The following is a 56925-nucleotide window of genomic DNA, read 5'->3' as shown; positions in this document are numbered from 1 at the left end:
GCAACCGTCCAAAATTGGGTTGATAGGTTTAAGCCGTGGTACCAAACCATCGCCAGCCATCGTGACGGCTCAAGGCGACATTACATTCATCGCAAAGGAGATCGGCATGGCTGAACCTCCGCTTTCCGTACGAAGCGCAAAAGCGCGTGATCTTGCTCACCGGCTTGGCGGCCATGAAACCGCTCGATAGCCGACATTGTTGAGCGTGCCCTCGAATGGGTACGCACTCGCAACCTGCCGTGCTTTCTCCTGGTGTCGAAGCTCCGCGGGAGAGTGTCAAGCGGTTGGCTTCTGATTGGGTCGATTGTCGCGCGTTAAACGCCGTTCAGGCCAATCGCATGAGAGTTTCATTCAGGTCGCCGATCTTTCGCAGCAGCTCGACCAACTTATCCGAATCATCTTGACTGAGCCGGCCCGTTCCGCCGCTGCTCTGCCAAAGCTGTTCAAATTGTTGGCTCGTCTGGTGCGCGCTGCTCATGATTTCGATGATTTGAGCGCGGTTTTCCCAGGTTGCAACGATGGTCGGTTCGTCCATCTCCACCGACATGTCCGGTTCGCGTTCCAGCAAAAACAATTCCTGATTCCTCTTGGGCGATGACGTTTTGGTTCGGATGGCGCCATCCGGCCTGCGGGATCGGCCATTCCTGCGATGACTCAGAAACATGGGTTTGACAGTCTCAGAACGATTGAAAATCAAACGATTGGCTAGCGGGTGTGGGGCGGACCCGTTAGCCAATCGGCAAACCCTCCCTGGAATCACCCGAAGCAGAATTCGCATGAACAATAAATGGGAAAATTTCCCATTTGTCAACATGCGGCGACAGCGTTTTCAGCGCGGACCCGGACCCGGTGGCGGCGGCCCAGGCGGCGGGCCGTCCTGCGGTGGCGGCCCCGCTCTATCCGGAGCGGAAAAATCTCGGTCCGGCCCGCCTCTGCCGAAGGGCGAACGATCGGGCGGCGGTCGATCCGAAGGGCCTCCTGGACGTCGAGAACCGAAGCCGTCCGGAATGCGCCCGTCGGGAAAGCCGGTCATTCTGCTTGAGTCCCGCACGCCGATATCGACGAAGCCATGACCATCAGGAGAGGGCGGAATCGAGCCGAAAGGCGCGGACCCTCTGGGGCCTGCGCCCGGCCCGTCCTTATCCGTCGGCCGGAAGGTCTCGACGTTGACGATGCCGTTTTTCAAGCCCGGCACCAGGGGTTCAGCCTGAATGCGCGTGATGATCAATCGATCGGCGACGGCCTTGAGACGCACGAGCGTTTGCTTGCCGGCCAGGTATCCATGCGTCCTTCCAAGCGAAAGGCCGCCGATCAGGACGCGATTGCTGCTCTTGACGGGGATGCCTCGAACATGGGCGCCTTCGGAAACGGAGCGGGGCTCGATGCGCCGGGCAATGATCGTACCGTCAGGTTTGCGGATGCCGAACACGGCGACCCGCCTGCCCTTGCGCAGGCCCCTGGTCGCGACACCCGTCGTGTCGATCGTCTGCCCCAATACGGTCATGCCGGTCTTGTCTATCCGGTCGATGCGGCCCTGGACTTCGCTGGCGATCGTGATGCGGGCGGCAAGCTTGCCCGTCAGCAGCACCCGGGCGACATGACCGACCTTCATCGCGCTCGCGCGAACCCGTCGGCCGTCGATTTCGATCGGTGTCGTCGCACTGAACGGTATGTGGAAGTTGTTGACGATGATGCTTCCAAAGCCCTGGATGGTCCCGACGATGCCCGTTCCGCCGATCCCGTGATCTTCGTTCTCCCCGCCGCCCTGAATGGAAAGACCGGACCCGCCGATGCCATGATCGCTGGTGCCCGTCGGCTGCGCGGCGGCAATCTTAGGCCCCAGAACCTGAAGCGCTATTCCGGCCAGCAGAAATTGCCTTCTCGAAATCGCCGACGGAGTCATTCGTCCGTCTCCGTCTTGGATGCGGCGTCTGCCTGAAGATCGGCCTCGCCCTCCTCGGTCATGACATAGAGCCCAGCGATCCAGCGGCTGTTGCCGCCGGGGTCGTCCTTGATAGCCTGATGGGCGATCTTGTTGAGTTTCAGGAGCAGCGCCATTCCTTCCGCGCGCGCGATTTCGTCGAGCCGGGCCGCCAGAACAGGTGATATCCCGTCATAATGGACGGCGCGTTCGAAGTTCGGGGGGGGCTCGTTCATCAGGTTCATGACCGACGCCTGCACATGGTCACGGAGGTTGCGCGTAAAATAATGCCGGCGGGCTTCGTCACCTGCATTGGGGACGATCGATGAGAGGTCGAGCTGGATCCAGCCGTTCTGATCGAGAACGACGATGCCTTTATCCAGCCAGTCGTCCAGGATGGAGCGGGGGTGGACGTCTTTGGTGATGTCGCTCACCAGGCTCTCGAATGACGGACCGCCGTCGCTGGAGGTCCGGGGCAGAGCGCTCGGCCGATCCTCCGCATCGCAATAAAACGGATCGGCAAGCCATCTGGCGAGAATGCGGCTCGTCTGCGAAACGCCGGTGGTCAGGAAGGATGCCGCAAGCACCTGACCGCGCAGCCGGTTGACGTCCTTGCGGTGAATGCCGGTCAGAAGCGAGATGCGGCTATCCGTCTGGTTCTTGTTCGGCAGCGCGAATTCCTTCTCTGCGACCTCGATATAGAGGCGGCGAAGAACGGTCGAAAACGAGATGAAGTTGAAGCCGGAGGCGAGTGCGAGCTTGACCAGCGGGCGAAGCACGCGGATCAGCATGGACTGCAAGGTCTCTTCGGAGAAGGGTAGCTTCGCGCGCGGCTTCGACATCAAGAACACACTCGGTCTCTGAAAGACCATTGCCGGCAGACCTTCGGCAATCGTCCTCAGTCTCCCCTATGGGAAAGTCCAGACTGCCGCAACGGACAAGCCCTATGCAAGACCAGCCTATGCCATGCTTGCTGGCGGCGCGGCCGTGATCGCGCCACCATTGGGAAGGCATTTTGCGTCTTCTGTCAATGCGTTACCGGATGCGGCTCGGGTGACAGCACTGCGCCGTGGCGCCAGTCGATCAGCCGGTCGATGCGCGCAATCTTGTGGAAAACCTCGAAAACGTCGAATGAGGTGCCTTTCTCGATGTGGGCTGCCAGCAACTCGCAAAGCTCGAATATTTCAGGGGGCGTAGCGGTCATCTCGACGCCGTCATCCGTGAAGACACCCGATCGCGGCCATGCCCGCGTCTGTTGCTCGTCGAGTTTGCTGCCGACGAAGGGGATCGTATCGATGATGCCGGAGGCAAGCGCGAAGGCCGCCTCCGCCACGATTTCGGAACACGTCGTGTTGGGCTCCTTCGTTAGGGCCGGTATTTGCAACTGCTTGAATTCCCGCATTTTTCAATCCGTCAGAGATAGTTGACCAGGCTCAGGCTCTGGAGTTTCGAAACGAGCGTGTAGGCCGTTTCTAATTGCGTCTGCAGCTGGTTGACGAGCGTCGAGGCCTCATAGGTATCCACGCCCTGGAGATCGACGAGGTTTCCCTGAAGCAGAGTGGATTGAGCGTCGAGCGCATCATTTGCCTTTTCGAGCCGTTCCTGGGCGAGGCCGAGTTCGCTTTGCCGCGTCACGATCCCGGAGGTCGCCTGCGCCGCATAGGCGATCGCCTTGGATGCGACGGTGCTCTGCGCGTCGGAGCTGAGATCCTGGCCGAAGAGAGCGGAGACGACGACGGACGCCAGCGCCAGATAGCGCATGCCTTCGGAATTGGCGTTGGTCGACGAGGTGATGGTTTCCGATCCGCTGATCCGGCTCGTCATGTCGGTGCTGGAAGCGGCCGACCAGCCTTCGGAAGCGTCCGTCCAGGCGCTCTCGGAGAACATCGGCTCGACCGTGTCGGTGATGAAGCTGCCGATTTCTTCGCCCGTCAATTCGCTGACGTCTTTTCCGAGACCGGTTGCATAATCGTTCAGAGCCGAAACGATTGTAGCCGAGACCGCCGAGGATTGATCGGTCAGAGGCTGGCTGTCGAGGTTCGTTCCGCCGAACAGGAACTCGCCATTGACTGACGTGTTTGCCGTCGAGACCAACTGCGAAATCGTGGCGCTCGCCGTCTGCAGGGCAACGGCGATGCTCGTCGTATCCTGGCTCGCCTGGAGCGCAGTCAGGTTCGAGACCAGGCTGTCGCCAGCATCCTTGAGGCTCGAAAGAGCGGTTTGCGATGCGTTCATGCGCAATTCGACGACGGCATTGCTCATCTTGAACGAGGCAGCCTGGGCGATGGCGCTGGTGAGATTGATCGACTTTGCAGCGCCGGCGCCGAGGGATACGCCGATATCGGCGTAGGTTCCTGTGGTCGCTTCCGTCGAGGCCTGCTGCAGCTTGTTTTGGGACTGGCTGATGGTGAGCCGCAAAACATTCTGCATCGCCGATGATGAGACAAAAGATGCTTTCATGACTAGCTCGCTATGTCGAGGAGCGACTGGAACATCTCGTCGATGACGTTCAGGATCTTTGTCGCCGCTTTGTAGGATTGTTCGATGTCGAGAAGCAGTGTCAGTTCCTCGTCGAGGTTGACGCCGGTTTCGTTGGAATAGGCCTCGTCGGAGCGCGACAAGGCCGCCGCCGTGGTTTCGGAGGCCGACGTGGCGTCGCTTCGATATTGTTCGAGCCAGCCGATGGAGGCGCTGGCGTAGTCCGTCAGGCTTTGCGACGTCGAGAGACCGGCGTCGGAAGAGAATGAGCGCTGTTCCGTCAGCGCCTCATACAGGGCGTCGAGATTGTCCGAGAAGCCGCTGTCTCCCGAGGTGTTGAGATCGGTGATCCCGCTGATGGAGCCATCGCGCAGCTTTGTCGCATCGCCGCCCTCGCTGGTGACGACGGCTGGATTGACCGAGATGGTGGAGGCGATCCCTGTCGTATCGTCGGAAGCAGCAGGTGTTCCCCCGATTGCGCCTGACGCCGTCGTCCAGACGAAAAGTCCCGGCGCGCTCGTGCTGCCGTCTGTTTCCGAGAAGATCTGGACGAGCGATTTGGCGATCTCGTCGAGCTGGGCCTGGAATGTCGGGGCGATCTCGTCGCGAAGCTGCAGCAGCCCTTGCAGGCTGCCCGAGGCACTCGTCGTCGATCCCTCGCCGGCGTCGAGCGCAACGCCGTCGATATAGATGGAATTGCCTTCCGTTCCGGCAACGTAGGTTGCTGTCGACGCGAAGGTGACGGTGCGGGGAATGGTCTCGAACAGCACGGTGCCATCAGAGGTGTAGAGCGCCATATCGTTATTGTCGCGCACGGTGGAGGTGACGCCGACGATCGAGGAGATCTGCTTCAGGAGCTTTTCACGCTCGTCGAGTGCCGAGGATGTATCGGTGCCGGTCGATGTCGCCAGCTTGACCGCATTGTTGGCCGCCTCGAACTCAGACAGCAGCGTATTCAGGGTGGAGACCTGTGTGGCGATCTCCGCATCCGCCTCGGCTCTGATCGACTGGACGCCGTCGCTTGCGGTATTTAGCGAATTGGCGAGATCCTGCGCGGCGGTCACGGCCGATTGCGCGGCGGTCGTGCTGCTTGGCGACGTGCCGAATGTCTGGAGCGCCTGCTGGAATGCCGTGAGATAGGTACTCGGCGAGGTCTCGTAGTCATTGCCGCCCACCAGCGACTTCAGGCTTTCGAGACCGGTCACCAGCGTCTGCTGGGCGCTGTCCTTGGCATTCGTTTGCAGATACTGCGCAAGCAGCGCAGTTTCCTGCGCCCGGCTGATGCTGACGACCTGGGCGCCGGAAAGAGACGTCGTAACCGACGCCTCCCGTCTCACATAGTCGGAATTTCCGACATTGGCGATATTCGTCGAGACGACGCTGCTTTGCTGGCCCGTAGTGTTGAAAATACTTTGCACGCTGTTCAAGGCGGAGGTGAGCGACATGCCGGCGCCCTCCCTATCGTTTCAGATTGACGAGGACATCCATGATATCGGAGCCGGTCTGAAACACCTTGGAATTGGCGGTATAGCTGCGCTGCGCCTCGATCATCTCCGTCAGTTCGCCGGCGAGATCGACGTTCGAGCTTTCGAGAGCGCCGGACTGGATGGAGCCAAGCCCGTTCGTCTGCGGGAAGCCGGTGACCGTGACGCCGGACAATCCGTTGGCGCTATAGACGTTGCCGCTGAGCAGCGTCAGATTGTCGGGGCTGGCGACCGTCGCGAGAGGGATCTGGTAGAGAGCCTTTGTCGCGCCGTTCGCGTAGGAGACCGACACCACGCCATCCGCACCGATAGACACCGAGCTCACCGCACTTGCGGCCTGGCCGTCTGCCGAGCCCGTCGCCGAGAAGTCGGAGGCAAGCTGGGTGAAGTCGGAATAGTCCATGGTGATCGTCTTTGCCGTCACCGGATCGACGATGTCGGTGTCGGTTGCGGAGGTCAGCTGGCCATCGGCGTCGAAGGAGAGCGTTGCAACGCTCACGGCATCGGAAGAGTAGGGAAAGGACGTCGTGCTGCCAGTGGCTGCATCGGCATTGCGGTAAACCGCGACCTCCCAGGTGCTGCCGGTGACCGCGCCGCTTGCATCCGTCGTGACGCCGGTCTTGGTGAAGTAATAGTCGTACTGGACGGTGCCGCCGAGGCTGTCATAGGCAACCAGCGACATCTTTTGCGTGTCATCGGTGACGCTTGCCGTATTGGCGCTCGGCAGCGTCGTCGTATCCGTGACGACGGTCGCTTCGGAGTTCAAGTTGCCGCTGAAATAGGCGCTGCTCGAAGCGACGGCGCTCAAGCCCGATTGGGATACGTTGACCGGCACCAAGCCGTCGAAGCCGTTGACGACCACTGCCGGTACGCCGGAATCATAGGAATATCCCATAAGCGTGAAGCCGGCACCGTTGACGAGATTGCCGTCGCTGTCGACCGAGAAGTCACCGGCCCGGGTAAGCACAGGCGTGCCGTCGGCGCTTTCCACGATGAAGAACCCGTCTCCCGAGATCGCCAGGTCGTAGGCCGAAGTCGTATAGGAAATGTCGCCCTGTTGGGAAATCGCCTGGCGCACGGATGTCTGAACGCCGCCCGAATTGTAATTGCCCGAGGAAGACGGCAGGACCAGCGACGAAAAGGACGTGGAAACGGCCTTGTAGCCGGTGGTATTCGCGTTTGCGATATTGTCGGAAACCGTGCTCAGCCGGTTTGCTTGGGCGCTCATGCCGGAGACGGCGGTTTTCATGCTTCCAAAAATGCTCATGGCTCGATCCTTTAAGGTTTGGGAACATGCCATGTGACGAGGGGCTTCCAGGGCCCGGATTGCGGGCGCACGACATCGCTGGCGCCGGGCAAAGGCCGACACCGGTCGATGATCTGATTGTCTGGACTGACCCCGTGATGGCGATAGGCGCTTCGGCTCATCCGCGCGCTAGTATCGTGCGCCTGTGGCGGCGCACCAACGTTTCAGCATTTCAGGAGCGGCCCGGCTGAAGGCTCTGCCAGCTCCACTGCCGGGCCGCTTTCAGATCGTCTCATTACAGTTTCTCCAGCAACTGCAATGGCGACGCTCCGTATCCTCCGTCAGCCCGCGGACTGAACGGACAATAAACCGGTGTCGGATGTGTCGAGCAGATCGAAGAGCTGGCTCGCCTGGCTTTCGGTGACGTCCTCGGGCTTGCCCGCCATGAACTCGTCCAATGTCACGAGCCCGTCTCCATTCGTATCGAGATCGGAGAGCAGGGATTGAGACTGGTCGTCTTCTGCGGGCGGCGGTGGCGCTCCTTCGGAACGTTGCGACTGCTCGGCCGACATCGCCTCGGTCAGCGCATCGACCGACAGCGAACCCGCTCCTTCGCTGTCGAAGCTGTCGAAAAGCGTGCCAGCCTGGTCTTCCGTCACATCGGACGGCCGGCCTGCGACGAACTCGTCCTTGCTGATGGAGCCGTCGCCATCGGTATCGAGATCGGAGAGCAGGGATGCAAGATCGTCATCACCGGCGGGCGGAGGTGGCGGTCCGCCGGAGCGTTGCGACTGCTCAACCGACATGGCCTCGGCGAGCGCATCGACCGATAGCGAGCCGGTGCTTTCGCTGTCGAAGCTGTCGAAAAGCGTGTTGGCCTGGTCCTCCGTCACGTCGGACGGCCGGGCCGCGACGAACTCGGCCCTACTCACGTAGCCGTCGCCATCGCTGTCCAATTGGGCAACGTCCATGCCTTCGCCGCCATCCTCATCCTCGCCCGATACCGACTGATCGGAGAAGCGGTTCATCGATAGCGTCATCAACTGGGACAGGAGTTTGTCGGCGCTGCTGGACGTGTCTTCATCGAGCTGCCCGCTTTTGGTTGCTTTTGCCGACGAAACCGTATTAGAGGATAGGATCTCCTCGGACGCGGATGTCGGGTACTTGCTATAGGAATAGGAAGAGACTGATGTTGCAGCGGAAATGGTCGTCATAAGCGCTCCATCGCTAGGAGGGTGAGGATGCAACGCATTACAGAACTGACAAGTTCTCTAAATCGAAATCACTAATGCCACAACCGAAAAAATTGCCCCTCAGAAATCGTAGTCTACGTTCTCAGGTCGTCGGCACGCGTTTCGGAAGGGTGGTCTAGACCATCATGGATATTATCGACGAGCCGGCGGACGAGCCGCGCAAACGGGGCCGGCCGAAAGTTTCCAGCGACGACGATAAGCGGGCGCATATCGTCGAAGTCGCCGGCCGCGTTTTCGTCAAATACGGTTATGCCGGAAGCACGACCGCGATCGTCGCCTCCGAGGCGGGCGTTTCGAAGCAGACGCTCTATAAGCTGTTTCAGAGCAAGGAAGAGTTGTTTGCTGCCGTGGTCGGCGCGCATCGACGCCTGATGCTCGATCTGCCTAGGCCTGCAGAAGATATCTCGATTGCCGCGAGCCTCGAGCGCATTTTCATGATCGATATGGATGAGGACAAGGATGCGGATCGCACCGGCTTCCTGCAGCTCGTCTTTCGCGAGGCGGCGCAATTTCCCGAACTTGTCGATATCCTGCAGCGCGAAGGCATGCTTGCCAGCCGGCAGCATCTCGCCGACTGGCTGGGCGAACGCCGGTCGGAAGGCAGGTTGACGCTGGACGATACGGCGAGCGGCGCCCGGATGCTGATGGATATGATCCTCGGCGGCATGGGTCCGCCGGAAGGGCGCGCGCAGGCCTGGCCCGATCGGGCTGGACTGTTTGCCCATCTTCGACGCTGCATTGCCATCTTTGCCGCAGGCGTCGGCGCGGCCTAAAGCGCGTTGCAATCTGTCAGATTCGCTCCTCGCGCTTAGTCCGGCAAAACGCGATCCGTTGACTTTCGCTTCCAATTCCTCATTGGATAAATTATAGAACTATAGAGTTCTATTAAATTGATTCGGCCACATGTAGGTGGCTGCGCTTCGCCATGACCGGCGACGACATTCCCGCAGAGATGAAAATGTTCACCCGTGACTGCCGGCAGGCTTTCGCGCGGCACCGCCGTGCCTATGAAAGGGACAGACGTTGGTTTCCACCTATGTAAGCTATCTCACGGTCGCGCGAAATCTGAACGCCAGCCTCTCGAACGTGGCTTCACAGGCAACGGTTGCCCGCGACAGCGCCTATTACAAGGAAAACATCGAGAAGGTCACGACCGTCGATGAATTCATGAGCGATTACAAGCTCTATTCCTATGCCATGAAGGCCTACGGCCTTGAAGACATGACATATGCCAAGGCCTTCATGAAGAAGGTGCTGGAGAGCGACCTTAGCGATTCATCGAGCTTCGCCAACAGCTTGAGCGACACCCGTTATGCCGAGTTCGCTGCCGCCTTCAAATTCGCCGGCGAGACGAAGACGGCGCAATCGGACGTGCAGCGGGACAATCTGCTCGATGCTTATGAGGGGTCCTTCGACACCGAGGCGGACGACATCGCCGACGCGACGGACTATTTCGAAGAGAATATCTCGTCGATCACCTCGGTCGACGATCTTCTGTCGAGTTCGAAGCTGAAGAACTATGTGCTGACGGCTTTCGGCCTCAGCACCGAATATACCTCGACCGGCTTCCTGAAGAGTGTTTTGACGAGCGATCTCGACGATGCCGATAGTTTCGTCAACCAGCTCGACGACGAGGTCTATGTCAACTTGGCGAAGGCCTTCAACTTCAACGAGGATGGCTCGACCGACGGCGACGTGATGTCGGAAGATCAGATCTCGCTGGTCACAAGCGCTTATGCGGTAGCCTCCGCGACGATCGCTTCCTCGGAAACCGGGGAGGCCTATGACACTTACTTCGCGGCGCAAATCGGCAACATCACCTCCGTCGATGAGTTGATGAGCGACGACAAACTGATTTCCTATCTGAGAACTGCCTATGGGCTTACCGATAGCGAGACCGATAACTTCATTTCCGCGGCGCTGAAAAGCGCTGATATCGCCGACGCGATCGGCTTGTCCGAACTGCACGATGCCTTCAATTTCGATGAAGACGGCGCTCTTGCCGATGGCGACACGGCCCAGACATCGGAACAGACCGCCGCCACCACGGCGACCTTCGATGAAAATTATGAGGTGCTGATCGCCAACACCGACACCGAAGACGCCGTCGACAACTATACGACGCGCATCGCCAGCGTCACCTCGATCGATGATTTCCTGGTGTCGAATGATGACGACGACGATGACGACAACGACGATCTCCCGGAACTGTGGGAAATGGCGTTGCGAGCCCATGACATAGACCCGGACAACGTTTCGAGAAACGAGGTCCGGAAAATTCTCGAAAGCGATCCCTCGGACTCGAAAAGCTATGTCAACAGCCTCGACGATGACCGGTTCGTCGCCTTTCGCAAAGCCTTCAACTTCGACGACAATGGCGACGTGACCGTTCCGCTGCAGGCCATGTCGGAATCCGTCGTCGACGATTATGCGACCTATTACAAGCAGAACAAGATCCGATACCTCGAAGGCGACGAGCTGACGGAAGCGACCGATGCGGCGGATGAGGAGATCACCTATTTTCGCGAGCAGATGGCCACGATCACCACGGCCAGCGAATTTCTGGCCGACGATCGCTTGGTTTCCTTCGCGCTCGAGGCGAAGGGGCTCGATCCTGATGCTGTCACGTCGGACGAGTTGGAGAAGATGTTTTCTTCCGACCTCGATGACGAAGACAGTTATGTCAACAAGCTGGGCGACAATCGTTTCGCCGAACTCGTCGGCGCGTTCAATTTCGATCAGGACGGCAATATTTCAGCGGAGCCCACCGGAACGGTGCAGCAGCGCGGCGACGTGCTGGAGACGATCGACGCCTATGTCAGGCTGACGCTGGAGGATGATCAAGGCGACAGCAACACCGGCGTGCGCCTTGCCCTCTATTTCCAGCGCAAGGCGCCGGAGATCTCGAGCGCCTACGACATTCTGGGCGACAGCGCGCTCTTTGAGTTTTTTACGACGAGCTTCAACCTGTCCAGTTACGTCTCGAACATGGACGTCGACAAGCAAGCCGAGATGATCGACAATTTTATCGACCTCGAGGATCTGTCGGATCCTAACAAAGTCGACGATCTGATCAAACGCTTCACCGCCATGTATGACATGGCCAACGGCACAGGCAGCACGTCGACGGCACTTTCGATCCTGACTGGCTCCGCGACGATAAGCGCCGATACGCTGCTTGCTATGGCGCAATTGAAAAGCGGTTGAGCGGCCTGCAAGCCCCTTCCCGAAGAGCCTGACGCAGGTGCATCGCTGCCTGCCGGCAGGGCAGGGGGCCGGCTGCCTTTGCCAGGATGCGCCTGATGAAGGCAGCGCTGGTTGAAAGCAAAAATATCCTGCACGTTATATTCATAATTAAATCCCCATTAATAAGCATAGGCGAATATTTCCGAAATGGCTGGATTGACAGCAACGGAATCTAGGGGGATTGCGCGTGAATATTCTTGATCGCGGTGCAAATGCTGTCGCGGCTCTTGCCGCTTTATCAAATTCGCAGGCCATGATCGAGTTTGATTTATCGGGCAGGATCCTCACCGCGAACGAAAACTTCTGCAGGGCGCTCGGCTACGAGTTGAGGGAGATTGTCGGAAAACATCACAGCATGTTTGTCGAGCCTTCCTATGTATCCTCAACGGAATACAAGGCTTTCTGGACGAAGCTCGAAGCCGGGAAATTCGACCAGCAGCAATATAAGCGCCTTGGAAAAGGCGGCCGCGAGGTCTGGATCGAAGCATCCTACAATCCCGTGTTCCGACGCGGTAAGCCGGTCAAGGTCATCAAGATTGCAACGGATATCACCGCGCAGAAGCTGAAATCTGCCGAGGATTCGGGCAAGATCGACGCATTGTCCCGGGCTCAGGCGATCATCGAATTCACGCCGGCCGGCGAAATCCTGACCGCGAACGACAACTTCCTGTCCGCCCTTGGCTATTCGCTTGCCGAAATCCAGGGCAAACATCATTCGATGTTCTGTGAAGCCGACTACTCGAGGTCGGAGGCTTACAAGGAATTCTGGCGGAAACTTGCGAGCGGCCAGCTGGTTGCCGACGAATTCATGCGCATGGGCAAGGGCGGACGGAAGGTCTATATCCAGGCTTCCTACAATCCGATTTTCGACCTGAACGGCAAAGTGTTCAAAGTCGTGAAGTTCGCAACCGATGTCACGGCGCGCGTCGAAAATGTCGAACAACTTGCCCGTTGCCTGACGAATCTTGCGGACGGCGACCTGTCGCAGATGATCCAGAAGCCTTTCATTCCTTCGCTGGAAAGGCTGCGTGCCGACTTCAACAGTGCCTCGGAGAAGCTGAAGGGCGCAATGGCAACGGTTGCCGAAAATGCCAAGGCGATATCAGCCGGTTCCAACGAAATCCGCACAGCGGCCGACGACTTGGCAAAGCGTACCGAGCAGCAAGCGGCATCCGTCGAAGAAACGGCCGCCGCCCTTGAGGAAATCACGACGACGGTCAAGGATTCGAGCCGCCGCGCCGAGGAGGCCGGTCAACTCGTGGCGCGCGCCAGAAATCACGCCGAGCATTCCGGCCAGGTAGTGCGTGACGCAATCGGAGCGATGGACCAGATCGAAAACTCGTCACGCGAAATTTCCAATATCATCGGTGTTATCGATGAGATTGCCTTCCAGACGAACCTTTTGGCGCTCAATGCCGGCGTAGAGGCGGCACGAGCAGGGGAGGCCGGCAAGGGCTTTGCGGTCGTTGCCCAGGAGGTCCGTGAGCTGGCGCAGCGGTCGGCGAAAGCTGCCAAGGAGATAAAGAGCCTGATCACGGCGTCCGGTTCCCATGTCGCAAACGGCGTCGCCCTCGTGACGAATGCCGGATCAGCGCTCCAGGAAATCGCCAGTCAGGTTCACGAAATCAATACCAACGTCACAGCGATCGTGGAGGCGGCGCGCGAGCAATCGACTGCGCTCGGCGGGATCAGCCAGTCCATCAACACCGTCGACCAGGGAACGCAGCAGAATGCCGCAATGGTCGAGGAGCAGACGGCTGCGAGCCATGGTCTCGCCCGAGAGGCTGCGGCGCTCTTCGAGCTTCTTGAGCAGTTCCGTTTCAACGATGCGCCGAGATCCAGGTCTTCGTTTGCGCAGGCGGATCGTCACCCTGCCGCACCGACGGCTTTGAAAGTCGTTCGTAATTCGCCCCTCGCATCGATCCAGCGCGGGTCGGCCTCCGTCGCGCTGAAGTCCGACTGGGAAGAGCTCTGATTACGCTGACTGAGCCATTCTCGGCAGTGTTGGCGGCAATCAATCGAGCGACCACGAGCCGGGATAGTTCGGCTTGCGACGCTCGATCCACGCGTCGAGCCCTTCGCGCAAATCGGCGGTTGGCGCCATCCGGGCGAATTGTTCGGCTTCGATCAGCAGCCCCTCCGCAATGCTCTGGTTGATGCCGCGCGTCACCGCCGTCAGAATGCTCGCCGCCGCCAGCGGTGAATGACGCAGAATGCGCCGCGCGAGGTCGTGGGCGGCCGGCATGAGAGCGTCATGCGGGACAACTTGGTTGACAAGGCCGAGTTCGAGGGCGCGCTGCGGGGAGAATGCGTCGCCCGTCAACAGCAGTTCGAGGGCGCGCTTGCGCCCGGCCAGCCTTGGCAAACGCTGCGTTCCGCCAAAGGTCGGCGGCATTGCGAGATTGATCTCGGGCTTGGCGAACAGGGCGCGTTCGCTGGCGATGGCGAGGGGCACAGCCTCGGTGATCTCGCAGCCGCCGCCAAAGGCAAGGCCGTTGACGGCGGCGATGACGGGTTTTCGGAAGGCTTCCAGCCGCGCAGTTAACCGCTGTCCGCGCGCGACGAAATCGCGCATCGCGACATCGGCGCCCTGCGCCACGCTTTCTGAGAATTCGTGGATATCGCCGCCCGCCGAGAATGCCCGCTCGCCTGCGCCGGTGAGGATGATCACTCGGATTGAATTGTCGGTTTCGATGGCGTCGAGGATCGCGAGAAAGCGGTCTATCAAGGCGTAATTCAGCGCATTGAGCTTTTCCGGGCGATTGAGAGTGAGCGCGGCGATTCCGTCGCGGCTGTCGATCAAAACAGTGTCGGCCATTCGGTTTTCCTTTCCGCTATGCTGCGTCAAGAGAAGTATGCCGCCGGCCAACGCTTGTGTATATTCACTAGTCGGTATACATAGCGACATGATCTCACACGCAATCCCGACGCGCGAACGCATCATCTCGGCGGCGGCCAAGCTGTTTTACAACGAGGGCATCAGGAGCGTCAGCGTCGATGCGGTGGCTGAAGAGGCCGGCGTCACGAAACGCACCCTTTACTACCATTTCGCCAGTAAGGACGATCTCATCGGGGCCTATCTGGAGGCGCGCGACCAGCCCAACCTCGCTCTGTTCAAACGCTGGTACGCGGAAACGACGGGCGAACCGGCGGATAAGGTACAAGGCATCTTTCGCAATCTCGCCCGCGCGGCCCGCCATCCGAAATGGAAGGGCTGCGGCTTCCTGCGCACCTCTGCGGAACTCGTCAATATGCCCGGCCATCCAGCCATGAAAGTCGGGATTGAACACAAGAAGAGGGTCGAGGCCTGGCTACGGGTCACATTCGAGGCGGCCGGAATCAAGACGGAAGTGCCGCAGCTCGCCCGGCAGATCGTCCTGCTGCTCGATGGCTCGTTCGCCGTCGTTCTGTTGCATCGCGACCCGACCTATATGGAAGCCGCAGGCGAGGCGGCTGGTTCACTGATCCGCGCTGCGACCGCAAACGCAAACGCGTAAGGCGCTCGCTCTGAAGACCGCATCTTTCGCCCTCGGCATGGCCTGAGGTCGCTGAGCGGGAAGGGCATGATGTTGAGCCTCTAAACAACGGAACAATGCTGCACTGCCGAAAAAATCGCCACGCGCGCCACTGCGCGTTTTTTCAGCATGACCCCATTGACAATTCATCCTTGATGGCACTTCATAACATTGTTCCAGTAAAACAGACATGCGTCCATTATACTGGAACAATAGGAATCATCCATAAGGGGAACGCCATGACCATTTCCTTTCGCACCGGCGTGATATCGCTGGCCGTCGCCGCTCTGTTGTCCACGCCTGCGCTGGCCGAAGGCAGCAAGCTCGATGAAGTGCTGGCCCGCGGCCATCTCGTCCTCGGCACCGGCAGCACCAATGCGCCTTGGCACTTCAAGAGCGCCGACGACAAACTTCAGGGATTCGACGTCGACATGGGCCACATCATCGCCAAGGCGCTCTTCGGCGATCCTGAAAAGATCGAGTATGTGAACCAGTCCTCCGACGCCCGCATCCCGAACATCACCACCGACAAAGTCGACATCACCTGCCAGTTCATGACCGTTACCGGCGAGCGCGCCCAGCAGGTTGCCTTCACCATTCCTTATTATCGCGAGGGTGTCGGCCTGATGCTCAAGGCGGATGGCAAATATGCCGACTACGCCGCCCTCAAGGCGGCAGGCTCCTCCGTCACCATCTCGGTTCTCCAGAACGTCTATGCCGAGGCAATGGTGCATGCGGCCTTGCCGGAGGCGACCGTCGACCAGTACGATTCCGTCGACCTGATCTATCAGGCGCTGGAATCGGCACGTGCCGATGCAGTTGCCACGGACCAGTCGTCGCTCGCCTGGTACATGACGCAGAATCCGGGTCGCTATAAAGATGCCGGCTACGGCTGGAATCCGCAGACCTACGCCTGCGCCGTCAAGCGCGGCGATCAAGATTGGCTGAACTTCGTCAACACCGCCCTGCACGAAGCCATGACCGGCGTCGAATTCGACTTTTACGCCAAGTCCTTCAAGACCTGGTTCGGCAAAGATCTGACGCCGCCGCAGATCGGCTTCCCGGTCGAATTCAAGTAACAGCCATGCGGAGCGGGACATGTTTCCCGCTCCGCATTTAAAGAGTGAGAGCATGACGTTGTCCGAAAATCGCTCAGACTTTTCGGCATCACGCTCTGGTCTGAAAGGGCGGCCCGCATGGGTTACACGTTGAATTTCGCTGCCGTCTGGCGCAATTTCGATTTTCTTTTGAGCGGGCTCGCGCTCAGCCTCGGCCTTGCGGTGATCTCGATCCTGATCGGCGCCGCGATCGGTCTTGTGGTGGCCTTCGCGCTGACGTCCAAAAGCCGTTTTGCGGTCGTGCCGGCACGGGTCTATGTCACTGTCATTCGCAACCTGCCGATTCTCGTCCTGGTGCTTTTCGTCTTTTTCGCGCTGCCGCAAATGGGCCTGCGCCTCGACAAGATAAAAAGCTTCGTCCTGGTTCTGTCGCTTTATTCCGGCGCCTATCTGGCCGAGGTGTTCCGCGCCGGGCTGCTGTCTATTCCGAGAGGACTAACGGAAGCGGGGCTTGCCATCGGCCTGACGGGGATGCAGATCCGCAGCTCCATCATCGCTCCGCTGATGTTGCGCAACGTGCTGCCATCACTGTCCTCGACGATCATCTCACTCTTCAAGGACACCTCGCTCGCCGCCGCCATCGCCGTGCCGGAACTGACGTTTGCCGCCCGCAAGATCAATGTCGAGAGTTTCCGCGTCATAGAGACCTGGATGGTGACATCAGCCCTCTATGTCGCGACCTGTTTCCTCATCGCCGCCGTGATGCGCTTTGTCGAGCGCCGTCTGGCCCTGCCGAGTTAGCCCTGATGTCCCACACCTTTCTCGAACAACTCTGGATCGCCCGCTACGTCATCATGAACGGCATCGGCGTGACCGTGTCGATCTCCCTGCTGGCCATCCTTGCGGGCTCCGTACTCGGCGTTTTCGTCGGCTTGGCGCTCGTTTATGGCGGCGTCATTTTGCGTCTGGCCGTGCGCGCCTATACGGACATCATCCGCGGCACGCCGGTGCTCGTGCTCGTTCTGGCGAGCTACTATGTCTCCGCCGCCGTCGGCCTCGATCTCGGGCCGTTCTCGGCCGGCGTGCTCGCCCTTGCCATCTTCTGCTCCTCCCATGTCGGCGAAATCGTGCGCGGGGCGCTTCAAGCGATCCCGAAGGGCCAGACCGAAGCCGCCAAGGCGATCGGCCTGACCTTTACCCAGACCTTCACCTCGGTGCTGTGGCCGCAGGCCATGCGCCAGTGCCTGCCGGCCTGGGTGAATACGGCGGCCGAGATGGTGAAAGCCTCGACGCTGCTCTCCGTCATCGGCGTCGCGGAACTTCTCCTGCGCACGCAGGAGATCATCTCCCGCAATTTCATGAGCCTCCAGTTCTACTTCCTGGCTGGCGGTCTCTATTTCATCATCAACTATGGCATCGAGCACTTCGGCAAATATGTCGAGCGCAAGACCGCCCTGCCGTCCTGAGGAGTTCCCCCGATGGCCAAGACCATTCTCGACATCCAGGGTCTGCGCAAGACTTACGGCATCCACGAAGTCCTCAAGGGCGTCGACTGCGCCGTGCAGGAAGGCGAAGTCATTTCTATCATCGGCTCGTCCGGCTCCGGAAAGACCACCTTGCTGCGTTGCATCAACATGCTCGAGGAATTCCAGGGCGGCACGATTAGCCTCGACGGCGAGGAGATCGGCTACCGCGCCGAAGGCGCGACGCGGCGCCGCAAGAGCGAGAAAGAGATTGCACGCCAACGCGCGTTGACCGGCATGGCGTTTCAGCAGTTCAATCTTTTTCCGCATATGAGTGCCGCTGAAAACGTCATGCTCGGCCTCGTCAAGGTGAAGAAAATGGCCAAGCCGGATGCCCGCGCCATCGCGGAAAAATGGCTCGATCGTGTCGGCCTTTCCGCCCGCTCGAACCATTATCCCGGACAGCTTTCCGGCGGTCAGCAGCAGCGCGTCGCGATCGCCCGCGCCATCGCCATGTCGCCGAGGCTGATGCTGTTCGACGAAGTGACTTCCGCGCTCGACCCGGAACTGGTGGGCGAAGTGCTCCAGGTCATCAAGGGGCTCGCCGCCGACGGCATGACCATGCTGCTCGTCACGCACGAGATGCGCTTTGCCTACGACGTTTCGTCACGCGTCATCTTTATGAACCAGGGCGTCATCTGCGAGGAGGGCGATCCGAAGGACATGTTCGTGCATCCGAAGACCGAACGGCTGGCGGAATTCCTCAAGACCTCAAGTTTCAACTAGACGAAAGAGAATCCATGCCGATCACACGTTACGGTGGCGCAACTCCCCTAACGACTGGTTGGCTTACGATCGCATGGCAAGCGCACATTGAATGTGATGGCAAATCCATTTTATTGCTAGCATTGCTATCATGTCCCACAGGTTGCCATCATGCCCGCAGTCACAATCAGAAACCTCTCCGACGCGACGCACCGTGCTCTCAAAGTGCGTGCGGCTCATCACGGGCGCAGCGCCGAAGCGGAAATGCGCGAAATCCTCGAGGCTGCCGTCCGTCCGGAAACACGTCTGCGTCTCGGCAGCGCGCTCGCCGAACGGAGCCGTCGCCTCGGGTTGACGAATGAGGACTTTGCCGTTCTGGACCAAGCTCGCGACACATTGCCTGCAAAGCCGATGAGCTTTGAATGATTATCCTCGATACGAACGTCGTTTCCGAGGCGATGAAACCAGCGCCCGACGAAGCCGTGAAATTCTGGCTCGATGAGCAGGCAGCCGAAACCCTCTTCCTTCTAGCGTCACGATCGCCGAACTGATGTTTGGAATCGGCGCCCTCCCGGCTGGCAAACGCAAGGAAAGGCTCTGCGACGCGTTGGACGGTCTGATGGAACTCTTCGAAAGCCGTATTTTGGCTTTCGACATCACAGCGGCACGGCGCTATGCCGATCTCGCGGTCAAGGCCCGAGCCGCTGGCAGAGGATTTCCCACTCCGGACGGCTATATCGCCGCCATCGCGGCATCAAAAGGGTTCGCCGTAGCCACGCGCGATACAAGTGCTTTCGACGCTGCAGGTGTTGAAGTGATCAATCCCTGGGCGGCTTCGACCGCATAAGGTCGTTCGGCCAGTAAGAACAAGCCGCCACGTGAGTGGTTCGACGCTGGTCTGCGTTTGCAAGGCGTTGCAGGCACGCGCTCAATTTACGCTCAGTCTGCATTCCCAGCGTGCAAATTCCAGGGGGAGGGATCCGAGACATCTTGGAAATCCTGAACGCAGGATTTTGGCACGAGCTTTGCTTTCCTGTCTTGTATGCAAGATAGCCACACATCTGAGAGCACGCAGAAGACCATCGAGGAGACGATCGTCTCTGGGATTCTTTCAGCCAAAATTCGGCCTGGGACGCGTCTCAGCGAAAACCAGCTGGCAACGCTCTTCAGCGTGTCTCGAACCCGCGTCCGTGAAGCCATGATGCGCTTGGAAACACGCGGTATCGTGCATGTCAGTCCGAGACGAGGCTGGTTTGTTGTCGAGCCGTCTGCTGAAGAGGCGATCGCGGTCTATGAGGCACGGCGCGTCATCGAGTCCGGATTGCTGCGCAGCATGCGCGTGCTGACAGGCGAGGGACGCGAAGCGCTCGACGCGCATTTGAACGAGGAAAAAAGCGCAATGGCTGCGGGCGACCGCCAGCACCTGATCTATTTGATGGGCGATTTCCACATCCGCATCGCAGAATTGAGCGGCAACGCCATCATCGTCGATATCCTCCGCGATCTCACCGCGAGGACGATCCTCATTTCGATGCTCTATCAGTCTGAATTTCATGCAGCACAGTCTCATGACGGGCATTGCCGCATCTTCGAGGCCATGCAAGCGGGTGATTTCGTCAGAGCTGCCGAGCTCTCTATCGAACATCTGGACGAAGTGGAAATGGGCCTCGACCTGACCACACGCCCGGATCCGCTCTCGGAACTGCGCAGTTCGCTGTCACTCCCTCCCAAGGCCGTGTCCTCCGGCCCAACTGTCAGACCCAAAAAGCCACAACTTCAAAGGAGCAATTAAAACATGCTGACAAGACGAGTCTTCTTCGCAATCGCGACCCTGGCTGCAACCTTCGGCTTCGGCTCCGCGTCTTACGCCGATGCTCTCGCCGACATCACGGCGCGCGGTACGCTGCGTGTCGCCGTCCCGCAGGATTTTCCGCCCTTCGGTAGCGTCGGTACCGATATGGCGCCGATGGGCTACGATATCGATGTGGCCAACCTCATTGCCGAAAAACTGGGCGTCAAGACCGAACTCGTGCCGGTCACCAGCGCCAACCGCGTTCCCTATCTGCAGACGAACAAAGTCGATCTGGTCATATCAAGCCTCGGCAAGAATGCGGAGCGCGAAAAGGTGATCGATTTCACCACGGCCTACGCACCCTTCTTCAACGGCGTGTTCGCACCGGCCGATCTTTCGATCGCCAAGGTGGAAGATCTCGCCGGCAAGAGCATCGGCGTCACGCGCGGCGCCGTGGAGGATCTCGAGCTGACGAAGATCGCTCCGGCCGACGCGACGATCAAGCGCTACGAGGACAATAATGGCACCATCTCGGCCTTCCTGTCCGGCCAGGTCGACACCATCGCCACCGGCAACGTCGTGGCCGCTGCGATCCTCGCCAGAAATCCCCCCAAGCGCCCCGAGATGAAGTTCCTGATCAAGAATTCGCCCTGCTACATCGGTCTCAACAAGGAACAGGCGGCTCTTTTGGAGAAGGTGAACGGCATTGTCGCCGCCGCAAAAACCGATGGATCGCTCAACGCCATATCGCAGAAGTGGCTCGGCGCCGATCTCCCGTCGGATCTGTAAGGAACCCGGTTCTCACGGATGTCATCCCGCGCCGCGCGCGAGATGACATGACGCTCCGTCGCCACAAGAGGGGACAATTCCTTGAGTTACCATTTCGAATTCGGCTGGCTGCTTGAATATTATCCCGAGATCGTCAAGGGCATACTGATCACGCTGGAGCTTATCGCCATCGGCGGGGTGCTCGGCATTTCGCTCGGCATCTTCTGCGCCTGGGTGCGCGCACTCGGCCCGGCCTGGCTGAAGCCAGTTGTTGCGACCTATGTCGAATTGATCCGCAACACGCCGTTCCTGATTCAGCTCTTTTTCATTTTCTTCGGTCTGCCGTCGCTCGGTTTCAAGCTTTCCGAACTGACGGCCGCCAACCTTGCGATGGTCGTCAACCTTGGCGCCTATAGCTGCGAAATTATCCGCGCCGGCATCCAGGCTACCCCGAAGGGCCAGTTCGAGGCAGGCGAGAGCCTTGCCATGACGCGCTTCGAAACCTTCCGGCATGTCGTTCTCGTGCCGTCACTGCAGCGCATCTGGCCGGCGCTGTCGTCGCAAGTGGTGATCGTCATGCTCGGCTCATCGGTCGTCTCGCAGATCGCCGCCGAGGATCTGACCTTTGCCGCGAACTTCATACAATCGCGAACCTTCCGCGCCTTCGAGGCCTACATCGTCTCGACAGCCATCTATCTCACCCTGGCGATCCTGCTCCGGCAGGTGCTGGCGGTGGTCGGCGGGTTCATTTTCCCGAGGAGGGCGGCGAAATGATCGAGTTCACATTCTGGGACATTCTGCGCAACCTCCTGCTCGCCACGCGCTGGACGATCCTTCTTTCGCTGGTCTCATTCATCGGCGGCGGCGTGGTCGGGCTGGGGTTGCTCTTCCTGCGTATCAGCAAGCGCAAGGCATTCAGGACAGTCGCGAAATATTATATCGAGCTCTTCCAGGGCACGCCGCTGCTGATGCAGCTCTTCATTGCATTTTTCGGCCTCGGCCTCTTCGGGATAGACGTGCCGGCCTGGCTTGCTGCGGGATTGGCCCTCACCCTGTGGAGTGCCGCCTTTCTCGCCGAAATCTGGCGAGGCTGCGTCGAGGCGGTCGCGCGGGGTCAATGGGAAGCCTCGGCCAGCCTCGGCATGGGTCGGCTGCAGCAGATGCGTTATGTCATCCTGCCGCAGGCGCTGAGGGTCGCCATACCGCCGACGGTCGGTTTCTCCGTGCAAATCGTCAAGGGAACGGCGCTGACCTCGATCATCGGTTTCGTCGAATTGTCGAAAGCCGGCACGGTGGTCACCAATGCCACCTTCCAGCCCTTCACCGTCTACGGGCTCGTCGCTCTCATCTACTTCGCCCTTTGCTGGCCTTTGTCAAAAAGCAGCCAGATCCTGGAAAGGAAGCTCAATGTCGCTCATCGAAATCACTGAAGTCCGCAAGAGCTTTGGCACCACCGAAGTGCTGAAAGGCATCAATCTCGATGTGGAGGCCGGCGAGGTCATCGCCATTATCGGCAAGAGCGGTTCGGGCAAATCGACCCTGCTTCGCTGCATCAACGGCCTGGAAACCATCACCGACGGCTCCATCTCCGTGGCCGGCGCGCAGCTCCTTGATGACGAAGTCCATCTGAAGGCACTGCGCCTCAAGGTCGGCATGATCTTTCAGCAGTTCAACCTCTTCCCGCACCTGACCGTCGGCGGCAACGTCATGCTGTCGCAGACCGTGGTCAAGAAGACCCCGAAAGTCGAAGCCGAGGCCACCGCCCGCAAGATGCTGGAGCGGGTAGGGCTCGGCCACAGGTTCGACGCCTATCCGGACGAGCTCTCGGGCGGCCAGCAGCAGCGCGTCGCCATCGCGCGCGCGCTCGCCATGCAGCCGACTGCGCTTCTTTGCGACGAAATCACCTCCGCGCTCGATCCGGAACTGGTCGCCGAAGTTCTGGCCGTCGTGCGCGAACTCGCCGCCGAGGGAATGACCCTCCTGATGGTGACGCACGAGATGAAGTTCGCCCGCGACGTCTGCAACCGCGTCGTCTTCATGCACCAGGGCCGAGTCCACGAAGCCGGCCGGCCGGAGGAAGTCTTTGCCAATCCGCAGACTGCAGAACTGAAGCAGTTCCTCGGCGTCAGTTAAGAAACGACGACATGCTCTCGCTTATACCGGCCGGCATCGTCGTGACATTGAGGCGTTCGGTTGCAGACCGGGATGCTCGCCTGGATCATGCGGGGACTCGCCAAATGGTACGGGAATCCGTCTGACAAGGGCATCCAACCGCAGATAGCAACGGTGAATCTCTCTTCCAGCTGCTGGCCAACAAGCGCGCAGTCGCTCCAATCCGCAGGCGTGCCGGGGGAACGGCAGGCAAGGCTGCCGTTCCCGGGGATTGTCAGTCTTTGTTGCCAGTCGGTGCGGGCAGCAAGATGGGCTCGACCGAATGTTTCGGTGCCATCAATTGTGCAAGAATGTCGTCGGCCGAATGGCTCGAACTGCCAATGCCGGCCTCGCGCAGTTGACGATCGAGGTCGCTGCCGTTTTCCAGCGCCGCCAGTTCAGCACCGGCTTCGATGCGGCCGGCAGTGACTTCCTGGCGCTTCTTGATACGTTCGAGACTTTCGACGGCGCTACCGAGACGGGTATTGATGCCCGACTGGCTATGGGCGATCGCCGACTGAGCGCGCAGCAGCGACTCATTGGCTTTGACATTCTCCACCTCACGCTTCATCTGGGCAATGCGTGCTTCGGTCTCCTGGATCGTGCGCAGCATCTGCTGTTGGCGGGGCAGCAGCCGGTCAAGCTCTTCTTGATCGCGCTGCACTTCGGCACGGGTACCGGCAATGCGCTGAGCGAGACCCTGCGCCAGATCCGTACGGCCCGCGGAGATCGCGGCACGAGCGCTGTCGGTATCCTTGGTCTCCTTTGCGCGGTTTTCTTCAAGTCGGCGCACGACGCTCTTGTTGGACGCCATGATGCCGGCCAGATCGGATCGCGCACTGCGCAGCGACTGCTCAGCGTCGCGGATTTCCTGGTCAAGAATGCGCATGGACTGGCTGTCGGCGGCCGCTTCCGCTGCCTCGTTGATGCCGCCGCGAATGGCGGTGAAAATCTTTCCCCAGGTGCTCACGCTGCAATCTCCCCGCTTTTCCATTCTTCAATCATATGTGCCGCATCGACGGCATTGGCAGCCAGAATCGCGACCTCCTCGACCACCGTCTCGGCCGGCGAGCGTGCTGACAGCGAGCCGAACAATTCATACCATTCCTCACCGTCGATCGTGGTGATGCCGAAGCTGGAGAGCGGCACGAACTTATGGGTCTTCAGCACCATACGTTCGAAGGCTTCTCGATTGGACACGTCCTTGCAAGGCACCAGAACAGCGCTGACAAGGATGTCGCGCTCCCCGCTTACCGCGACGAAGACGTCGAGATCGCCTTTTTCCTTAAGAGTCACGCATATAACGTCGCCCTGTTCGGGTACGGCTACATCCACATCGCCCAGTGCGTCGGGATCGGCGGCGAACAGGCGCGTTAAAGTGGTGAGGTTCCAGGTCTCCAAAAAGTCCTCCATCGGTTGGAACGTCAAAATATTTGGGTAATCGATTTGCAACTTAAAGATCTGGTGCGCTAAATAAATTTCGCTAGGGTACGCGTTAGGAACGGAGCGAATCGCTTGCCATATATCGCTTCATTGCTGCGGCGTGTATATCTCTCGCTCAACGAATTGGCCTGGTCAGCTCTTTTTCTTATCCTCGTAATCCATCTGGTCGCTTCTTACCTGCTCTTCATGCTGGTCGGCGAAGGCGATCTCGTCGGCAATCCGGTCGACTTTCTTTACTACTATATGGTGACGGCAACGACTGTCGGCTATGGCGATCTTTCTCCAAAATCGGGGCTCGGCCGATTAATTGCCGTCCTGTTCGTTCTTCCCGGCGGCATTGCCATCTTCACCGCTGTTCTCGGCAAGTTGTTGACAAATATCGGTACGATCTGGAGAAACCGCATGCGCGGATTGGGTGATTACAGCGAACGCGCCGGCCATATCATCGTCCTGGGCTGGCAAGAGGGGCAGACATACCAGACGCTGCGGCTGCTGCATGCCGAACGGCAGGCCAACGAGCCGATGAGTGTTCTGGTTGCCAAGGACCTGCCGGAAAATCCCGCCAGCAATTACGCCGACTATATCAGAACCGAGCGGCTTGCCGATGCCGATGCTCTGGTGCGGGCCGGAGTGGCTCAGGCGCGCGCGATCATCGCGCGCGGTGCAAATGACGACGAGACGCTGGCCGCCGTGCTGATTGCCGAAGACCACGCGCCCAATGCCCATATCGTCGCCTATTTCGCCGACGACCGCACGGCACAGACGGTCAAACAACGCCGGCCGCGCGTCGAGGCGGTGGGCTCGCTCGCCGAGGAGCTGCTGTCGCGTTCCGCCCGTGATCCGGGCTCTTCGGAAATCGCCGCACGGCTGCTGTCGGCCGCTTCCACCGACACGGCGTTTTCCCTGCCGGTACCGCCTTTGCAAACGCCGCTACTCTATGGGGACGTGTTTTTAAGGCTCAAGCGTCAGCATAATGTGACGCTGGTGGGCATGCTGAGCCAGGGCATGACCGACCTCAATTGCCAGGACGAGACGCTGATGCGGGGCGGCGAGACCCTTTACTACATCAGCGGAATGCGGCTAGATCCCGCTGCCATCGCTTGGGCTCGAATGGGAGACGTATCATGATCGGCTGGTTCGGCAGAGACAAGAACGAAAGGCCCTTACCCAAAGAACATGGCCCGTTGAGCGCCGCCATCGGCGGGGCGTTGGACATCGATTTCCTCTCCCTCGAAGCCGAGGCTTTGGCCGGCCAGCCGGCCATGCCGCTGCCACGGAGCGGCCCGTTCATCATTGCCGCCTACGGTGAGGTTTCGCTCGATGCCGCGACGGTTCTGTCGCGCTACTACGATGAAGACCATCGGATGATTCAGGTGATGTCGACGTCGGGCCAGCCGGGTGATGTCGACGACATCAGCTTTTATCAGCCCTGGGACAGCGTCGTGCCTGCCGGGCAGGGCGAATGGAACCGCTGGACCGGGCCGGACGGCCTGATCGGTCAGCCAAGCTACGATGCCGATGGCATCCTCTATAGCCGCTTCTGGGGCGAAGGCCCGGAACGCACCCCATTGGCGGAGTTTGTCGAGAAGGTCGACGACGGTGAGGCGCAGCGCTCCATTCACCAGACCTGCATGTTGTATTACCGCCCGCTTGGCTCGACGCGCGAAATGCTTTTGATCAATGTCGAGCGCGACCTCGATCTCGGACAGAGCCAGGCAGGCAGCTCGGTGGAATTTCTGATCGGTTATGGACTGGCTCCAGCCGATGTTCGCCGCGTCTGATAGACCCTGTCAATTTTCAACGGAGGACTTTTTCAATGCTCGATTACGTGGCGGGTCTGCCTGCCTTCCTCGGCTATTTCGCCGTCGGTCTTGCCGCTTATGGCGTTTTCGCGGTGATCTACACATTCTTGACGCCGCAGAAGGAAGTCCAACTCATTCGCGCAGGCAATCTTGCCGCCGTCACGGCATTTTTGGGCGCGCTTGTTGGTTTCAGCCTGCCTCTGGCTTCGGCCGCAGCCAATTCGGTCAGCATCGTCGACTACATCATATGGGCGGTGGTCGGCATTCTGGCGCAGATCCTGGCTTACTATATTGCGAATTTCACCATGACGGATCTGCATGAAAAGATCACTGCCGGCGATATCGCGGCGGGCATATGGGGCGGCGGCATCGCGCTGGTCATCGGTATTCTCAACGCCGCCTGCATGACCTATTGAGGGGAGGGAACGATGCGCAGACGTAAGAGCGGGCACAAACGACCTTTCCTGGCCCTCGGCACTATCGCTGCCTCGACCCTGGCGCTGTCCGGTTGCGGCGATCAGACTCCTTCCGAGACAATGTTCACCTCCGTCGACCAATGCGTGACTTCCGGCATGGACCGGCAGGTCTGCCAGGCCGGCTATCAGGATGCCATGCGGGCCCATCTTGCCGCCGCGCCGCGTTTCAACGGCATGGCCGCCTGCGAGGCCGAATACGGCTCGGGCCAGTGCACGGAACAGTCGGCCAGTGCCGTCCCCAACAATACCGGCGGAGGCGGCAGCTTCTTCGTGCCGTTCCTGACAGGCTACATGCTGTCTTCGGCACTGAACAACATCGGCGACTATTACAATTATCGCCGGCGCCAGGAGGAGAGTGGCTCCTATTACGGCTCGACGCCGATTTATCGCAATCGCTCGGGACAAACGGTGACAACGACTGTTCGCTCGGGCGGCGGCAACGACACCTCGATCGCGCCCTCACGCCAGACTGTCAAGCCGGTCAACGTCAACACCCGCACCGTCGCCCGTCAGGGCTTCGGGGGTCGTTCGTCGTTCAGTTTCGGCGGCTGACATGAAGCGCATCACCCTTCCGGCGCGTCCTGATTGGCTTGACAAGGCGCGCGCCGTTGGCTTCGGATTTCACGAAATGTATGGCGAGCCCTATTGGCTCGATGATGCCGCCTATACATTCACGCTCGATGAGATCGAGATGCAGATCGAAGGGCCAAGCCAGGAACTGCACGACATGTGCATGGATTTGGTCGGCGATATCGTCGGAAGCGAAGAGGCGCTCGACAGGCTGGCCATTCCGGAGGATCTGCGCGATGTGGTGCAGCGCTCCTGGCAGCGCCGCGACCGCCACCTCTACGGCCGGTTCGATCTCGCTTACGACGGCACTGGCCCGGTCAAGTTGCTCGAATATAACGCCGATACTCCCACTTCGGTGTTCGAGACAGCCTATTTCCAGTTCAACTGGCTGACCGACCAGGTGGCTTTGGGTAGCCTGCCCAAGGACGCGGACCAGTATAATTCCTTGCAGGAAAGCCTCGTCGAGGCGTTCGAGCAATTTTCCAAAGAGCCGATCTTCCACTTCGCGGCGATGACCGACAATGAGGAGGATCGCGGCACGACGGTCTATCTGATGGACTGCGCAGTGCAGGCCGGCCATCGCGTCGAGCTTCTGGACATCCGCGAGATCGGCATCGATGCGCAGGGCCGTTACACCGACCTCCAGGATCGGGTGATCGACCGCTGCTTCAAGCTGTACCCATGGGAATTCATGCTGCGCGAGCCCTTCGCCCGCGATCTCGTGCGCTCGGGCGATGTTTTCGTCGAGCCCGCCTGGAAGGCCGTGCTCTCCAACAAAGGGCTTTTGCCTCTGCTCTGGCAGCGCCACCCCAATCATCCCAACCTGCTGGCTAGCTATTTCGCAGACGACCCGGCGGCCTCGAGTTTGAGCGACTATGTGCGCAAGCCACTGCTGTCGCGAGAAGGCGAGAACGTCACGATATTCCGAGATGGCCGGGAATTGATTTCTGCCCCCGGCGATTATGGCGACGAAGGCTTTATCGTCCAGGCCTATGCCCCGCTTTTCGAAAGCGATGGCGGCTTCGCCGTGCTCGGCAGCTGGATCGTCGGTGATCGCGCCTGCGGTCTTGCCGTCCGCGAGGATCGCTCGCGCATAACCGCCAATCTATCGCGTTTCGTACCGCACGTCATAGTCGGATAAGAGAAGATATATCGCTTCAGGCGCAGCGATCTTCGTGTACGCGTCGAGCGATACCGCCCGAATTTCTCGGCGAGAAGTGATGACGACCAACGGCGAGCGAGCGATCTTGCGGCGTTCATCCATATCGATCTGGGAGTAGGTGCGCTTCATATCTCGTTCCTTGCAGGGATAAACCGTTGTTATCTATTGCAAGTCGCACTTCATCATCGAACCCACCCCCCTACATACATTTATCACATAAGATAGCTTATGGAACTTCTATCACTGACCAGCCAAAACCTCGTCAGCCAAGCCCGGATCGCTTGGAGCGGATGATCCGCTCCGCAAGTCAATGACCACAGTGAATCATAATCTCGGCCACTGGATCGGCGGCCAAAATGCATTCGGAATAGATTTACCAGCAGGTAAAACCAGCATCGGCAACGACCGTCGTCGTTGCCTGGATCACCCGCCATCTGGCAAAGATCCAGGTCGTCCTCGGCACAACGAGGCTCGAGCGGGTCGTCGAAGCTGCAGTCGGCCCGGATGTCTCGCTGACCCGCGAGGAATGGTATGGGCTGTTCACATCCGCGGGACACATCCTGCCCTTGCCATCGGCGGCGTCACCCTGCGCACCGCCGAGATCATCTCCGCGTGCCTTTGCACGAGTAGTGAAGGTGCACATGCCGATCACCCACGCCAACTACGACAATCGCAGGGTATAATCTTCTCACACGCTCGCAATCAGACCACCATCGACGCGAATCACCGAGCCAGTCATATAGGAGGCACGGCTGCTCGCCAAAAAGGCGACGACATCAGCGTATTCCTGCGGATCCCCGTATCGGCCGATGGGAATCGAAGCCGTGCTGGCCGCCGAGACCTCTTCGACAGCCCTGCCCTCACGCTTGGCTTTTTGTTCGTCGAGGAAGGTGATGCGTTGCGTCGCGACGCGCCCTGGAAGAACGACGTTGACGGTCACGCCGTCGCGGCCGACTTCGCCTGCCAGCGTCTTCGACCAGCCGAGAAGTGACATGCGCAGCGAATTCGAAAGTCCGAGATTAGAAATCGGAGCCACGACACCGGACGATGTCGAGGTGATGATACGGCCCCGTTTCTTTTCGCGCATCTTCTGAAGAACGGCATCGCTGATGGCGATGACCGACAGCACCATGCTATCGAAATACTTGCGCCAGCTCTCGGTGCTCTGACCGGAAACCAGTGTCGGCGGCGGGCCGCCGGTGATGTTGACAAGCACGTCCACCGAACCGAGCTGCTTCTCGATGGCGGCGAGATTGGGCTCGATCATGTCGAGATTGGCGAGGTCCCATTCAAGTGCCATCGCCGAGCCGCCGGCTGCGCGGATGTCGACAACCGTTCTGTCGGCAGCTTCCCTGTTGATGTCGGCAACCGCGACCTTTGCTCCTTCGGTGGCGAGCGTTTTTGCAATCGCCCCGCCAAGTCCCCCGCCAGCCCCCAGTACGAGGGCGGTCTTGCCTTTCAATCCCAGATCCATGGTCTGTTTCCTTTGCGTTGTTGTTGATTGTTCGATGGGAGTCAGGTCAGCCGGCCATCCAGCCGCCGTCGACCATCATGTTGATGCCGGTAATGTAGCTCGCCATGTCGCTGGCGAGGAACAGTGCCGCACCCGCGACGTCGCGCGGTTCGCCAAGTCTTGGCCACGGCGTGCGTCGGCGCGAATAATCAAGCGCGTCCGGATCGTTGGCGACGCCCGGCTTTCCGGTGATGATCTTTCCCGGTGCAATCGCATTGCACAGGATCATATCGGCGGCGTGGTCGACGGCGATCTGCCGAGTCATCTGCACGATCGCTCCCTTGCTGACGCCATAGGGAAAGTCACCCGGGCAGGCCACCATACCGTGCTGCGACGAGATATTGATGATCCGGCCGCGTGCTTCGCCCACCGGCTCCTGCTTCAGGAACTGCGCGGCCGCTCGCTTGCAGCAGTAGAAAAAGCCGGTGACGTTGACCGAGATCACTCGATCCCACTGTTGCGGTGACGTATTGAGGAGATTGGTCGAGGTGTAGATCGCGGCATTGTTGACCATGATGTCGAGCCGCCCGAACTCCTTCACCGTTTGCGAAACCAGCGCATCGACATCCACCCAGCTGGAGATGTCGGTCTTGATGAACATGCCCTTTCCGCCCTCCGCGATAAGGCGGTCAAGCGTGCTATCGCCTCCCTCGATCGGCGCCTCGGAGACATCGGCAATCACCACTGTCGCGCCTTCTTCGGCGTAGCGCAGCGCGATTGCACGGCCGAGACCTGAGCTCGCGCCGGTGACGATCGCAATTTTCCTATCAAGCAGAGGCATAGACGTTCCTTCAGGTAGCGCTGCGGACGACTTGGCCGCGACGGGGAGCAATGAGCACGCCGTCTTTAACGATGCGCTCGCCTCGCAGAAAGACATCCGTCAACCTGCCGGCCATGCGCCTGCCATGAAACGGGGTGTAGGCGGCGCGTGTAGCCTGCTCGGCATCGGTGATGACAGTCGAATGGTTCAAGTCGACGACCAGGATGTCGGCATCGCAACCAACGGCGATCGATCCTTTCGAGCGCCCGAGCCCAAAACGGTTGGCGGGGTTGTACGCGCACATGCGCACAAGGTCCGGAAGGGCAATAAGCTTCTCCACCACAAGGTCCAACATCACCGAGAGCAACGTCTGGAGGCCCGGCATCCCACCGGGAATGTCGGCAAAAGATCCATAGGCCGCGGACTTTTCAACCGCGCTGTGCGGCGCGTGATCCGTCGCCATGATTGTCATCAGCCCTTCAAAGACTGCATGACGCAAGGCCTGGACATCGTCGTAACGCCGAAACGGGGGCGATCCCTTGAGCTTGGCGCCGGCCGTCTCGTAGTCGTCAGATGTGAAGAACAGGTTCTGGGGTGTCGTTTCGACGGTGACATCGGCCATGCTTTGAAGGCGGCACCAGGCCTCGACCCCGAGCTTCGAATTGACCTGGCGCACATGCACCCGCGCGCCGGTCTCGGCGGCCGCCAGCACTGCGCGCGCGATACCTCCGGCTTCGGCGATCGGCGGCCTACTTGCCAGAAACGCCGAAATGTCGCCGCCGCGATCACGTCCGGCGCTGCCCTCCAGAATAGATTGGTCGCCGGGGGAAACGCCTATCACCGGGCCGGCCCCTGCCAGCCGGCGCAGGATTTCCGTGACGGCATCCAGGCTGTCGAAGAGATATTCGGCGGGTACGTCAGCCGTGAATAGTTCAAGAGAAACAGGCGACAGAGCGAGCAGGTCATCCAGGCTGTCGCAGCTCTTCGAAACCACGGCTTGAAACCCGACGTCGACATGGAGGCGCCCCGTCGCGCTCGCCATCTTCTCCGACAGTTGCCGCGCGGTTGCTGTCCAGGGATCGTCCGTCGGCATGTCGAGGATGGTCGTCACGCCACCGAGCGCTGCAGCATGCGTGCCGCTTTCAAAATCTTCCTTCTGCGTCAGTCCGGGTTCTCGCAGATGCGCATGTGCATCGACGAGCCCAGGCAACAGCTGCTTGCCGCCGGCATCGATGAAACTTCGTGCCATCACGGTCTCGCCCGGCGCAAGGAGAGCAGCTACCCGCCCGTCGCGGATGCCGACATCCGCTAGACCCTGACCATCTGCATTGACGACCGTGCCGCCAAGGATCATCGTATCGAACACGTCCGCCCCCGCTTCTCTACCACAGGCCTGCGAGCCGCGGTTCTTCGTGCGTGACAACCTCGATGAGCGCGGCCTGACCGGCAGCGATCCTGTCCAGGGCGCGCAGCAATGCGGGCCGCAGGCTTTTCGGTTCCGTCACGCATTCGCCATAGCCGCCAAGGGCTTCGGCGATCGGCGCGTAATTGCCCGTCACCCGGTTCGCGTCATATTTCGCGGTGGCAATCGGCATGCTTTTGGCATAGCCGCCGAGCACGTTGTTGCGCAGGACGACTGTCAGGACCGGCAGGTTGCAGCGCACGGCGGTTTCGAAGTCGAGTCCGACCATCCCGAAGGCGGACTCGCCCATCAGATTGACGACGGTTGCTTCAGGGCGGGCGAGTTTTGCCCCGATCGCAAAGCCGAGGCCGCTGCCAAGCTGGGTGGTCTTGCCCCAACCGATATAGCTGCCGGGACTGCTTGCAACGTAGAATGGGCAAAACTGATCGCGCGGGTTGCCGGCATCATGCGTGACGATCGAATTTCTGGGATCGATTGTCTGCATGATCTCCCAGACGACGCGGTAGGGCGAGATCGGCGTGCTGTCGGATGTCAGCAGCGGCATCCACTTTTCCATGAAGGCCTCGCGAATGGCGGCGATTTCTGCAGCTGGTCGGGGGCGTTCGCCGAGCGGCAGATAATCACGGCGGATAAGGTCAATCATCTGTTTGAGGACAGAGGCTGCATCTCCGATCACCCCTTGAGCGATCGCATAGTCCTTGCCAAGATCGGCCTCATCGAGCGTCACTTGCAGGATGATTTTGTCGTCCGGGACTGGCAAGATGTAATAGGAACGCGTCAGGCTGCTGCCGAGGGCGAACACCACATCGGACTTTGCGAGGAAATGGTCGACCGTGGCAGGTCGCGCCCGGCCGGCCGTGCCCAGAGCGAGGGGATGGTCTTCGGGAAAACCGCTCTTGCCATTCGGCGTCGTCATGACCGGAATGTTCAAGAGTTCGGCGAGCTCGACCAGTTCCTGCGAGGCTGATGCCGACAGCACCCCCTGCCCTGCCCAGATGATCGGGTTTTTCGCCTCCAGAAGTGTTTCGACCAGACGGGCCACCTCGCCATCATCAGCCTGGGGCTTGCTGCGGCGTGGGCGTCGGTGATCTGCCGGCAGGGCATCGACCTTTTCGGCCAGAAGATCGACTGGCAGTTCCAGCAACACCGGCGCCGGCCGTCCGTTTCGAACACGCGATATCGCCGCATGCATCAGTTTCGGCAGATCGGCGACACGCGTCGCGGCCTCGCACCATTTGGTGATGTGGGTGAAGTTGCGGCGGGATTCGAAATTCGGAGCCACTGCCTCCGAGCCCCGCGGATAGCCGGTCGGCAGGAACAGCATCGGCACGCCGTCGTTGAAGGCCTGGGCAATGCCGGCAAAGGCGCTTTCGGCTCCGGGACCGTATTGGACCGTGACCACGGCAAGTTCCCTGCCGGCAGTCGCGCGGGCATAGCCTTCCGCAATGTTGACGGCGACGCGTTGCGTGCGGGCGATGATAGGGCGAATGTCGAGTTCGGCAGACGCATCGAACAGTTCGCTGGCCGGGAAGCCGATGATCTGCTTGACGCCCTCTTCCTTCAATACGCCGGCGACATATTGCGCGCCGTTCATCGCCTGCGTCTGAGCGCTCAGCCTTTCGGCCGGCTTGGCCTGGTTGCCGTCAGCCATGGCGGGAGAAGCCCTCATGGTTGTCCATCCAGTGGCGCGCAATATCCTCACGACGCATGAATGCGGCACCTGGCGTTTTCTTGACGTGCTCAATGACATCACGCAGCCCCGACGCCCGATTAGGCTGGCCCATCCAGCGGGCATGCACGCCGATCGTCAGCATCCGCCCGCCTGTCTCGTCGGCTTCGCCGATCATGTAGTCGATCGCCGAGCGGCAATCTTCGACAAAGTCGCGCGGGTTGCTGTAGCCCGGCGCAATGAGATAGCGGCTGTCGTTCAGCGTCTTCGAATAGGGCACCACGAGAAGCCGCGTGCCCTGGTGATCGAGGAAATAGGGAAGATCGTCGTTGCAAGGGTCGGAATAATAGAGGAAGCCGCCTTCCCTGACGATCAGATCCCGAGTGTTGACGCTTGGAAAGGAACGGCAATTCCAGCCCAGCGGCCGTTTGCCGGTCAACTTCTTGTAAAGAGCGATGGCGTCATGCAGCTGCCGCTCCTCCTCATCGCGAGGCATGCCGGAATATTCGCTCCAGCGCAGGCCATGGCCGAGCAGGTCATGGCCACGAGAATTCATCCATTCGATGACCGCCGGGTTCTTCTCCAGCGCAACCGCGCAGGCAGAGACCGTCACTGGAATATCGTAGCGGTCAAACAGGCGCGCTAGGCGCCAGACGCCGGCGCGGCTGCCGTACTCGAAATGCGTCTCGGTACCGAGATCACGCAGCGGCGGGCTATTGGGAATATTGTATTCGCCCCAATTGTCGTTTCGCCCATCGTCGAGCCAGGAATATTCGGCGCCCTCCTCGTAGTTCAGCACAAGGTTGATCGCCAGCTTGACGCCACCGGGCCATTTCATGACCGGCGGCTTCGGGCCGTAGCCGATAAAATCGCGCAATTGGTCTTTTGCAGCAGCGCCCATCACTTTCCCTCGCTCTGATTTTCGTGTTCGACGATCCAGTCCATGTAGTCGTGGAACGACTGCTTGGCGCCGCGTGGCTGCCAGCCCGTATCCCGCGCGATGCGGGCGATGTCGTAGGCACCCCACATGCCGTCCTTCAGGGAGATGTCCTGGATGATGTTGGCGGTTTCCGCCGGGCTCACTTCAACCTGCAGGCCAGGCGCACGCTCCCTCGCCCAGCCGATGATGTCGCCGATTGTCGACGTCTCACCGCTGCCGATGTTGTAGTGCCGGTAACGCAGGCGTTCTGCTAAGAGCAGCGCGATGATCGCATCAGCCACGTCAGTTGAAGTCAGATAGTCGCCGACCGGCTCCAGGCTGTTCGGCCGGATGGTCTGGCCGGCAAGCGCCATATGGGCGACGCGGTTTGGCACATGCCGGAAATTGCGGCTGTCGGTTACCCGATCCATCGGCCCGTAAACCGAAGCAAGCCGGACGGAGGCTGCCGACAGACCGAAGAGATCGGCGTAACGGTTGACCACCATCTCGGCAGCAAATTTGGAGATCCCGTAAAGCGTCAGCGGCGCAACATAGCCATCTTCGGGAAGCGGTTCGCCCGTCCAGTCCGGCCCATGGTGACGGTAGACGGAGCCCGAACTGACAAAGACGAAGCGTTCAATGCTGGGACGCTTTCTCAGCCATTCGAGAATGTGCACGGTGCCCATGAAATTGACATCGACGATCCTGGCGGGATCTTCGGCTTCGGGCTGGCGCTTTGCCTCTGCGGCACTGCCGCGCGAGATGGGGGTGACGGTCGCGCCATGCACCACGTAGCGGATATCGTGGCTGTCGAGTGTCGCTTCCCACTGGGCGGGCCTGCAGATGTCGGCCGTAACCACGGTCAGCCGATCGCGGACCGGCGCAAAATAGCGCTCCGCCATCGCATCCAGGCCAGCGCGATCGAGAATGACGACGCGCGCATCGGCATCGCGTTCGAGCCATTCCCGTGCAAGGACGCTCATGACGAAGCCGGTTCCACCGGTGACGAGAAGGGTCATTTCAAATCCATCCAAAGATTTTCAACCAGGTATCAGCGCGTCGCGTAACCGCCGTCGGCCAGGAGATCGGTTCCGGTGACGAACGATGCATCCGACGACAACAAAAATGCGGTGGCGGCGGCTATTTCCTCCGGCTGCCCGATGCGTCCGAGCAAATGCGCAGGCCCGAGCCCGGCATTGGCCGCTTCGAGATCCGGCCACCGTTGCAGCAGCCGCGGAGTGGCGACGGCCCCGGGCGAAAGGCTGTTGACGCGGATGCCATCGGCCGCATGGTCAACCGCCATGGCCTTGGCGAGATGCACGAGACCGGCCTTTGCAGCACAGTAGGCGACGGCCTTGCCGGTTGCGACATGAGCGAATTGCGATGCAATGAAGACGACCGATCCGCCGCCGGCCGCAACCATCGCCGGAAGTGCGTGCTTGCTGGCCAGAAAGGCGCCGGTCAGGATGACATCGATCTCCAGCCGCCATTGCGGCTCGGCAAGGTCGACGACACTCCCATCCGTCGAGGGTGCAGCCGCATTGTGCACGAGACCATCGAGTCGACCGAAATGTCTGGTACCGGTACCTACCGCGCGACCGACCGACATATTGTCGGTCACATCGCACTGGATGCCGAAAGCACGGGGGCCAAGGGATTGCGCGAGCGCGATGACGCCTTCCGGCGATTGATCCGCACAGATCACTGAAGCGCTTTCATCGATGCAGCGGCGCGCAATTGCCGCGCCGATACCACTCGCAGCGCCCGTCAGAAAGATCACCTTGCCGTCAAGACGTGACATCGGTGCGGTCATGATGCGAGGACCTTCGAAAGACCTTGCTGCGGTGGGAATGGTCGCTGTCGGGCAATAAACTGGCCGCGCCCGGGCTTGGCCACGATTTTTCCGTCGTCCCAGACGATATCGCCGCGCGAGATCGTCATGATGGGCCAGCCCTTGACGACCTGACCCTCATAGGGCGTGTAGTCGGTGGCGTGATGCAGCAGGGAATTGGTGATCGTCACGCTGCGATCCGGATCCCAGATCGCAATATCGGCGTCTGCCCCGACGGCAATCTGCCCCTTGCGCGGAGCAAGACCGAAAAGGCGTGCCGGCGCGCCGGACGTCAGCTCGGCGAATTTCTGCAACGAGATCAGGCCACCATTCACCCCAGCTGAAAACAGCAAAGCAAGCCGCGTCTCGATGCCGGGAATACCATTGGGAATTCGGTGGAACGGCGTCCCCGGCCCGCCCGCAATCTTATCCGCATAATGCCAGGGCGAATGATCCGAAGAAAAAACCTCCAGCGTTCCGTCCAGGATGCCGGCCCAGATTGCAGGCTGGTTCGACTTGTCGCGCGGCGGCGGCGTGCAGACGCATTTGGAGCCGGAGAGATCATGGGTGTCGATGTCTTCGGCCGAAAGGAAAAGATATTGCGGGCAGGTTTCGGCGTAGATCGGAAGCCCGCGCGCCTTGGCGCGGCGGATCTCCTCGACGGCGCCGCCCGCAGCGACATGGCTGACGAGGATCGGGGTTTCGATCAGTTCCGAAAGGCTGATCGCCCGGAAGGTTGCTTCACGATCGCCGATCGCCGAATGCGCCTTCTCATGATAGCGCAGTTCGGTCTTGCGGGCGGCGATGAACTTTTCGGTCAACCAGCGAATGCAGGCGTCGTTTTCGGCGTGAACCATGACCATCGCGCCCTGCGCGCGGGCAAGGTCGAGCACATTCAGCACCTCATAGTCATCGAGCTTCAAACCGTCATAGGTGAGGTAGATCTTGATCGAGGTGCAGCCTTCGGCGATCAGCTGAGGAATTTCGTTGTGTAACACTTCGGCTGAGGGATCGCCGACGATCAGGTGAAAACCATAGTCGATCCGCGCCTTCGGACGGGCGCGCTCATGATAGTCCTCGACGATATCGCGCAGCGACTGGCCACGCATCTGCATGGCAAAGGGCACGACGGTCGTCGTCCCGCCGCACATCGCCGACAACGTGCCGGTGTTGAAATCGTCGGCCGTCGCTTTGCCCTCCCACGGCTGCTGATCCATATGGCAATGGCTATCGACCCCGCCGGGCAGAACCAGTCGCCCCTCTGCCGCGACTTCATTTTTTCCTTCGGGCAAATCCGGTTCCAACGCCGCAATCACGCCGTCGCGAACGCCGATATCGATCTGCATGGTTGCATCCGGCAGAACCACCCGGCCACCACGGATCACGAGGTCATAAGGCTTGGCGGACGTCATTCGCTTCCTCCCGAAACGAGGCAAGGCTTGGCGGCGCCGATCGGACGGCGCAGCAGATTGAAGCACGCAGCAACAGCGACCAAAAATGCTCCACTGCCAAGAAGAAGGAAGAGAGCCTGCGGCGTAAACTGCTCCATCATCTGTGCGGCAAGCCCAGGCGTCATGATGTTGCCGATGGAATACAAAAGCAGAAGGCTGCCCGACGCGGAAACCATATGCCGGCTGTCGAGCCGCGAATTGGCGTAGGCGATGCCTACAGGGTAGATCGTCAGCGCGACTGCGCCATAGGCAAAGAAAAGGCCGTAGAGCAGCGCCTGCGGCCTTACTCCCGGCCACGCGATTGCCGCACACAAACCAGCTGCCGCCAGTCCCTGCAGAAGGAGCAGCACGCGCCGGTCCATACGGTCCGAAAGCCATCCGACCGGCGCCTGGGCAAGCATGCCGCCGAGGCTAAAAGCCGTCACTAGCGTCACCGCAACGGCAGCATCGAGGTTCACCCGCTCCGCATAGATGGGCGTCATCGTATAGACGTTCATATTCGTCATGCCGGACTGGAAGACGCAAACGACGGTGACCGGCGCTAGAGCAGCGAGCCGCCAAATGCCATACCGATGCCCGGAGTGGGCGTTACCCGCATCGACCGTCACCGCCAGCGGCAGCCGCAAGACAGGCCAAGGTCCACCAACAAACCGGGCGTAGATCAGTCCAAGCAGGATCACGCCGAGCACGATCTGAAAGAGATGGGGAGAGTCCGCTCCGGCCGCTTCGACAAGCAATTGCGCAAATAGCGTCGCCAGCGACGTCATCAGCATATAGAGCGAGAAATAGGCTCCGCGGTTCTTCTGGTCAGCGTAAAGATTGATCCAGCTCTCGGAAACGACGAACAGCGTTGCGATGGAAAAGCCGTTTATCAGACGCAGGCAGAACCAGACCGGAGCGACTTCCGTCAGCATGTAACCGCAGGCGCCGAAAGCGGCGAGCAATGCCACGGCCAGGAAAGCCCGCTCATGACCGAAGCGGACGACCATGACACGGGCTGACAGGCAGCCGGCAAGGAAGCCTATGGGAAACGCCGTCAGCAACAACTGGACGATACGGGGATCGATTGCGGGGTCACTAAGGTGAAGAGAAACCGTCGTCGTCAAAAGAGAATTGCCAGTCGCGACGATGCAGATGCTCGCCATGACATGCAGGATTGCGCGAAGCCCCGCGGCCCTCCGCCAGAAGTCACCAATCGTCCTATCGGGATCGCGCATCATTATGCCTTTTCGGCGGGAGCAAGGACGGAAGGCCGGGCCGCGAGATCTGCCTGATCGATGTGGCAGAGAATCTCATGCGTCTCGGACATCTTGCGCAGCGGCGGCGGAGCTGTGTCGCAGATGCTGCCGAGCTTACGGTGGCACCGCGTTGAAAAACGGCAGCCGGCGGGTACGTTGACCGGGCTCGGTGTTTCGCCGGACAGGCGAATACGCTCGCGCGGCGCTTCATCCGGATGCGGGCTGCGGATCGCTGAGAGAAGTGCTTCGGTATAGGGATGCGCGCCCTCACCGAAGACTTCCTCGACGGTCCCCTGCTCCATGATCTTGCCGAGATACATGACCACGACCTTGTCTGCCACGTGGCGAACCAGCGCCAGGTCGTGGCTGATGAACAACATCGTGGCATGCTTTTCCCGTTGAATATCGAGGAGAAGCGTCACGACTGCGGCCTGCACCGAGACGTCGAGCGCCGAGACCGGTTCGTCGGCGACGATGAGCGAAGGTTCCGCCGCAAAGGCGCGTGCGATGGCGATACGCTGCTTCTGACCGCCCGACAGCTGGTTCGGCTTTCGGTCCGCGACGGCTGGAGACAGACGCACCATTTCCAGGAGCTCGCGGACGCGCTGCTCAATCTCGGCCTTCCCTTTGCGGATACCGAATTTCTTGATCGAACGCCGGATGGAAAAAGCGGCCGAATGCGAGGGATTGAGCGTGCTATCCGGATTTTGAAAGATCATCTGAATCTGTTGCAGCAGCGCGCGTGGACGTTCGCTGGCCTGCAGTTCGGCGATGTTCTCGCCAGCCATGCGGATTTCGCCCGACGTCGCCTTGTCGAGACCCGTGACGAGGCGCGCAAGCGTGGATTTTCCGCAGCCGGACTCGCCGACCAATGCCACGATCTCGGCTGTTGCCGCTTCGAAACTGACCGCTTCGTTCGCCTTGACGGTCTTCCGGCGGCCGACGGGATAGAGACGGTTCACATCGGATAGCGTTATCGCCGTCGATTTTGCAATCATCTGTGTCTCGACCGGAGCAAGCGTGGCTTCTGCTGCCGAAATTTCCGGCCAGCGGACGCAGCGCACCAAATGCTCTTCCGCCGCTGGCTCCAGGGCAAGGTCCGGACGGTCGCAGAGGCCGGAGACGAAACTCGAACAGCGCGGTCCGAAAAGACAGCCCTGCGGCCTTTCCTGCGGTAGCGGGATCGACCCCGGGATGGCAGCGAGCGTGCGGCTGCGCTTATCGCCGGTAATATCGGGAATGCAGTCGATGAGGCCGCGCGTGTAAGGATGCTTCGGCCGGCGAAACACTTCGCCGGTCGTTCCCTCTTCGACCATCTCGCCGGAATACATGATGCCAAGACGATCGCAGCTCTCTGCGATCAGGCCGAGATTGTGCGAGATGAACAGCAGGCTGGTCGAATAGCGTTGGCGCAATTCGGCGATCAGATCGATCACCGCAGCCTCGACGGTCACATCAAGGCCCGTCGTTGGCTCGTCAAGCAGCAACAAGGACGGCTTGGCAAGCAATGCCATGGCGATGACCACGCGCTGCTGCTGGCCGCCGGACAGCTGATGCGGATACCGCCTCATCATGTCGCCGGGGTCCGGCAGGCGAACGTCGGCAAGCATCGCCTCCGCCATCGCCATTGCGTCCTTCTTGCTGGCGCCCATGTGGAGCAGCGGCACTTCTGCCAGTTGCGCGCCAATCGTCTTGACGGGATTAAGCGCGCTCATCGGATCCTGATAGACCATCGCAATCTGCCGCCCACGGATGGAGCGCAATTCCCTTGGGGTGGCATCGACCAGTTGCTTGCCATTGAACCGGATGCTGCCGCCTGCGATCACCCCGGTGGCCCCGAGATAGCCCATGATCGCCATGGCTGTCGTGCTCTTGCCACAGCCCGATTCACCGACGAGACCGTAACTTTCGCCGGGCATGACCTTGAACGAGAGGTCCGGGATCGCAACGACCGTTTCGCTCTTGCCGCGAAACTCGATGCGCAGGTTCTGAATGTCGAGAACGGGTTCACGGTCGATCGATGGCGTGATGGACATGGCCGCTCCTTGAAGATTGGACGCGATGATGTTCATGGCTTCCATGCCTCCCGCATGCCGTCGGCGAGAAGGTTGAAGCCGAGGACCAGGCTGACGAGCGCGGCAGACGGGATCAGCGACATGTGCGGCCAGACATTCAGGACTGTCACGCTCTCCTTGACCATGCCGCCCCAATCGGGGTTCGGGGGCGGCAGGCCGAGGCCGAGAAATCCGAGGATGCCGATGGTGATGATCGTGTAGCCGATGCGCAGGCAGGCATCGACGATCAGCAGGCTGCGGCAGTTCGGCAGCAACTCGACGATCATGATGTAGATCGTGCTTTCCGCACGCAGCTTTGCCGCCGCGACATATTCCTGCTGCTTCAGACCCAGCACCAGGCCGCGCGTTATGCGACCGATACCCGGCGCCGAGGCAATCATGGTTGCAATGACGATATTCAGGACCGACGGTCCGATATTGGCGATCAGGATGACGTAGATAACGAGAACCGGAAAGGCCAGGATGATGTCCGAGAAGCGGCTGATCAGCACATCGACCCAGCCGCCATAATAGCCTGCAATCATCCCCATCGTGATGCCGACGATCATGGCAACCGCCACAGACAGCGGCGCAACGGAAAGCACTGTGCGGGCGCCGAAGATCAACCGTGACAGCATATCACGACCGAGAATATCGGTCCCCAACCAATGGGCAGCGGAAGGATAGGGGTTGCTCATCGCCATGACATCGGAATCCGTCGGCGATGGAAGCGGGAGGATCGGCGCCAGAAGTGCTGCAAGTACCCAGAAGAGAACCAGGCAAAGACCGACGACGGCCGTGTGCGAATGAAAGATGCGCATCCAGTTGGGCCTTGCAGCACGCTTTGGCGGTGCGGCGACTGCTCCGGTGATGTTGTCTTGAATAGCCATGATTTACCTCACCCGGATGCGTGGATCGAGCAGCATGTAGCCAAGGTCGCCAAGCAACTGCGTGATGACGGCGATGGCAACGGTGATCAGCGTGGCGGCCTCGAGCGTTGCGATATCGCCGAACAGACTTGCATCGAGGATCAGGCGCCCGAAGCCCGGATAGGCAAAGACGAGCTCGGTGACGACGACGCCGCTGATCAGGAAGTTGATTTGCAGCAGGAGCACGGTGAACGGCGCGATCATCGCATTCCGCAACGCGTGCCCGAGAACCATGCGGCGCGTGCTCATGCCCTTCAGGATTGCGGTGCGGATATAGGGCCGCTCCATGACACCGATCATCGAAACGCGGATCATGCGGGCCACATAGCCGAAGTCATAGATGACGAGCACCGCGACGGGCAGGACGAACTGATACGGTACAGCCCAGCCGCCATCGCTGTTGAGCGGGCTGGTGCCTGGCAGGATCGGCCAGAGGATCACGAAAAGCGTCACCAGGAAGACGCCTGACGCAAACTCCGGAATAGACGTGAAGGTGATACAGATGACCGATAGCGTCCGGTCCAGCACCCCACCTTCTTTCAACCCCGAGAGGATGCCAAAAATGATCGACAGCGGGACGATCAGCAGGAACGCCAGCCCGGCGAGGATGGAGGTATTGCCGAGACGATCCCAGATGACATCGTTGACGGGCAGCTTGTTCAGGGTGGAGTAGCCGAAGTTACCGAAATACTGGGCGCCGCGCGGATCCTTGAAGTTTAACCCGGTGGTCGCATCCTGAAGCGGATCGGGGATTGCGCCGACGAGCACACCCAGCCAGCGGCCGTAGCGTACCAGGAGCGGATCATTGGCTTTCAGTTTCTGCGACAGCAGGTCCACCTGCTGCTGGGTAGCGAAAGGACCGAGCGACTTGCGCGCCACGCTGCCGGGAGTGAACTCGCAGACGGCGAAGACGAGAAACGAAGCACAGAGCATCGTCACGACCATCATCGCCAAGCGCTTGAGGAGGAAATTCGCCATAGCCGGAGGAAATCCCAATGTCCGGGCCAGCACCCGACCGCGCAAACGCGGCCAGGTGCCAGCCGGGAGGTTACGCCGAGATCGCGTACTGATGCGCGAAGATGTATTGCGAAGGATGGAGCTCGAAGCCCTTGACCTTCTTGTCCATGACGGTCGAGAACACCCGCCAGAAGGGCTGAACGATCGGCCCATCATCCTGCATGATCGCCTCGATTTTCGCCATGACCTTGCTGCGTTCCTTCGGATCGAGGATGCCCTCGGCTTCGGTCAGCAGCTTGTCGAAATCGGCGTTGGAATAATTGGACTCGTTCCAGGCGGCATTCGAACGATAGGCAAGCGACAGTGTCATGATTGCCAGCGGCCGGTGGCCCCACGCGGTCAGGCTGAAGGGAGCCGTCGTCCAGACTTCCCAATATTGGGCGCTGGGCAGGGACTTGATGTTGATCTTGACGCCGATGTCCTTGAACTGTTCGGCGAGGACCTGCGCCGTGTTCAGTTCCCAGATCGGATCGGGACGCGTGACCATGTCGAATTCGAAACCGTCCGGATAGCCTGCATCGCTCAGGAGCTTCTTCGCTTTCTCGATGTCGCGCGGATATTTCGGCAGCGCAGCATATTCGGGATGCGAGGGCGCGACGTGATGATCTTCGGCAGGAACGCCGGCACCCAGAAGCGCGGTCTGGATGACCTTGTCGCGGTCAATCGCATAGCGCATCGCCTGGCGCACACGCTTGTCTTTGAACTGCTCGATATCGGGATGCATACGGGCGACCACCGTCTGGGTCGTCTCGACCTGATACACTGCGACATGCGGGAAACTCTTCATCGCATTGATCTGAACAGCATCGGCCTCGGACAGGCCATCGATCTGCTTGGAGGCCATGGCGGCGATACCGGCACCCGGATTGTCGCCGAGGTCGACATATTCGAAAGTGTCGAGATAGGGACCCGTGCCCCAATAATCCGTGCGAGCCTTGTACTTGGCGCTCTTGCCGACGACGTATTCGGTCAGGATAAAGGGACCGGTGCCGTTTGCATCCGCCCCGAAGGCGCCGTTCTCTTCCGGATCGGTGATGAACATCGGGTAGTGATAAAGGTGCTCGGGCACTGCAATCTGCGGCGAGGAGCAGTTGAGGCGGACGGTGTGATCATCGACCTTCTCGATGGCGTTGTCAGCCCAAAGTTTGCTCGACTTCTTTGGATTGCCCTTTTCGTCCTTTTCGCCTGTTTCGAATTGCTGCACGAGATAGCCGGTGAAAAGGCCAAGCATCGACGAGCCAATTGCAGGATCGCAAACGCGCTTCAGATTCCAAACCACATCATCTGCGGTCAGCGACCTGCCCTTGCGCCATTTGACGTCCTTGCGCAGATGGAGCGTCCACGTCTTCAGGTCGTCGCTGACTTCCCATTTCTCGAGGAGATAGGGATGGGTGATGTTATTGCGGTCAGTGAGGGTAAGATACTCGCAGACCTGGCGGATGACGTTCGACTTCTCGGCGAAGTCGGCCAGATGCGGATCCTTGATCTCCATGCAGCGCATGCCGATCCGCAGGTTTCCGCCTTTCGGCATGTCCTCGGCCTGCGCAATATTGCCGGGCACCGGTACGCCGGCCAGAGAATAGGCGGCTGCAGCAGAAACACCGAGCAATGTCGCCTTACGCAGGAATTCTCGACGGCCGATTGAGCCGCTCGACATCTGTTCGACCAGTGTCGGAATATAGGAATGCTGAGTCTTGTCCACGGTAGTCATCTCCTAGTTAGCGCTTTAACTGTTCCGTCTTCTTGTTGGTTGGACCGGTCGGCGGCGTTCGCCCAAGGCCTCGGTCGCAGAGGACTTTTGTCCTTCACCCATCCGTCTTCATCAAAATTAAAACGGGATGGACCTTTGTGACATGCAGCGACCCGACATCTTTTCTGCGCGGATCGACATTGTTCAGGTGACCGGTATCTCTCGCCGCCTTTCGACCTTTCGGGTGGCAGCAGGGTTTTCGCTAAATCGTATGCGGTAAGAGCGACCGAAATGGGAGGCGGACTGATAGCCGCAGATTTGGGCAATTTCCCCAATTGCCAGCTCCGTGTAGGTCAGGAGCTCTCTTGCGCGCACCATGCGAAGTTCGATGTAGAAATTGGTGGGGCTTTTGCCAAGATTGGCGTGAAACAGCCGTTCAAGCTGCCGAAGCGAGAGCGCAACGCTGTCGGCAAGGTCGGAAATCTCGACGGGATCCGCAAGACTTGCTTCCATGCGGCGGACCACAAATGCGAGCTTGGCATTCTTGATGCCGAAGCGGTCTTCGGGTGACATCCGCTGGACGTCGTCCTGGCGCCGTATCCGCGCGTGATTGAACTGATCCGAAATCAGTGCGGCCAGCTCCCGGCCTTCGACGGCTGAAATTAGGTAAAGCATCATGTCGAGCGTGACCGTGCCGCCCGAGGAGGTCAGAAAGCGCCCGTCGATGGCGAAAATGTCGTCCGTGGCGAGACAGTTCGGGAACTCGCTGCGAAAGCTTGCAAGCGACTCCCAGTGAACCGCACAACGCCGTCCTTCCAGCAATCGGGCCTTCGCCAGAAAGAACACGGCCGTGCTGACCGCTCCGAGCACGCATCCCTCGGAATAGATGCGCCTTAACCATGCAAACACATTGGCATCATAAGCGTCGGCATAATTGATGCCGGCGCAAAGAATGACGATATCGCAACGCGGTGCCCCACCTATCGCAGCATCGGCGTCGAAGCCCAATCCGCTACTGGATTTCACATGGCCGCCATCTGCCGACAGGATCAGCCACTCGAAGGCCTTTCGCTTTGCCAGGCGGTTACCCTGCCGGAGGGAGTCGAGTGCGGCGGCAAAGGTCATCAGCGGGAATTCAGGGACCAGAAAGAAGCCGATCCGGATTGGCCGGTGGCCCTCCGCCAATTGCTTCAAAGTGTAGGTGTGGTCAGGCATAAAAAAGCTCGATACTTTCTTGGAACCGGACGCGCATGATGACCGACGCTAGCCACCGAGCGTTGGGAAAGGGAGTGGGCACCTTCCAACCAGCGCCCTCGCCCCGTTCAATAACGATTTTCATTGGTCGAACACCCCGCGGCCACTCTGCTACGGTCGGGGGAGCTCGCGATGTGAAGCTGGTTTCAATCGCATTCGCCAATAGCAACAAGTTACCGTGCCGGCCACCGAGCAGCAAGCTTCGATGCTGGTGATGCCTGACTGACGGTGACGTCACCGATGTAGTTCGAGATGGTTGTACGGCTCACCACGTCTCGCTGGAATGGGAACTGGGTCAGGATGCGATGCGCTTCGCGGTCGGGGTACTTGCCGGCGAGAACCGTCGAAACGTTTACTCCTTCCTCTCTTGGTCTCTCTGCGACGACTTCGCTTTCGGATGTGAAAGTAATATCGGGTTGTGGCTTCCTCCGCGGAAAGCAGCTCAACTTCTTTCTCACCGAGAGGTCCAAGCCTCAGAAGCAACTACGCTATGAACTCTCCGCCATCTCAGTTTAGTGGAAGACAATACAGTAACGATGTGCCATTTGATGCAAAAAACGGCTGTTATTATCCCGTCGATTGTGTTATTTACTAGAAAAACGCGTCAGGCGCCGGAACTTCTTGTTGCGTGATCTGTTTATTCGCGGATATGAAGAGCGCGAGATGTCGTGACCCCTCTTCACAATCCGCTTTCCCTGCATGCGAACTCGGCCCCGCCATCTGGCGGGGCTTTTTTGATGTCCAGGCGCCGTCAGGTTCCAAGCCTCGAAATCTCACGTGCTGGTCTGTCAATGCGTCGACCTTTTCGTTCGGGCGGTGATCCGCGCAGCGACCCGCCTGGCAGCGGCATTTTCGGCAGGCGCCTTCGGCTTGGCGCGAGGCGTAGCAAAAAGTTTGCTGCTCCGTCTGCCCCGCCTCCCCAATGCGGCAGGACGCCTTACTCGATATCTTTCAGCGCATCGAGCGGGCCGATCAGCGCCGTGCGTGGTGGCACGAGTGTCGGCCGCACCAGATGCGTGATTGGCGGGCGGCGGTCCGCATCGAGGATCGCAAACCCCTTTGTAATCATCGTTTCGCTGTCCTGCCGGATCATGAAGACGGGGAAAGGCAGGAAAGAGCCGAAGGGATCGTAGTCATAGCAGCCGACGATGATATCGGCGAAGGTCTCGTGCGGATGCAGGGCGAGGAAGCGCATCAGCCCTTCGAGGTTGATCGAGGAATTGACGAAGAATGCACGCGGCAGCTTTCCGTGGCCTTCGTAGAAGGCTTCGAAGGCACGCGCCGTCATGGCCGGCGAATAGCCCGTCGGCTGGATGCAGATGTCCGGATCCGCGCCCAGCAATGCGCGCTTTACGTCGCGGAAACCGCGAATTCGCTCATGGCTGGCATGGTCGTTGCGGCCGCCGAACAGGTACAGATCGTCAGGTGAAAGCGGTCCATCCTCCTGCGCGCGTTCGATGATCGCCTGTGTCAGCATGCGCGCACCTTCATGATTGTCGCTGATGACCGACGGCGCCAGTGTACCGGGCAGATCGATGTTGACGTGCTTCAGTCCTGCCTTTTCGCAGACCCTGTGCACGCCATCCGGATCGGTTGCGCCAGCGATGAAAAGCTCGTCGATCGAATAGGAGATCAGTGTCTCGACGACCTTGCGCTCCTCTTCCGGATCGCGACAGGCACTGACGACGAGGGGGCACTGGCCGCGGCTTCTGACCTGTGCTTCGAAAGACTGCGCCATGGAGGAGAAATAGCGGTTGTCGTGCACCGGCAGCAGAAGACCAACAAGACCTGAGCGGGACGAACGCAGGCCACGGGCCTGCAGGTTTGCCGTATAGCCGTGCTCGTTTGCCAGGTTCTGAATGAGCTGCGCCGTCGCCTCCTTGATACGCCGCTTCCGCCAGCTCCCGTTCAGCACGGCGCTCACGGTCGAAGGCGACGCACCCGATAGCATCGAGAGATCGTAGATCGTCGCCTTCTTCTTGCCGATGTCGGTCATATCTCGCCTTTCCTTTGTCGCTTCCCTTAGAAACAAACCCCTCTTGACGAAAGCCCTGCCTTGATCGATAGTCATTGCACCATCGATTGTGCAAAAAAGAAAGATCGATTGTACAAAGATGGTTCGCCGGAGGAGGCGAGATGGGAGGCAAGGGTATTCCCTCGCCAAGAAGCAACCAGGAACAACCTGCCGCAAACCGGCCGGTGGTCGTCGTTCGTATGAGCGACCTTTGAGGAGGAGTGAGGATGAGGAGCCTTATCGTAGCGGCATTTGCCGCATCGCTGTCGCTTGCCGGGGCGGTGGTCGCGTTTGCGCAGGACGCGCCGAAGGTCGGCATTGTCGTCAAGATCGGCGGCATTCCCTGGTTCAACGCGATGGAAGCCGGGATCAAGGAACAGGGCCAGAAATTAGGCGTCGATGCCTTCATGATCGGCCCGACTAGCGCCGATCCGGCGCTGCAGGTGCGCGCCATCGAGGATCTGATTGCCCAAGGCGTCAAAGTCATTGGTGTGGTTCCGAACGATGCCAAGGTGCTCGAGCCCGTGCTCACCAAGGCGCAAGCCGCCGGCATCAAGGTCATTACGCATGAATCACCCTCGCAGAAGGGCGCCGACTGGAATTTCGAACTCGCATCGGCCACCGGCTTCGGTGAAGCGCATGGCAAGCTGCTCGCCGAGAAAATGGGTGGCAAGGGCGAATATGCCGTCTTCGTCGGCTCGCTGACCGTGCCGCTCCACAACGCCTGGGCGGATGCCGCAATCGCCTATATCAAGGCAAATTACCCGGACATGAAGCTCGTCGGCGAGCGCTACGGCGTGGCGGAGGACGTCGACAAGAGCCGCTCGACGGCGCTCGATCTCATTGCCGCGCATCCGGATCTGAGCGGCTTCCTCGCCTTCGGCAGCCAGGGTCCGATCGGCGCTGGGCGCGCCATTGAGGAACGCCGCAAGACGGGCAAAATCTTCGTGCTCGGCCCGTTCTCGCCCGGCCAGGGCCAGAAGCTGATCAAGTCCGATGCGATATCGGGCGGCTTCATGTGGAATCCGAAGCAGGCCGGCGAAGTCTTCGTCACACTCGCCGATCGCCTGATCAAGGGCGAGAGCGTCAAGGAAGGTGATGACATTCCGGGTCTCGGCGTGATCAAGCCTGTTGGTAACGACATCATCGTCGATCAACTGCTGCCGATCAACAAGGATACGGTCGACGACCTGGCCGCAATGGGCCTCTGAAGAGGCCCCCTCCCCGGGTGTCGGGCTGGTCCATGTCGACCGGCCCGGCGTTCGGGAAAGAGAGCGGTATCCGGCGATGGCCGGACCATTGATCTTTCATGGCATTCGACTGGACAGGCAACCGGCATGAGCACGGCAACGGATGATGGTGTGAAGGCCCAGCCGCTTCTTTCGCTTCGCGGCATCAACATGACATTCGGCGGTGTGAAGGCGCTGAAAAACGTTTCCTTCGAAGTCTTGCCTGGCGAAGTGCATTGTCTGGCCGGCGAGAATGGATCCGGCAAGAGCACGTTGATCAAGGTGATATCAGGCGTCTATCGGCTTGCAGACGGCGCTGAGATCGCCTTCGACGGCGAGACGATATCCCACATGACGCCTGCCATGGCCCAGTCCCGCGGCATCCAGATCATCTGGCAGGACCTCGCGCTCTTTCCGGAAATGAGCGTGGCGGAAAACATCGCCTTCCAGACCCTTTCCGGTTCGCGCCCGCGCTTCGTCAATTATGCCGCGATCCGCGGAATAGCCGAGGAAGCACTCGCCCGGCTCGGCGTCACCCTCGACGTCGACAGACCCCTCAAGGACTTCGCCATCGCCCAGCGCCAGATCGTCGCCATTGCCCGCGCGCTGGTCGGAGAGGCCCGGATCGTCTTCATGGACGAGCCGACCGCCTCGCTCACCCAGTCTGAGACCGATCATCTGCTGGCGATCGTGCGTACGCTGTCGGCTTCGGGCGTTGCTGTGGTCTTCGTCAGCCATCGTCTTGCGGAAGTGCTGGACATCTCCTCGCGCATCACCGTGCTGCGCGATGGCGCACTGGTCGGGGTCTATCCGGTGGAGGGCATGACCCAGTCTAAGATCACCGAGCTGATGACCGGGCGCACCTTCGACCAGAATGTTCTCGCCCGCGACGTATCGCAGAACCCGGTCCTGCTTTCCGTCAGCAAGCTTTCCCGGCCTGGCGAGTTCGAGGACATTTCCTTTGATCTGCGCCGAGGGGAGACGCTCGGGATAACCGGTCTGCTCGGCTCCGGGCGTACCGAACTTGCGCTGACGCTGTTCGGCATGCGTCGACCCGCGGCCGGAATGATCATGTTGGAGGGAAAGCCGGTGCGCTTTGCCTCCAACCGCGAGGCGATCACATCAGGTATCGCCTATCTCTCCGAAGACCGCCTTTCGCTCGGTCTCAACCAGCCGCAATCCATCGCCGACAATCTGGTCATGGCCTCGCTTAACCGTATCCTGAGCGGCCGGCTCATTTCGCCGGAAAAGAAGCGCTCGCTGGTCGCGCGCTGGATCGCCGATCTCGGCATCAGGATCGGCAAGCAGGACGATGCGATCTCGACGCTTTCGGGCGGCAACCAGCAGCGCGTCGCGATCGCCAAATGGCTCGCCACCGATCCAAAAGTGTTGATCCTCGATGCGCCCACGGTCGGCGTCGATGTCGGCGCGCGCGCCGGCATCTTCGAAATCGTTGCCCGCCTCGCCGAGGCGGGGCTCGCGATCATCCTCATCTCGGACGAGGTGCCGGAGATCTATTTCAACGCCGACCGGATCATCCATATGGAAAAGGGCCGCATCGCCGGCTGGCACGATCCCCGCGCGACCACACTGAAGGACCTGGAGGCGGCGGTCTATGCGTAAGCTGTTCCTGTCCCATACGACGGAATTTGTGCTGTTTGCCGTCATCATCGCGATGAGTATTGTCCTGGCTTTTACGACCGACCGTTTCTTCACGCTCGGCAATGGGTTCGACCTGCTCAATATCAGCGCGGTCAACATCATCTTTGCCGTCGGCCTGCTCGTGGTGCTGATATCAGGCGGGATCGACATCTCCTTCGCCGTCGCAGCCTCGATCGTGCAATATGTCACTGCACTTGCGCTCGAGAGGATCGGCGGCGGCGGATGGGTATCCGGTCTCCTGATTGCGGCCTGCATCGGCATCGTGCTCGGCATGATCAACGCCTTCCTGATCCACCGCTTCCGCATCATCTCGATCGTCGCGACGATCGCGACCTTCAACGTCTATTTCGGCCTGCTGATGTTCTTCACCAAGGGCGTGTCGATTTACAATCTGCCCGACTGGCTGACGAGCCGTGTCATCATCTACGAGCGCGAAATGGCCGATGGGAGCTGGGCTGAGATCACGTTGCCGGTTGTCGTCATGGTCGTCTGTACGCTCGCTACCTGGCTCTTCATTACCCGCACGACGACCGGCCGGCAGCTCTATGCCTTCGGCGACAATCCGGAAGGCGCGCGCCGCTTCGGCATCAATATCGGCGCCATGCAGTTCATCGCCTTCGGCTGGCTTGGACTGATGGCAGGCATCGCCGGTCTCATGCAGGCGCATTATGCGCAGGAGGTCGTGCCGAACGCACTCTATGGCCGCGAGCTCGATGTCCTGGCCGCCGTAGTGCTCGGCGGCGCGCGGCTGGGCGGCGGCAAGGGCTCGGTGCTCGGTTGCGTGCTGGGCGTGCTGCTCGTCTCGATCACCCAGAACGGCCTCAACCTGATGGGCGTCTCGCCCTTCGCCTTCAAGATGATCGTCGGCGCGATCATCCTCGTTGCGATCACCTTGTCGAGCGCCCGCATCGGCAATCTGGTGCCCGTGTTTGCTACCCGCAAATCGACCGGCGACAGGCCTGCAGACAGGGGAGAGAGCTGATGAACGCGCTCGCCGCCCGCTTCAACGCCATCTTCGGGGCTGACATGGCCGGTCCCCTCGCCGCGCTGGCGGCCGTGCTTGTCGTCTTCGGTTTCGCCTCGCCGCATTTCCTGACGAGCGCGACCTTCGGATCGGTTGCCTTTCAGCTTCCCGAGCTTGGCGTCCTGACGCTTGCCATGCTGATGCCGATCCTCACCGGCGGCCTCAACCTTGCGATCACCTTCACCGCCAACATCGCCGGCCTGACGCTCGCCTGGACGCTGCAGGCCAATGGCGGCATCGATGCCGGCCCGGGTGCCTTCCTGCTCGGCTCGGCTCTGGCGCTTGCCGTCGGCGCGGCAAGCGGCCTGGTCATGGGCCTCGTCATCGCCTTTACCCGCGCCCATCCGATCCTCGTTTCGCTGTCGATGATGATCTTCCTGCGCGGCCTCGGCGAATTCCTGACACGCGGCGGCGATATCTCGGGCTTCCCCACCTTCATCGCGCCGATCGGCCACGGCAGCATCCTCGGTATCCCGGTCCCGTTGCTGATCCTGATCGCCTGTGTGATCGCCAGCCACATTCTGCTCTCGCGCTCCAAGCTCGGTTTTTCCACCTATATGATCGGCTCCAATATCGAGTCTGCCCACTATTCCGGCATCAACACCCGCAAGGTCCTGGTGCTGGTCTACATGCTCTCCGGCGTGATGGCTGCGGTTGCCGGCATCATCATGCTTGCGCGTTTCAATTCGGTGCGCGTCGGCCACGGCGAATCCTATCTGCTGATCACCGTGCTCGCCTGCTTCCTCGGCGGCATCAATCCCTTCGGCGGCTTCGGCCGCGTCCTGCCCGTCTTCGTGGCGCTGATCGTGCTGCAGCTTCTCTCTTCGGGGCTCAACCTGCTCGGCGCCAACCAGCATCTCACCACTGCCGTCTGGGGCATCCTGCTCATCGTCGTGATGGCGCTGCGGTGGCTCTCGGCCAAGTTCATCAGAATCGTGAAATAGGAGATACGACCATGGAAGGTTTCGGCGTTCACACCAGCATGTGGACCATGAACTGGGATCGCGCAGGCGCCGACAAGGCGATTGCCGGAGCCGTGCACTACAAGATGGATTTCATCGAGATCGCGCTGCTCAATGCGCCGGCCGTCGATGCCAAACACACCCGCGACCTGCTTGAAAAGCACAGGCTGCGTGCTGTCTGCTCGCTCGGCTTGCCGGAACATGCCTGGGCTTCCGTCCGCCCGGATGCGGCGATCGAGCACCTGAAGGTTGCGATCGAAAAGACTGCGGAAATGAACGCCGAGGCGCTCTCCGGAGTCATCTTCGGCGGCATTGGCGAGCGCACCGGCCTGCCACCGACGCAAGGCGAATACGACAACATCGCCAAGGTGCTCGACGCAGCAGCAAAACATGCTAGGAAGTACAGCATCCAACTCGGCGTCGAGGCCGTGAACCGCTATGAGAACCACCTCATCAACTCGGCGCAGCAGGCCGTCGACATGGTGGAGCGTGTCGGCGCGGAAAACGTCTTCGTTCACCTCGACACCTACCATATGAATATCGAGGAGAAGGGTGCGGCAAACGGCATCCTGATCGCCCGCGACCACCTCAAATACATCCATCTTTCCGAAAGCGACCGCGGCACGCCGGGCTACGGTAACATTCCATGGGATGCGATCTATGCGGCGCTCGCCGCAATCGGCTTCAAGGGTGGGCTTGCAATGGAAAGCTTCATCAACATGCCGCCTGAGGTCGCCTATGGCCTGGCCGTCTGGCGCCCCGTTGCACGCGATATGGAAGAGGTCATGGACAAGGGCCTGCCATTCCTGCGCAACAAGGCGGAACAATACGGTCTCATCTGACCCCAGTTGCCGGATGTCGCCCATTCGGTTGCATCAGCTTTAGATCGAGGCTGATGCTGGCCGTCTGCCATTGGTCACAAGCCGCAACCGTAGCGTCCACATGGGGTGTTTGGCTGAAGAGATCTCGCCATCGCTGGCAGAGGACCGTGTCGGCGGTCCGCCTCTTCAGCACATCCCCTGAATATCATTTGGCCTCGGGCAGGCGAAATGACTGTCAGGAAATATCACACTCGTTGTGATATTGTTATTATTGCTTGTTACATTCCTCCTCCTATGCCATTTTGCCTATTAAAATAAGAGGCTTGAACGGCTCGCGCCCGGGCTCTAGTTTCGAGGAGATGGCGGCATTTCGTTCGACCATCGATATGGGGGAATCTTGGATGGCACGCATTACGCTGAGGCAACTGCTCGACCATGCTGCGGAGGAAGGCTACGGCGTTCCAGCTTTCAACATCAACAACATGGAGCAGGCGCTCGCCATCATGGAGGCCGCCGACGCGTGTCAGGCGCCGGTTATCATGCAGGCGTCGCGCGGAGCCCGCGCCTATGCCAATGACATCATGCTGAAGCACATGATGGATGCCGTCGTTGAAATCTATCCGCATATTCCGGTCTGCGTGCATCTCGATCACGGCAACGATCCCTCAAACTGCATGACGGCGATCCAGGCGGGCTTCACCTCGGTGATGATGGACGGTTCATTGAAGGCGGATGCCAAGACGCCCGCCGACTGGGCCTATAATGTCGGCGTCACCAAAATGGTGACTGATATGGCGCATTTCGGCGGCATCTCGGTGGAAGGCGAACTCGGCGTTCTCGGTTCTCTGGAGACCGGCATGGGCGAGGCCGAGGACGGCCACGGCGCCGAGGGCAAGCTTTCGCATGACCAGTTGCTGACCGATCCGGACGAGGCCGTGAAGTTCGTGCGCGAAACCAAGGTCGATGCGCTCGCCATCGCGATGGGCACATCGCATGGCGCCTACAAGTTCACCCGCAAGCCGGATGGTTCGGTGCTGGCGATGAATGTCATCGAAGAAATTCATCGTAAGCTCCCGAACACGCATCTCGTCATGCATGGCTCGTCCTCGGTCCCGATCGAGCTGCAGGAGATCATCAACAAATATGGCGGCCAGATGAAGCCGACATGGGGAGTGCCGGTCGAGGAAATCCAGCGCGGCATCAAGAACGGCGTGCGTAAGGTCAACATCGACACCGATGGCAGAATGGCGATGACCGGTCAGATCCGCCGCGTGCTGCAGGAGGACCCAAGCGAGTTCGACCCGCGCAAATATCTGAAGCCGGCAATGACGGCGCTGACCAAGCTCTGCAAGGAGCGCTTCGAACAGTTCGGCACTGCCGGCATGGCCGGCCGCATCACGCCCCTTCCCGTTTCGGAAATGGCGAAGCGTTACAAGTCCGGTTCCCTCGATCCGGCTTTCTCCTGAAACGCTCTAGCCCAACGCCGGGCGGGGTGCCTTTTCCGGCTCGGCGGCGGCAGGCTTGCCCGTCAGCGTTTGGCCGTGGAAACGGCTCAGCTGGCTGACAACCCCCTGGATTTCGCTGGTCGTTCGTTCGCCACTCCAGCCGAGCGCCGCCTCGGCAACGCCGGCGATTTCCCGCAAGCCTGCGAGCGTCAACCGACCCTCGATCGCAAGCGTCGTGCGACGCATCACGATGTCCGACAGGTGGACGACGAGCTCGTTCCGGGCGATCCAGTCGATCTCCCGGAGACTGTAACGTGCAGCACCCGTCAGGCGCTGTTCGTCGGAATAGCTTGAAGGGGAGGAAAGCAGGGCCACAGCCGTCGTGCCGTATCGGCCGAGCAGTTCGTCGGCACGTTCGGCGGCAACGCCGCTGCGCGCCGCGGCATCGCTGATCCAGGCGTTACGCTGCTTAGCATCCGCCGGAAAGGCCTTGCCGCCGCCAATCGCCAGATAGCGTGTCGACTGGCTGCGGCGGCGTTGCAGCCGGGAGAGAACGGTGTCGGCGACCTCTTCCGCAAAGCCGCGGAACGTCGTCCACTTGCCTCCGACCAGCGAAATGACCGGAAAAGGTCTGCCGTCCTCGGGTTCCTTCACCGGCGCGGAGTGGTCGCGGCTGATCAGCCCCGGCGCGGTCGCATCCGATGCCGGCAGCGGGCGGATGCCGCTATAGCTGTAAACGATCTGATCACGATCGAAGCGAAGGGTTGGCAGCAGCGAGCGGATGCTTTCGAGGAAATACTCCGTTTCCGGCTCCTCGCAGGAGACATTGTCCGGATCACCTGCCGGAATGTCGGTCGACCCGACCAGTGCCAGCCCGAGATAGTCGTAGACCAGGCAGATGCGGCCGTCGTCGGCCTCGAAATAGATCATGTGGCCGTTGAGGCTTCGCACCAATTCGGGATGGTCGAGCAGGATATGGGAACCCTTGGTGCCGCCGATCAGGTGCGATGGAGCGCCGAGCAAAGTGTTGACCTGATCGATCCAAGGACCTGCCGCATTGACGACCAGCTTGGGAGCAACGGTGACATCGTGGCCATCGGGCTGGCGGAAGGTCAAACGTCCGTCTGAAACGGCAGCCAGTGTCGCGAAATTTGCCGCGAGGCTCCCCGCATTCGCATCGAGACCATCGCTCACGAGCTCATAGACGAGCCGCTCCGGCCTGCTGATCTTGGCATCGTAATAGATGCCGCCGGCGACGATGGCGGGGGTAATATGCGGCATCTCCTTGCGCGCCTGTTTCTTCAGAATCAGCCGGTGGCGCGGCATGACCTGGTCGCGCGAACCGAAAAAGTCGTAGAGCCGAAGCCCGATCTTGATGAGAACCGCGCCACGGCTGCGTGGCGCCGTCTTCGACCCGAAGAGCGTCC

General features: G+C 60.2%; 54 protein-coding genes and 2 pseudogenes (1 of these 56 cut by a window edge). 27 read left to right on the top strand and 29 right to left on the bottom strand.

The genetic code is table 11. The annotated features are described in order from the left end of the window. Positions 1-106: 106 nt before the first annotated feature. Positions 107-174 (top strand): annotated as a pseudogene (locus tag HX898_RS19815) (plasmid stabilization protein); the annotation flags it as partial. Positions 175-325: 151 nt separating this feature from the next. Here HX898_RS19815 and HX898_RS19810 read toward each other — a convergent pair. The 8 genes from HX898_RS19810 to HX898_RS19775 all read right to left on the bottom strand — a co-directional run bounded on the left by HX898_RS19810 (position 326) and on the right by HX898_RS19775 (position 8343). Continuing rightward, positions 326-574, bottom strand: a complete 249-nt coding sequence (locus HX898_RS19810; protein WP_171600396.1) for a hypothetical protein — start codon at positions 572-574, stop codon at positions 326-328. A 255-nt stretch (positions 575-829) separates the two neighbouring features. After that, a complete protein-coding gene (locus HX898_RS19805; protein WP_180195478.1) occupies positions 830-1903 on the bottom strand; it encodes a DUF5666 domain-containing protein in 1074 nt (357 codons plus the stop codon). Beyond that, positions 1900-2793, bottom strand: a complete 894-nt coding sequence (locus tag HX898_RS19800) for a DUF6502 family protein (RefSeq protein ID WP_180195477.1) — start codon at positions 2791-2793, stop codon at positions 1900-1902. Before HX898_RS19800 ends, HX898_RS19805 begins: the two co-directional genes overlap by 4 nt. Positions 2794-2948: 155 nt before the next feature. Beyond that, positions 2949-3323 (bottom strand): DnaT-like ssDNA-binding protein, encoded by a 375-nt coding sequence (locus HX898_RS19795; protein ID WP_003550205.1) that lies wholly within the window; start codon positions 3321-3323, stop codon positions 2949-2951. An 11-nt stretch (positions 3324-3334) separates the two neighbouring features. Next, positions 3335-4381, bottom strand: coding sequence for a flagellar hook-associated family protein (locus tag HX898_RS19790; RefSeq protein ID WP_180195476.1), 1047 nt, complete (start codon positions 4379-4381; stop codon positions 3335-3337). Positions 4382-4383: 2 nt separating this feature from the next. Then, positions 4384-5844 carry a flagellar hook-associated protein FlgK gene (flgK, locus tag HX898_RS19785; RefSeq protein WP_180195475.1) on the bottom strand — a complete coding sequence of 487 codons (1461 nt, stop codon included), beginning with the start codon at positions 5842-5844 and terminating at the stop codon, positions 4384-4386. A gap of 13 nt (positions 5845-5857) precedes the next feature. Continuing rightward, the gene (locus HX898_RS19780) at positions 5858-7150 is read right to left on the bottom strand and encodes a flagellar hook protein FlgE (protein WP_138332901.1); all 1293 of its coding nucleotides are present in this window, start codon (positions 7148-7150) and stop codon (positions 5858-5860) included. 320 nt (positions 7151-7470) lie between these two features. Then, a complete protein-coding gene (locus HX898_RS19775) occupies positions 7471-8343 on the bottom strand; it encodes an EF-hand domain-containing protein (RefSeq protein WP_180195474.1) in 873 nt (290 codons plus the stop codon). A gap of 164 nt (positions 8344-8507) precedes the next feature. Between HX898_RS19775 and HX898_RS19770 the strand changes: the two genes are divergently transcribed. The 3 genes from HX898_RS19770 (at position 8508) to HX898_RS19760 (ending at position 13603) form a co-directional block, all read left to right on the top strand. Next, a complete protein-coding gene (locus tag HX898_RS19770) occupies positions 8508-9155 on the top strand; it encodes a TetR/AcrR family transcriptional regulator (protein ID WP_180195473.1) in 648 nt (215 codons plus the stop codon). 250 nt (positions 9156-9405) lie between these two features. Further along, positions 9406-11589, top strand: a complete 2184-nt coding sequence (locus tag HX898_RS19765) for a DUF1217 domain-containing protein (RefSeq protein WP_180195472.1) — start codon at positions 9406-9408, stop codon at positions 11587-11589. A 226-nt stretch (positions 11590-11815) separates the two neighbouring features. Beyond that, the gene (locus tag HX898_RS19760) at positions 11816-13603 is read left to right on the top strand and encodes a PAS domain-containing methyl-accepting chemotaxis protein (protein WP_180195471.1); all 1788 of its coding nucleotides are present in this window, start codon (positions 11816-11818) and stop codon (positions 13601-13603) included. Positions 13604-13642: 39 nt separating this feature from the next. Here HX898_RS19760 and HX898_RS19755 read toward each other — a convergent pair whose 3' ends face one another. Beyond that, positions 13643-14446: a crotonase/enoyl-CoA hydratase family protein gene (locus HX898_RS19755; protein ID WP_180195470.1), complete on the bottom strand. Its 804-nt coding sequence runs from the start codon at positions 14444-14446 to the stop codon at positions 13643-13645. Between the two features lie 37 nt (positions 14447-14483). Between HX898_RS19755 and HX898_RS19750 the strand changes: the two genes are divergently transcribed. The 12 genes and pseudogenes from HX898_RS19750 to HX898_RS19695 all read left to right on the top strand — a co-directional run bounded on the left by HX898_RS19750 (position 14484) and on the right by HX898_RS19695 (position 23122). Further along, positions 14484-15125 carry a TetR/AcrR family transcriptional regulator gene (locus tag HX898_RS19750; RefSeq protein WP_171600386.1) on the top strand — a complete coding sequence of 214 codons (642 nt, stop codon included), beginning with the start codon at positions 14484-14486 and terminating at the stop codon, positions 15123-15125. 257 nt (positions 15126-15382) lie between these two features. After that, the gene (locus HX898_RS19745) at positions 15383-16222 is read left to right on the top strand and encodes a transporter substrate-binding domain-containing protein (protein WP_138388904.1); all 840 of its coding nucleotides are present in this window, start codon (positions 15383-15385) and stop codon (positions 16220-16222) included. Between the two features lie 117 nt (positions 16223-16339). Next, positions 16340-17002: an amino acid ABC transporter permease gene (locus tag HX898_RS19740; RefSeq protein WP_171600385.1), complete on the top strand. Its 663-nt coding sequence runs from the start codon at positions 16340-16342 to the stop codon at positions 17000-17002. A gap of 5 nt (positions 17003-17007) precedes the next feature. Then, entirely contained in the window at positions 17008-17667 is a 660-nt protein-coding gene (locus HX898_RS19735; protein ID WP_027664855.1) for an amino acid ABC transporter permease, read from the top strand. 12 nt (positions 17668-17679) lie between these two features. Then, the gene (locus HX898_RS19730) at positions 17680-18450 is read left to right on the top strand and encodes an amino acid ABC transporter ATP-binding protein (RefSeq protein ID WP_138388906.1); all 771 of its coding nucleotides are present in this window, start codon (positions 17680-17682) and stop codon (positions 18448-18450) included. Positions 18451-18600: 150 nt separating this feature from the next. Next, entirely contained in the window at positions 18601-18855 is a 255-nt protein-coding gene (locus HX898_RS19725) for a hypothetical protein (RefSeq protein ID WP_025397318.1), read from the top strand. Then, positions 18852-19276 (top strand): annotated as a pseudogene (locus HX898_RS19720) (type II toxin-antitoxin system VapC family toxin). Before HX898_RS19725 ends, HX898_RS19720 begins: the two are co-directional and overlap by 4 nt. A 195-nt stretch (positions 19277-19471) precedes the next feature. Then, positions 19472-20221, top strand: a complete 750-nt coding sequence (locus tag HX898_RS19715; protein ID WP_171600383.1) for a GntR family transcriptional regulator — start codon at positions 19472-19474, stop codon at positions 20219-20221. Positions 20222-20224: 3 nt separating this feature from the next. After that, positions 20225-21010 (top strand): transporter substrate-binding domain-containing protein, encoded by a 786-nt coding sequence (locus HX898_RS19710; protein WP_180195469.1) that lies wholly within the window; start codon positions 20225-20227, stop codon positions 21008-21010. Positions 21011-21091: 81 nt separating this feature from the next. Then, the gene (locus HX898_RS19705; protein WP_138332924.1) at positions 21092-21763 is read left to right on the top strand and encodes an amino acid ABC transporter permease; all 672 of its coding nucleotides are present in this window, start codon (positions 21092-21094) and stop codon (positions 21761-21763) included. Next, complete coding sequence (locus tag HX898_RS19700) at positions 21760-22419, top strand: amino acid ABC transporter permease (protein ID WP_138388911.1); 660 nt, start codon at positions 21760-21762, stop codon at positions 22417-22419. The genes HX898_RS19705 and HX898_RS19700 overlap by 4 nt, the downstream gene beginning before the upstream one ends. Next, entirely contained in the window at positions 22397-23122 is a 726-nt protein-coding gene (locus HX898_RS19695) for an amino acid ABC transporter ATP-binding protein (protein ID WP_180195468.1), read from the top strand. Before HX898_RS19700 ends, HX898_RS19695 begins: the two co-directional genes overlap by 23 nt. A 253-nt stretch (positions 23123-23375) precedes the next feature. Here HX898_RS19695 and HX898_RS19690 read toward each other — a convergent pair whose 3' ends face one another. Continuing rightward, on the bottom strand, positions 23376-24110 hold the full coding sequence (locus tag HX898_RS19690; protein ID WP_180195467.1) for a PspA/IM30 family protein: 735 nt from the start codon (positions 24108-24110) through the stop codon (positions 23376-23378). Next, positions 24107-24553 (bottom strand): YjfI family protein, encoded by a 447-nt coding sequence (locus HX898_RS19685; RefSeq protein WP_029871137.1) that lies wholly within the window; start codon positions 24551-24553, stop codon positions 24107-24109. The genes HX898_RS19690 and HX898_RS19685 overlap by 4 nt, the downstream gene beginning before the upstream one ends. A 102-nt stretch (positions 24554-24655) precedes the next feature. Between HX898_RS19685 and HX898_RS19680 the strand changes: the two genes are divergently transcribed. The 5 genes from HX898_RS19680 to HX898_RS19660 are packed head-to-tail and all read left to right on the top strand — an operon-like array spanning position 24656 to position 28572. Next, a complete protein-coding gene (locus HX898_RS19680; RefSeq protein ID WP_180195466.1) occupies positions 24656-25711 on the top strand; it encodes an ion channel in 1056 nt (351 codons plus the stop codon). After that, entirely contained in the window at positions 25708-26364 is a 657-nt protein-coding gene (locus HX898_RS19675; RefSeq protein WP_138332937.1) for a YjfK family protein, read from the top strand. Before HX898_RS19680 ends, HX898_RS19675 begins: the two co-directional genes overlap by 4 nt. A 35-nt stretch (positions 26365-26399) precedes the next feature. Continuing rightward, entirely contained in the window at positions 26400-26801 is a 402-nt protein-coding gene (locus tag HX898_RS19670; protein ID WP_003550237.1) for a DUF350 domain-containing protein, read from the top strand. Positions 26802-26813: 12 nt separating this feature from the next. Beyond that, on the top strand, positions 26814-27413 hold the full coding sequence (locus HX898_RS19665; RefSeq protein WP_138332939.1) for a DUF1190 domain-containing protein: 600 nt from the start codon (positions 26814-26816) through the stop codon (positions 27411-27413). A 1-nt stretch (position 27414) separates the two neighbouring features. Continuing rightward, complete coding sequence (locus HX898_RS19660) at positions 27415-28572, top strand: glutathionylspermidine synthase family protein (RefSeq protein WP_138332940.1); 1158 nt, start codon at positions 27415-27417, stop codon at positions 28570-28572. Here HX898_RS19660 and HX898_RS19655 read toward each other — a convergent pair. From HX898_RS19655 to HX898_RS19575, 17 genes are all read right to left on the bottom strand, one after another. Continuing rightward, complete coding sequence (locus HX898_RS19655; RefSeq protein WP_138332942.1) at positions 28537-28722, bottom strand: hypothetical protein; 186 nt, start codon at positions 28720-28722, stop codon at positions 28537-28539. The genes HX898_RS19660 and HX898_RS19655 overlap by 36 nt on opposite strands. Positions 28723-28966: 244 nt before the next feature. Then, positions 28967-29236, bottom strand: a complete 270-nt coding sequence (locus HX898_RS19650) for a hypothetical protein (protein WP_180195465.1) — start codon at positions 29234-29236, stop codon at positions 28967-28969. Positions 29237-29281: 45 nt separating this feature from the next. After that, positions 29282-30067: an SDR family oxidoreductase gene (locus HX898_RS19645; RefSeq protein ID WP_180195464.1), complete on the bottom strand. Its 786-nt coding sequence runs from the start codon at positions 30065-30067 to the stop codon at positions 29282-29284. A gap of 46 nt (positions 30068-30113) precedes the next feature. Then, entirely contained in the window at positions 30114-30887 is a 774-nt protein-coding gene (locus HX898_RS19640) for an SDR family oxidoreductase (protein WP_180195463.1), read from the bottom strand. 10 nt (positions 30888-30897) lie between these two features. Next, positions 30898-32232 carry a dihydroorotase family protein gene (locus HX898_RS19635; protein ID WP_180195462.1) on the bottom strand — a complete coding sequence of 445 codons (1335 nt, stop codon included), beginning with the start codon at positions 32230-32232 and terminating at the stop codon, positions 30898-30900. A gap of 16 nt (positions 32233-32248) precedes the next feature. After that, the gene (locus HX898_RS19630; protein WP_246697942.1) at positions 32249-33958 is read right to left on the bottom strand and encodes a thiamine pyrophosphate-requiring protein; all 1710 of its coding nucleotides are present in this window, start codon (positions 33956-33958) and stop codon (positions 32249-32251) included. Then, the gene (locus HX898_RS19625; RefSeq protein WP_138388919.1) at positions 33933-34859 is read right to left on the bottom strand and encodes an allantoinase PuuE; all 927 of its coding nucleotides are present in this window, start codon (positions 34857-34859) and stop codon (positions 33933-33935) included. The genes HX898_RS19630 and HX898_RS19625 overlap by 26 nt, the downstream gene beginning before the upstream one ends. After that, entirely contained in the window at positions 34859-35896 is a 1038-nt protein-coding gene (locus tag HX898_RS19620) for an NAD(P)-dependent oxidoreductase (protein ID WP_180195461.1), read from the bottom strand. The genes HX898_RS19625 and HX898_RS19620 overlap by 1 nt, the downstream gene beginning before the upstream one ends. Positions 35897-35928: 32 nt before the next feature. Continuing rightward, complete coding sequence (locus HX898_RS19615) at positions 35929-36690, bottom strand: SDR family oxidoreductase (RefSeq protein ID WP_180195460.1); 762 nt, start codon at positions 36688-36690, stop codon at positions 35929-35931. Further along, entirely contained in the window at positions 36687-38120 is a 1434-nt protein-coding gene (hydA, locus tag HX898_RS19610; RefSeq protein WP_180195459.1) for a dihydropyrimidinase, read from the bottom strand. Before hydA ends, HX898_RS19615 begins: the two co-directional genes overlap by 4 nt. Then, entirely contained in the window at positions 38117-39379 is a 1263-nt protein-coding gene (locus HX898_RS19605; RefSeq protein WP_180195458.1) for an MFS transporter, read from the bottom strand. Before HX898_RS19605 ends, hydA begins: the two co-directional genes overlap by 4 nt. Further along, positions 39379-41433: an ABC transporter ATP-binding protein gene (locus tag HX898_RS19600; protein WP_246697941.1), complete on the bottom strand. Its 2055-nt coding sequence runs from the start codon at positions 41431-41433 to the stop codon at positions 39379-39381. Before HX898_RS19600 ends, HX898_RS19605 begins: the two co-directional genes overlap by 1 nt. Before the next feature lie 32 nt (positions 41434-41465). Further along, positions 41466-42341: an ABC transporter permease gene (locus HX898_RS19595; protein WP_180195456.1), complete on the bottom strand. Its 876-nt coding sequence runs from the start codon at positions 42339-42341 to the stop codon at positions 41466-41468. 3 nt (positions 42342-42344) lie between these two features. Continuing rightward, positions 42345-43358 (bottom strand): ABC transporter permease, encoded by a 1014-nt coding sequence (locus tag HX898_RS19590; RefSeq protein WP_180195455.1) that lies wholly within the window; start codon positions 43356-43358, stop codon positions 42345-42347. A 70-nt stretch (positions 43359-43428) separates the two neighbouring features. Next, on the bottom strand, positions 43429-45108 hold the full coding sequence (locus HX898_RS19585) for an ABC transporter substrate-binding protein (protein ID WP_210273171.1): 1680 nt from the start codon (positions 45106-45108) through the stop codon (positions 43429-43431). Between the two features lie 183 nt (positions 45109-45291). Further along, a complete protein-coding gene (locus tag HX898_RS19580) occupies positions 45292-46302 on the bottom strand; it encodes a GlxA family transcriptional regulator (RefSeq protein ID WP_180195453.1) in 1011 nt (336 codons plus the stop codon). Positions 46303-47278: 976 nt separating this feature from the next. Next, positions 47279-48337, bottom strand: a complete 1059-nt coding sequence (locus HX898_RS19575; RefSeq protein WP_138332966.1) for a LacI family DNA-binding transcriptional regulator — start codon at positions 48335-48337, stop codon at positions 47279-47281. A gap of 245 nt (positions 48338-48582) precedes the next feature. Between HX898_RS19575 and HX898_RS19570 the strand changes: the two genes are divergently transcribed. The 6 genes from HX898_RS19570 to fba all read left to right on the top strand — a co-directional run bounded on the left by HX898_RS19570 (position 48583) and on the right by fba (position 55519). Continuing rightward, positions 48583-49566, top strand: a complete 984-nt coding sequence (locus HX898_RS19570) for an autoinducer 2 ABC transporter substrate-binding protein (RefSeq protein ID WP_180195452.1) — start codon at positions 48583-48585, stop codon at positions 49564-49566. 126 nt (positions 49567-49692) lie between these two features. Continuing rightward, positions 49693-51207 carry a sugar ABC transporter ATP-binding protein gene (locus HX898_RS19565; protein WP_180195451.1) on the top strand — a complete coding sequence of 505 codons (1515 nt, stop codon included), beginning with the start codon at positions 49693-49695 and terminating at the stop codon, positions 51205-51207. After that, positions 51200-52228, top strand: coding sequence for an ABC transporter permease (locus HX898_RS19560; protein WP_180195450.1), 1029 nt, complete (start codon positions 51200-51202; stop codon positions 52226-52228). The genes HX898_RS19565 and HX898_RS19560 overlap by 8 nt, the downstream gene beginning before the upstream one ends. Further along, positions 52228-53214 (top strand): ABC transporter permease, encoded by a 987-nt coding sequence (locus tag HX898_RS19555; RefSeq protein ID WP_180195449.1) that lies wholly within the window; start codon positions 52228-52230, stop codon positions 53212-53214. The genes HX898_RS19560 and HX898_RS19555 overlap by 1 nt, the downstream gene beginning before the upstream one ends. Before the next feature lie 11 nt (positions 53215-53225). Continuing rightward, positions 53226-54074, top strand: a complete 849-nt coding sequence (locus tag HX898_RS19550; protein WP_180195448.1) for a sugar phosphate isomerase/epimerase — start codon at positions 53226-53228, stop codon at positions 54072-54074. 380 nt (positions 54075-54454) lie between these two features. Continuing rightward, positions 54455-55519: a class II fructose-bisphosphate aldolase gene (gene fba / locus HX898_RS19545; protein WP_018245682.1), complete on the top strand. Its 1065-nt coding sequence runs from the start codon at positions 54455-54457 to the stop codon at positions 55517-55519. Positions 55520-55525: 6 nt separating this feature from the next. Here the strand turns inward: fba and HX898_RS19540 are convergent, their stop codons facing one another. After that, positions 55526-56925: the 3' portion of a glycerol-3-phosphate dehydrogenase/oxidase gene (locus HX898_RS19540; RefSeq protein WP_180195447.1), read on the bottom strand. 346 nt of this gene lie beyond the right edge of the window; only the last 1400 of its 1746 coding nucleotides appear in the window; the start codon falls outside the window, past its right edge; it ends in the stop codon at positions 55526-55528.

Source organism: Rhizobium sp. WYCCWR 11128, assembly GCF_013416305.1.
Taxonomy (GTDB): domain Bacteria; phylum Pseudomonadota; class Alphaproteobacteria; order Rhizobiales; family Rhizobiaceae; genus Rhizobium; species Rhizobium indicum.
The sequence above is the reverse complement of the archived record's forward strand: the minus strand, read 5'-3'. Positions and strand labels throughout refer to the sequence as shown.

What these genes read in the sequence shown, in the direction of transcription:
- HX898_RS19805 (WP_180195478.1), bottom strand. Translation starts at nt 1,903, where the DNA reads ATGACTCCGTCGGCGATTTCGAGAAGGCAATTTCTGCTGGCCGGAATA.
- HX898_RS19800 (WP_180195477.1), bottom strand. Translation starts at nt 2,793, where the DNA reads ATGGTCTTTCAGAGACCGAGTGTGTTCTTGATGTCGAAGCCGCGCGCG.
- HX898_RS19795 (WP_003550205.1), bottom strand. Translation starts at nt 3,323, where the DNA reads ATGCGGGAATTCAAGCAGTTGCAAATACCGGCCCTAACGAAGGAGCCC.
- HX898_RS19790 (WP_180195476.1), bottom strand. Translation starts at nt 4,381, where the DNA reads ATGAAAGCATCTTTTGTCTCATCATCGGCGATGCAGAATGTTTTGCGG.
- flgK (WP_180195475.1), bottom strand. Translation starts at nt 5,844, where the DNA reads ATGTCGCTCACCTCCGCCTTGAACAGCGTGCAAAGTATTTTCAACACT.
- HX898_RS19780 (WP_138332901.1), bottom strand. Translation starts at nt 7,150, where the DNA reads ATGAGCATTTTTGGAAGCATGAAAACCGCCGTCTCCGGCATGAGCGCC.
- HX898_RS19775 (WP_180195474.1), bottom strand. Translation starts at nt 8,343, where the DNA reads ATGACGACCATTTCCGCTGCAACATCAGTCTCTTCCTATTCCTATAGC.
- HX898_RS19770 (WP_180195473.1), top strand. Translation starts at nt 8,508, where the DNA reads ATGGATATTATCGACGAGCCGGCGGACGAGCCGCGCAAACGGGGCCGG.
- HX898_RS19755 (WP_180195470.1), bottom strand. Translation starts at nt 14,446, where the DNA reads ATGGCCGACACTGTTTTGATCGACAGCCGCGACGGAATCGCCGCGCTC.
- HX898_RS19750 (WP_171600386.1), top strand. Translation starts at nt 14,484, where the DNA reads ATGCCGCCGGCCAACGCTTGTGTATATTCACTAGTCGGTATACATAGC.
- HX898_RS19745 (WP_138388904.1), top strand. Translation starts at nt 15,383, where the DNA reads ATGACCATTTCCTTTCGCACCGGCGTGATATCGCTGGCCGTCGCCGCT.
- HX898_RS19740 (WP_171600385.1), top strand. Translation starts at nt 16,340, where the DNA reads ATGGGTTACACGTTGAATTTCGCTGCCGTCTGGCGCAATTTCGATTTT.
- HX898_RS19735 (WP_027664855.1), top strand. Translation starts at nt 17,008, where the DNA reads ATGTCCCACACCTTTCTCGAACAACTCTGGATCGCCCGCTACGTCATC.
- HX898_RS19730 (WP_138388906.1), top strand. Translation starts at nt 17,680, where the DNA reads ATGGCCAAGACCATTCTCGACATCCAGGGTCTGCGCAAGACTTACGGC.
- HX898_RS19725 (WP_025397318.1), top strand. Translation starts at nt 18,601, where the DNA reads ATGCCCGCAGTCACAATCAGAAACCTCTCCGACGCGACGCACCGTGCT.
- HX898_RS19715 (WP_171600383.1), top strand. Translation starts at nt 19,472, where the DNA reads ATGCAAGATAGCCACACATCTGAGAGCACGCAGAAGACCATCGAGGAG.
- HX898_RS19710 (WP_180195469.1), top strand. Translation starts at nt 20,225, where the DNA reads ATGCTGACAAGACGAGTCTTCTTCGCAATCGCGACCCTGGCTGCAACC.
- HX898_RS19700 (WP_138388911.1), top strand. Translation starts at nt 21,760, where the DNA reads ATGATCGAGTTCACATTCTGGGACATTCTGCGCAACCTCCTGCTCGCC.
- HX898_RS19695 (WP_180195468.1), top strand. Translation starts at nt 22,397, where the DNA reads ATGTCGCTCATCGAAATCACTGAAGTCCGCAAGAGCTTTGGCACCACC.
- HX898_RS19685 (WP_029871137.1), bottom strand. Translation starts at nt 24,553, where the DNA reads ATGGAGGACTTTTTGGAGACCTGGAACCTCACCACTTTAACGCGCCTG.
- HX898_RS19675 (WP_138332937.1), top strand. Translation starts at nt 25,708, where the DNA reads ATGATCGGCTGGTTCGGCAGAGACAAGAACGAAAGGCCCTTACCCAAA.
- HX898_RS19670 (WP_003550237.1), top strand. Translation starts at nt 26,400, where the DNA reads ATGCTCGATTACGTGGCGGGTCTGCCTGCCTTCCTCGGCTATTTCGCC.
- HX898_RS19665 (WP_138332939.1), top strand. Translation starts at nt 26,814, where the DNA reads ATGCGCAGACGTAAGAGCGGGCACAAACGACCTTTCCTGGCCCTCGGC.
- HX898_RS19660 (WP_138332940.1), top strand. Translation starts at nt 27,415, where the DNA reads ATGAAGCGCATCACCCTTCCGGCGCGTCCTGATTGGCTTGACAAGGCG.
- HX898_RS19655 (WP_138332942.1), bottom strand. Translation starts at nt 28,722, where the DNA reads ATGAAGCGCACCTACTCCCAGATCGATATGGATGAACGCCGCAAGATC.
- HX898_RS19650 (WP_180195465.1), bottom strand. Translation starts at nt 29,236, where the DNA reads ATGTGCACCTTCACTACTCGTGCAAAGGCACGCGGAGATGATCTCGGC.
- HX898_RS19645 (WP_180195464.1), bottom strand. Translation starts at nt 30,067, where the DNA reads ATGGATCTGGGATTGAAAGGCAAGACCGCCCTCGTACTGGGGGCTGGC.
- HX898_RS19640 (WP_180195463.1), bottom strand. Translation starts at nt 30,887, where the DNA reads ATGCCTCTGCTTGATAGGAAAATTGCGATCGTCACCGGCGCGAGCTCA.
- HX898_RS19630 (WP_246697942.1), bottom strand. Translation starts at nt 33,958, where the DNA reads ATGAGGGCTTCTCCCGCCATGGCTGACGGCAACCAGGCCAAGCCGGCC.
- HX898_RS19625 (WP_138388919.1), bottom strand. Translation starts at nt 34,859, where the DNA reads ATGGGCGCTGCTGCAAAAGACCAATTGCGCGATTTTATCGGCTACGGC.
- HX898_RS19620 (WP_180195461.1), bottom strand. Translation starts at nt 35,896, where the DNA reads ATGACCCTTCTCGTCACCGGTGGAACCGGCTTCGTCATGAGCGTCCTT.
- HX898_RS19615 (WP_180195460.1), bottom strand. Translation starts at nt 36,690, where the DNA reads ATGACCGCACCGATGTCACGTCTTGACGGCAAGGTGATCTTTCTGACG.
- hydA (WP_180195459.1), bottom strand. Translation starts at nt 38,120, where the DNA reads ATGACGTCCGCCAAGCCTTATGACCTCGTGATCCGTGGTGGCCGGGTG.
- HX898_RS19605 (WP_180195458.1), bottom strand. Translation starts at nt 39,379, where the DNA reads ATGATGCGCGATCCCGATAGGACGATTGGTGACTTCTGGCGGAGGGCC.
- HX898_RS19600 (WP_246697941.1), bottom strand. Translation starts at nt 41,433, where the DNA reads ATGTCCATCACGCCATCGATCGACCGTGAACCCGTTCTCGACATTCAG.
- HX898_RS19595 (WP_180195456.1), bottom strand. Translation starts at nt 42,341, where the DNA reads ATGGCTATTCAAGACAACATCACCGGAGCAGTCGCCGCACCGCCAAAG.
- HX898_RS19590 (WP_180195455.1), bottom strand. Translation starts at nt 43,358, where the DNA reads ATGGCGAATTTCCTCCTCAAGCGCTTGGCGATGATGGTCGTGACGATG.
- HX898_RS19585 (WP_210273171.1), bottom strand. Translation starts at nt 45,108, where the DNA reads ATGACTACCGTGGACAAGACTCAGCATTCCTATATTCCGACACTGGTC.
- HX898_RS19580 (WP_180195453.1), bottom strand. Translation starts at nt 46,302, where the DNA reads ATGCCTGACCACACCTACACTTTGAAGCAATTGGCGGAGGGCCACCGG.
- HX898_RS19575 (WP_138332966.1), bottom strand. Translation starts at nt 48,337, where the DNA reads ATGACCGACATCGGCAAGAAGAAGGCGACGATCTACGATCTCTCGATG.
- HX898_RS19570 (WP_180195452.1), top strand. Translation starts at nt 48,583, where the DNA reads ATGAGGAGCCTTATCGTAGCGGCATTTGCCGCATCGCTGTCGCTTGCC.
- HX898_RS19565 (WP_180195451.1), top strand. Translation starts at nt 49,693, where the DNA reads ATGAGCACGGCAACGGATGATGGTGTGAAGGCCCAGCCGCTTCTTTCG.
- HX898_RS19560 (WP_180195450.1), top strand. Translation starts at nt 51,200, where the DNA reads ATGCGTAAGCTGTTCCTGTCCCATACGACGGAATTTGTGCTGTTTGCC.
- HX898_RS19555 (WP_180195449.1), top strand. Translation starts at nt 52,228, where the DNA reads ATGAACGCGCTCGCCGCCCGCTTCAACGCCATCTTCGGGGCTGACATG.
- HX898_RS19550 (WP_180195448.1), top strand. Translation starts at nt 53,226, where the DNA reads ATGGAAGGTTTCGGCGTTCACACCAGCATGTGGACCATGAACTGGGAT.
- fba (WP_018245682.1), top strand. Translation starts at nt 54,455, where the DNA reads ATGGCACGCATTACGCTGAGGCAACTGCTCGACCATGCTGCGGAGGAA.